Consider the following 57,509-nt stretch of genomic DNA (forward strand, 5'->3'; position numbering starts at 1 on the left):
TGTACACCTGGCCGCCGTTGTCATGAATGATCCCGCAGATTTCGCGGATGCCTTCTTCGAACACGCCGTGGGTCGACGGGTAAGTGATCATCAGCGCGGCGAGGTGTTCGCGGTGCTCGATGGCTTTGGCGCGCAGGTCTTCGATGTCGACGTTGCCGCGCGCATCGCACGCAGTCACGACAACGCGCATGCCTGCCATGTTGGCGGTGGCCGGGTTGGTGCCGTGGGCGGACGACGGGATCAGGCAGATGTCGCGGCGTTCATCGCCACGGCTCTGGTGATAAGCACGAATCGCCAGCAGGCCAGCGTATTCACCTTGTGAACCGGCGTTCGGTTGCAGCGAGATCGCGTCGTAACCGGTGGCGGCGCAGAGCATCGCTTCCAGTTCGTCGGTCAGTTGCTGGTAACCGGCACTTTGTGCGGCCGGGGCGAACGGGTGCAGAGCGCCGAATTCAGCCCAGGTCACCGGGATCATTTCGCTGGCGGCGTTGAGTTTCATGGTGCACGAACCCAGCGGGATCATGGTGCGATCCAGGGCCAGATCCTTGTCGGCCAGTTTGCGCAGATAGCGCATCAGCTCGGTTTCCGAGTGATAACGGTTGAACACCGGGTGGCTGAGGATTGGCGACTGGCGTACCAGCGAAGCAGGGATAGTGCTTTGAACCGAAGCGGCGAGGGCGGCGAAGTCCGGCAGGGTCTTGCCGTCGGCGAACAGGCCCCACAGGGTTTCGATGTCAGCCTGCGTGGTGGTTTCATCGACCGACAGGCCCAGGCGCTGAGCGTCGATCACGCGCAGGTTGATCTGCGCAGCGTGCGCCTTGTCGTGCAGCGCGGCAGTTTGCGCGCCGGTGGCCACGGTCAGGGTGTCGAAGAAGCTGGCTTGTTCGACGCTAGCGCCCAGCGCGGTCAGGCCCTTGGCCAGAATCGCGGTCAGGTGATGCACGCGGTTGGCGATCTGCGTCAGGCCTTTCGGGCCGTGGTAGACGGCGTACATGCTGGCGATGTTGGCCAGCAGCACCTGCGCGGTGCAGATGTTCGACGTGGCCTTCTCGCGGCGGATGTGTTGCTCGCGGGTCTGCATCGCCAGACGCAGCGCCGGCTTGCCGAAACGGTCAACCGACACGCCGACCAAACGGCCCGGCATGTCGCGCTTGAACGCATCTTTGGTGGAGAAGTAAGCGGCGTGCGGGCCACCGAAGCCCAGCGGCACGCCGAAGCGTTGTGCCGAACCGATGGCGACGTCCGCACCGAACTCGCCCGGCGCGGTCAGCAAGGTCAGGGCCAGCAGGTCAGCGGCGACGGCGACCAAGGCGTTGGCGGCGTGGAAGCGTTCGGTCAGTTCGCGGTAGTCGAACACGTCACCGTTGGCTGCCGGGTATTGCAGCAGCGCGCCGAAGAACGGCGTCACGTCGGTAAGTTCACGCTCGTCGCCGACGACCACGTCAATGCCCAGCGGCTCGGCACGGGTGCGCAGCACGTCGAGGGTTTGCGGGTGGCTGTGGATCGAGGCGAAGAATTGGTGGCTGCCCTTGTTCTTGCTCAGGCGTTTGCAGAAGGTCATGGCTTCGGCAGCGGCGGTGGCTTCGTCGAGCAAGGATGCGTTGGCGATCGGCAGGCCGGTGAGGTCGCTGATCAGGGTCTGGAAGTTCAGCAGCGCTTCGAGACGGCCCTGGGAAATTTCTGGCTGATACGGGGTGTAAGCGGTGTACCAGGCCGGGTTTTCCAGCAGGTTGCGCAGGATCGGCGACGGCGTGTGGCAGTTGTAGTAGCCCTGGCCGATGTAGGTCTTGAACAGCTGATTTTTGCCGGCGATCGATTTGATCATCGCCAGGGCATCGGCTTCGCTGAGGCCGTCGTCCATGCCGAGCACGCTGGTGCCCTTGATGCTTTCCGGGATGACGCTGGCGCTCAGGGCTTCGAGGGAATCGAAGCCGAGGCTGTTGAGCATGGCTTGCTCGTCACCGGCGCGCGGGCCGATGTGACGGGCGATGAATTCGTTGGCGGTGCCGAGGTTGATTTGGCTCATGTCGGTATTCCTCAGGCTTCGGCTTGGGCTTTGATCAGACGGTCGTACGCGTCCTGATCGAGCAATTTGCCGACAGCGGCGGCGTCGCTTGGCTGGAAGCGGAAGAACCAGCCTTCGCCCAGCGGATCTTCGTTGACCAGTTCCGGGGCATCTTCCAGCGCCGGGTTGACGGCCAGCACTTCGCCGTCGAGGGGCATGTACACGCCGCTGGCGGCTTTTACCGATTCCACGGTGGCGGCTTCTGCGCCTTTTTCGTAAGCCTGCAGCTCAGGCAGTTGCACGAACACCACGTCGCCCAGGGCGTTCTGCGCGAAAGCGGTGATGCCGACAGTAACGCTGCCGTCAGCTTCGGTGCGCAGCCATTCGTGATCTTCAGTAAAACGCAACTCGCTCATGGAAACTCCTCAGGGGGCCAGACTCGTCTGGTGGACGCGGTGGAAGGCTTGGGCAGGGAAGCCCTTCTTTTATGAGGGGTTGATTAGCAAGAACGCGGCCAAGGTTAATATATCTTTATAAATCAATAGCTTGGATATTTATGGAGTCGAGAGGGCAGGCATCTCTGTAGCGAAATCGCTACAGCATGGAGCGAGGATAAAAGCTGAACGGGATCAAAGCCTTGCAAAGCGGTGACCGGAGGAGGGTGTAGCGATATCGTTCCGCTGTAGCGCTTTCAGTACAGGTGGGGGTCGCTTTCGAGCAGATTTTGAATCCGCCACAAATAAATGTAGGAGTGAGCCTGCTCGCGATAGCGGTGTGTCAGACGTCGCAAATGTTGAATGTCAGACCGCTATCGCGAGCAGGCTCACTCCTACAGGGGATTTGCGGTGTGTTCAGGGTTTGTTGGGGATGCCGTATTTGCGCAGGCGATGGGCGATCGCGGTGTGCGAAGTTTGCAGGCGGCTGGCCAGTTGGCGGGTCGAGGGGTAGCTGACGTAGAGTTTTTCCAGCAGCGATCGCTCGAAGGCTTCGACCGCTTGTTCGAGGCTGTCGACGTCGCTGTCGGTCTGCCGTGCGACGGAGGTGCCGGCAATATCGAGATCGCCGATATCGACCAGACTGCTCTCGCAGATCGCCGCTGCGCGGAAGATCACGTTCTGCAATTGCCGTACGTTGCCCGGCCAGCGGTTGCCGAGCAGCGCCGGATAAGTCCCGGGGGCGAGGCGGCAGACCGGGCGCTGAATCTGCGCGCAGGCCTGCTGCATGAAATAGCGTGCCAACAGCAGAATGTCCTGCCCGCGCTCACGCAGCGGCGGCACTTCAACGTTGAGCACGTTGAGGCGATAGAACAAGTCTTCGCGGAACAGGCCTTCGCTGACCATCTTTTCCAGATCGCGATGGGTCGCGCTGAGGATGCGCACGTTGACCTTCACTTCGCGATCACCGCCGACGCGGCGGAAGCTGCCGTCGTTCAAGAAACGCAGCAACTTGGCCTGCAAATACGGCGACATCTCGCCGATCTCATCGAGAAACACCGTGCCCTGGTTGGCCAGTTCCATCAGCCCCGGCTTGCCGCCGCGCGCTGCTCCCGTGAAGGCGCCGGGGGCGTAGCCGAACAGTTCGCTTTCGGCGAGGTTCTCCGGCAGCGCGGCGCAGTTCAAGGCGAGAAACGGTGCACTGTGCCGAGTGCTGATCGCGTGGCAGGCACGGGCAACCAGTTCTTTACCGGTGCCGGTTTCGCCTTGAATCAGCAGCGGTGCATCGAGGGCTGCTACACGCTGCGCGCGGGCCTTGAGGGTGCGGATCGCCGGGGATTCGCCAAGCAGTGCATCGAAGCCTTCGGCATGGTCGTGGTGCAGTGCCGAGAGTTGTTCGCCGATGCGGTTCGGTTGATACAAGGTCAATAGCGCGCCAGCGTCGGTGATCGGCGTGGCGTCGAGCAACAAGGTCTGACCGTTGACGGTGATTTCGCGCAGCGGCAAACGGAAGCCGTGTTCGAGCAAGGTGTCGAGCAGGCCAGGATCGTTGAACAGTTCAGCGACGCTTTCGCCCGCAGGCTCGCGACCGTATAGCGCGATCAACGCCGGGTTGGCGAGCAGCACCTTGCCGGCGCTGTCGAGGGCCAGCACCGGATCGGTCATCGCCGCGAGCAAGGCATCGAGCTGCAAGTGCCGACGCTGGCCGGGGAGGATGTCGACCACGGTCACCGCTTCCACGCCGAGCACACGAAACAACGCGTCCTTCAGTTCTTCGAGCACTTGCGGGCTCAGGGTCGGCGCGTCGATGTAAACGTTCGGCGGGATCATCTCCACCGCATCCAGATTGAGGTTGCGCCCACCGAGGATAGCCAGGACTTCCTGGGTGATGCCGACGCGGTCGATGAAGCTGACGTGGATACGCATGGGGCGATTCAGTGATCTGCAGAGCGGAGGGTGGCAAGTATGCCTTGGGCTTGGAGAGAGGTGAAAGCAAAAGCACCCTCACCCCAGCCCTCTCCCGGAGGGAGAGGGGGCCGACCGAGGTGTCTGGCGCTACACGTCGACCTGAAAAATCGAGGCGATTATGGATTCAGTGATGCAGGATCAGGTCGGCGTAACTCTGAAGCATCCCCCAATCAGTCCCCTCTCCCTCCGGGAGAGGGCTAGGGTGAGGGGCTTTTCGGGTTATTCGAAATGCTCAGGATTGACCGGATCCCCGGACTGCATATTCAACTTCTGCCGAATGTCTTCAAACATCAAATCGTAATGCTTGTGCACCGAACCGATCTGGCTATGAGCCTTGGGAATCCCGTACTTTTCGGCGATGCGGGTCACGTCGCGGGCGAAGTTGTAAGCCTCTTCCTTGGGCAGGAAAAACGTTTCCTTCATGTCCTTGCCCTGCATGCTGCCGTGCAGAGTGAACTGTATCCCTTTGCCTTTCTGCGGATCGGTGAACACTTCATAGTCGAGATGCACGTTGTAATTGACGTCATCGTCGGTCAGCGCGTGCCGCTCAATGTGCAAATGACCGGGTTCAAACTGGGCCATGGTTTTCTCCTTTCAAGGCATGGGAGAAGGGCAGACCCTCGGCCTGCCCCCGGAGTTTCTAATTATCGGTAAGTGATGCCCGGCTTCGCGGTTGTCACGCGCGTACCGGCAGTGCCCTGGACGATGGCTTCAATGTCCGCCAGCGAACCGATCACCGCAACCTTGCCAGTATGGCGGGCGAATTCGCAGGCGGCCTGCACCTTCGGCCCCATGGAACCGGCGGCGAAGCCGAGGCGTTCGAGTTCATCCGGGTGCGCTTCGGCGATGGCTTTCTGCGTCGGTTTGCCGTAATCGATGAACGCCGCGTTGACGTCCGTGGCGATCACCAGCAGATCGGCTTCCAGTTGCTCGGCGAGCAGCGACGAGCACAGGTCCTTGTCGATCACCGCCTCGATACCCTTGAGATTACGGTTCTCGTCGTACATGGTCGGAATCCCGCCGCCACCGGCGCAAATCACGATGCTGCCCTTGTCCAGCAGCCACTTGATCGGGCGGATTTCGAAGATGCGTTTTGGTCGTGGGCTGGCGACCACGCGGCGGAACTTGTCGCCGTCCGGGGCAATCGCCCAGCCTTTTTCAGCGGCGAGTTTTTCTGCTTCGGCCTTGTCGTAGACCGGGCCGATGGGTTTGGTCGGGTTCTGGAAGGCCGGATCTTTGGCGTCTACTTCGACCTGAGTGAGCAGGGTGGCGAACGGCACTTCGAAGTCGAGCAGGTTGCCCAATTCCTGTTCGATGATGTAACCGATCATGCCTTCGGTTTCGGCACCGAGCACGTCCAGCGGGTAAGGGGTGACGGACGTGTAGGCCGCCGCTTGCAGCGACAGCAGGCCGACTTGCGGGCCATTGCCGTGGGCGATGACCAGTTGGTTGCCGGCATGGATTTTGGCGATTTGCTCGGTGGCGATGCGGATGTTGGCGCGCTGATTGTCAGCGGTCATCGGTTCACCACGGCGGAGCAGGGCGTTACCGCCCAGAGCTACGACGATACGCATGGTGCATGTCCTTTTCGTAGTGATCGTTCCCACGCTCTGCGTGGGAATGCCGCCACGGACGCTCCGCGTCCGCTGTGACGCAGAGCGTCACGGGATGCATTCCCACGCGGGAGCGTGGGAACGATCATGGATAAGCAGTGGTTACAGATCAGCCAGGGTCGAGACCAGAATCGCCTTGATCGTGTGCATGCGGTTTTCCGCTTGCTCGAAGGCGATGCAGGCGGGCGACTCGAACACGTCGTCGGTCACTTCGATGCCGTTTTTCAGGTGCGGATACTGTTCGGCGATTTGCTTGCCGACTTTGGTATCGCTGTTGTGGAACGCCGGCAGGCAGTGCATGAACTTGGTGCGCGGGTTGCCGGAGGCTTTCATCAGCTCGGCGTTGACCTGGTACGGCAGCAGTTGCTGGATACGCTCGGCCCACGCTTCAACCGGCTCGCCCATCGACACCCAAACGTCGGTGTGGATGAAGTCGACGCCTTTGACCGCAGCTTTCGGGTCTTCGGTCAGGGTGATGCGTGCGCCGCTTTCTTCGGCATATTTGTGGCAACGCTCGACCAGATCATCCAGTGGCCACAGCGCTTTCGGCGCGCAGATGCGCACGTCCATGCCGAGTTTGGCGCCGACCAGCAGCAACGAGTTGCCCATGTTGTTGCGCGCATCGCCGAGGTAGGCGTAGCTGATTTCATGGATCGGCTTGTCGGCGTGTTCACGCATGGTCAGCACGTCGGCGATCATTTGCGTCGGGTGATATTCATCGGTCAGACCGTTGAACACTGGTACGCCGGCGAACTTGGCCAGCTCTTCGACAATTTCCTGTTTGAAGCCACGGTACTCGATAGCGTCGTACATGCGACCGAGCACGCGGGCGGTGTCTTTCATGCTTTCTTTGTGGCCGATCTGCGACGAGTTCGGGTCGATGTAGGTGACGTTGGCGCCTTGGTCATAGGCCGCCACTTCGAAAGCGCAACGGGTGCGGGTCGAGGTCTTTTCGAAGATCAGGGCGATGTTGTTGCCCTTCAGGTGTTGCTGCTCGGTGCCGGTGTATTTGGCGCGTTTGAGGTCGCGGGACAGGTCGAGCAGGTAACGCAGCTCACGTGGGGTGTGGTGTTCCAGGCTGAGCAGGTTACGGTTGTGAATGTTAAAAGCCATGATGGATCTCCTTCGGTGTCGGTTATCCCCCTGGCCGCACGTTGTAAGTGTCGGCCAGGGCTCAGAGGTTTAGTAATCGATCGGGTCGCGGATGATCGGGCAGGTCATGCAGTGGCCACCGCCACGGCCTCGGCCCAGTTCACCGGCGCTAATGGTGATGACTTCCACTCCTGCTTTGCGCAGCAGGGTGTTGGTGTAGGTGTTGCGGTCGTAGCCGATGACCACGCCCGGCTCCACGGCCACCACGTTGTTGCCGTCGTCCCATTGCTCGCGTTCGGCGGCGAAGCTGTTGCCGCCGGTTTCCACCACGCGCAGTTTCGGCAGGTTGAGCGCCTTGGCCACGGTGTCGAGGAAGGTGCCTTCTTCGCGGCGGATGTCGATGCCACCCTGTTTGCTTTCGTCAGGGCGCAGGGTGAAGGCGACGATCTGATTCACCACCTCAGGGAAAATCGTCACCAGGTCGCGGTCGCAGAAGCTGAATACGGTGTCGAGGTGCATCGCCGCGCGGGATTTCGGCAGGCCGGCAACGATGACTTTTTCCACGGCTTTGTTCTTGAACAGGTTCAACGCCAGTTGGCCGATGGCCTGACGCGATGAGCGTTCGCCCATACCGATCAACACCACGCCGTTGCCGATTGGCATGACGTCGCCGCCCTCAAGGGTGGAGCTGCCGTGATCCTTGTCCGGGTCGCCGTACCAGATTTCAAATTCGGCGTTGGTGAACTGCGGGTGGAATTTGTAGATGGCGGTGGTCAGCAGAGTTTCCTGACGACGCGCTGGCCAGTACATCGGATTCAGCGTCACGCCACCGTAGATCCAGCAGGTGGTGTCACGGGTGAACTGAGTGTTCGGCAGCGGCGGCAGAATGAAGCTGGAGTGGCCGAGGAAGTCGCGGAACATCTGGATGGTCTTGCCACCGAAGCTGTCCGGCAGATCATCGGCGGAGACGCCGCCAATCAGGAATTCGGCGATGTGCCGTGGCTCAAGGCTTTTCAGCCAGGATTTGACTTCGTTGATCAGGCCCAGGCCCACCGAGTCGGCGGTGACCTTGCGCTCGAGAATCCAGTCCAGCGCTTCCGGGATGGCGACGATGTCGGTCAGCAGGTTGTGCATTTCCAGCACATCGATGCCGCGCTCACGCATCTTGGTGACGAAGTCGAAGTGGTCGCGCTTGGCCTGGGCCACCCAGAGCACGTCATCGAACAGCAGTTCGTCGCAGTTGTTCGGGGTCAGCCGCTGATGGGCCAGACCTGGGGAGCACACCATGACTTTGCGCAGTTTGCCGGCTTCGGAATGTACGCCGTACTTAACTTTTTCCGTGGTCATTTCAGATCCTCCAGATAACAAATCAATCAGGGATTACAGAGTCAGGAAGCCGTCGTAGAGACCGTAGGCAGCCACCAGGGCGCCCACGACCACTGCGGCGAAAATCAGCTTCTCGACGTTAGTGAAAATCGGTTGTTTGAGTTCCAGCTTGGCTTTGGCGAACAGGATCGCGCCAGGTGCGTAGAGCAGGGCCGAGAGCAGCAGATACTTGACCCCGCCGGCATACAGCAGCCACACCGCGTAGATCAGCGCGATGCCGCCGATAATCAGATCCTTGCGTCGTTCGGCCGCAAAGCCTTCGTAGCTTTCGCCGCGCACCGCCAGCAGCAGGGCATAGGCCGCCGACCACAGGTACGGCACCAGAATCATCGAGGTGGCGAGGTAGATCAGCGACAGGTAAGTACTGGCCGAGAACAGCGTGATGATCAGGAAAATCTGCACCATCGCATTGGTCAGCCACAGGGCGTTGACCGGTACGTGGTTGGCGTTTTCCTTGCGCAGGAACTCCGGCATGGTGTGGTCTTTGGCGGCGGCGAACATGATCTCCGCACACAACAGCACCCACGACAGCAGCGCACCCAACAACGAGATGATCAGACCGACGCTGATCAGCACCGCGCCCCAGTGACCGACTACATGCTCAAGCACGGCCGCCATCGACGGGTTCTGCAGTTTCGCCAGTTCCGGCTGAGTCATGATGCCCAGCGACAGCACGTTCACCAGCACCAGGAACAACAGCACGGTGATGAAACCGATCACGGTGGCTTTACCAACGTCCGAGCGTTTTTCCGCGCGGGCCGAGAAGATGCTCGCGCCCTCGATGCCGATGAACACCCAGACGGTGACCAGCATCATGTTGCGCACCTGGTTCATCACACTGCCCAGATCCGGATTTTTGATGCCCCAGATGTCGGCGGTGAAGATGTCCAGTTTGAAAGCGAACACCGCGATCAGCACAAACAGCAGCAGCGGCACGACCTTGGCGACCGTGGTCACCAGGTTGATGAACGCCGCTTCCTTGATCCCGCGCAGCACCAGAAAGTGCACGGCCCACAGCAGCACCGAGGCGCCAATCACGGCCGCGACAGTATTACCCTCACCGAAAATCGGGAAGAAGTAACCGAGGGTGCTGAACAGCAGAACGAAGTAACCAACGTTGCCTAGCCAGGCACTGATCCAGTAACCCCAGGCGGACGAGAAACCCATGTAGTCACCGAAACCGGCCTTGGCGTAGGCGTAGACACCGCCGTCCAGGTCAGGCTTGCGATTGGCCAGGGTTTGAAAGACAAAAGCGAGGGTGAGCATGCCGACAGCGGTAATGGCCCAACCGATCAGTACCGCGCCGACGTCGGCGCTCGCGGCCATGTTTTGTGGCAAAGAGAATATCCCGCCACCGATCATCGAGCCGACTACCAATGCAACCAGTGCACCTAGTCGTAGTTTTCCGGGAGCTTCAGACATTGCATGACTCCATTGCAGGAGAGAAGAGATCACAGCGTAGTTCTGTTGTCTGTTCAAACAGCTGACTTAGATCAGTGCATGGTCACATTCCATTGTTAATGAATGACTTAGGCTTCGGCTGAAGGCATAAATATCCTGCCCGCAAGGCCCGTCCTAGAGGCGTTGTGGCTACATCTTTGGGAATGGCTATTATTACTTTTGAATTATCACGCTAGTTCTTTTTCAGCGTTTGGCAAATTTTCAGCCTCTGTTTTCAGTACAGAATTGATTTATCAGGATCAGCGCACAAAACTGTCTGAGCGTGCTAGGCGTTAGCGTCATCCGCTATATATAAACAGGCGTTAATTGGCGTTACCTGATAAACGTCATCTACCTTTATCCGTTTAGTTAATAGTTGTTACAAATGCATGATCACCACACTTCAAAGGGAAACTGAAATGTCGCAACCGACGCAAAAGCTGCGATTAGGCGCGTTGATCGCCCTGGTGGTGGGTTCGATGATTGGCGGAGGGATTTTTTCGCTGCCGCAGAACATGGCGGCGCGCGCCGATGCCGGGGCGATTCTGATCGGATGGGGGATCACCGCGATTGGCATGCTGACCCTTGCGTTCGTGTTTCAGACGCTGGCCAACCGCAAGCCGGAGCTGGACTCGGGTGTCTACGCTTACGCCAAGGCCGGGTTTGGCGACTACATGGGTTTCTCGTCCGCCTGGGGTTACTGGATCAGTGCCTGGCTGGGCAATGTCGGCTATTTCGTGCTGCTGTTCAGCACCCTCGGTTACTTCTTTCCGGTGTTCGGGCAAGGCAATACGCCAATCGCCATCGGCTGCGCGTCGGTGCTGCTGTGGGCCGTGCATTTTCTGGTGATGCGCGGGATCAAGGAAGCGGCGCTGATCAATCAACTGACCACGGTGGCCAAAGTGGTGCCGCTGATCATGTTCATCGTCATCGCTGCCGTCGCCTTCAAGGCTGACATTTTTACCCGCGATATCTGGGGCACCAGCAACCCGAACTTCGGCGGGGTGATGGATCAGGTGCGCAACATGATGCTGGTCACGGTGTTCGTGTTCATCGGCATCGAAGGCGCCAGCGTGTACTCGGCGCGGGCGGAAAAGCGCAGCGACGTCGGTCGCGCCACGGTGATTGGTTTTATCGGCGTGCTGGCGCTGCTGGTGCTGGTCAATGTGTTGTCGTTGGGGATCATGAGCCAGCCGGAGCTGGCGAATTTGCAGAATCCGTCGCTGGCGGCGGTACTCGAACACATTGTCGGGCCGTGGGGCGCGCTTTTGATCAGCATCGGTCTGGCGATTTCACTGCTCGGTGCGTTGTTGTCGTGGGCATTGCTCTGCGCGGAAATTCTCTTCGCCACGGCGAAGGACAAAACCATGCCGGCGTTCCTGAAAAAGGAAAACAAGAACCATGTGCCGGTCAACGCCCTGTGGCTGACCAACGCGATGATCCAGATTTTCCTGTTGATCACGCTGTTTTCGGCGGGCACTTACACCAGCCTGATTTACCTGGCGTCGTCGATGATTCTGGTGCCGTACCTGTGGTCGGCGGCGTATGCGGTGCTGCTCAGCGGGCGCGGCGAAACCTATGAACACGCCTCGGCCGAACGCACCAAGGATCTGCTGATCGGCGGCATTGCCCTCGGTTACGCGGTGTGGTTGTTGTATGCCGGCGGGGTGAAGTATCTGCTGCTGTCGGCGTTGCTCTATGCGCCGGGGGTGATCCTGTTTGCCAAGGCTAAACATGAACAGGGTGAGCCGTTGTTTACCCATGTCGAGAAAGGCATTTTCACCTGCGTGGTCATCGGTGCGGGGCTGGCGGCGTATGGCTTGTACAGTGGTGTGCTGTCGTTGTGAGGTTGTCGCTTGCGTATGCGCCGCCGTATGACTGGGAGGCGATGTTGGGGTTTCTCGCGGCGCGGGCGGTGGTCGGGATGGAGACCGTGGTGGATGGCGTGTACTCGCGCAGCATCGGGTTGAAAGGGTTGCATGGATCGGTTTCGATCTGGAACGGCGCGGGAGATGCGCTAGAGGTGGAGCTGGATTTTCCTGATCCGGTGGCGCGGTTGTTGGCGTTGCACGGGGTTGGCGAGTGGACGGCGCAGTACATTGCGTTGCGGCAGTTGCGCGATCTGGATGGCTTTCCGAGCGGGGATGTCGGGTTGATGCGGGCGTTGGAGGTGCTGGAAGGTGAGCGGCCGACAGCGCCGGAATTGTCGTTGCGGGCCGAGGCCTGGCGACCTTATCGAGGGTATGCGGCGCAGCTTTTGTGGACATCTTTGAGCAGAGCAGATTGATCCGATGTTGCTTGGTCAATTGAGGCCTCATCGCGAGCAGGCTCACTCCTACAGTTGACCGCATTTCTACTGATGGAACACGGTTGAATGTAGGAGTGAGCCTGCTCGCGATAGCGATTCTGGATTCACCACCGGGGGTGATGTGAACCCAGTTCTGTAGCCGGCAACGCCCACTGGATCGGTGTGCCGCTGATCTTCACCGGCACCTGCAAGCGATGCGCCGGGCCCCATGGGGTCTGCTCCACCAGCAAACCTTGATCCTGTTCATCCTCGGCGCGCAGCGCTTCAGTTATCCCGGACCCATGCTCGATCAACAGTTTCGCCGTGCGTGCCAGTGACAACCGCGCCGATCCACCGCGACGCGTGTTCAAACGCTCGGTCAACAGTCGGAGCGCACTCGCCGCCAGCAAATACCCGGTCGCATGATCCAGCCCCTGCACCGGCAACGGCGTCGGCTTATCGGTCTGCTTCCAGCGCATCCCGGCCTCGGCGATGCCGCTGCTCATCTGCACCAGACTGTCGAAACCTCGGCGGTTCTGCCATGGACCGCTCCACCCGTAGGCGTTGAGGGCCGCATCAATCAGGCCGGGTGCGAGCTGACGACGGCGCTCAACGCCGAAACCGAGATTCTCCAGTGCATCGGCGCGGTAACCGTGCAGCAGAATGTCGGCGTCTTTCAGCAAACCTTCAAACACCGAGCGATCCGCCGGATCATGCAGGTTCAGCCGTGCGCAGCGTTTGCCGAGGGTCATTTCCGGGACGACACCGGGCTCGTTCCAGGTCGGTGAGTCGATGCGCAATACATCGGCGCCAAGGCCAGCGAGAAAACGGCTGGCGGTGGGGCCTGCGAGCACGCGCGTCAAATCCAATACCTTGATCCCGGCCAACGGTTGCGCCACCGAGCCTTGCCACGGTTGGTTGCCTTCATCTTGCGAATCGAGGAAATACACCAGCGGTTCGGCATTCACTGCCTGCCCCTGCGGATGTTTCTGCCACTGCGCCCAACTGCGCATCTCGGCGGCGCAACCCTTGGCCTCGACCACCGCTTGCTCCAGATCTGTACTCGCCCATCGCGCGACTTTCGCCGCCATCGCGGCACGGTCGGCGCAGGCACCGAGCACGCGTTCAGCGGCGGCGCGGTGATGCGGGGCGTTGGTGTGCAGGCGAATCCAGCCGTCGCGGGTCTGATAATCGCCAGCGACTGGATCCCACAGTGGCGGGACTTGCCAGCCAATCGGTCGGATCGACGTGGCGAACCAGGACGAGGCCAATCGACGATCGACTTCAACGGCAGGTCGCTGGCCGGTTTGCTGCCGGAGCAATTCGCTGACGGCCTGACCGGCGGCGGCGATGCTGGCGCAGGCAAGCTCGGTGACGGCGAACGCCGAGGGCAGGGCGCCACGATCAGTAAACGGAATCGGCGTATGCGGCAAGCCGAGTGCGGCTTGAATGGACGTGAGTAAATCAGTCATCGAAGGCCCTCCGGAGCGAGAGGGCGATGATAGTGCAAAAAATCACGAGTATGATCGTTCCCACGCTCCGCGTGGGAATGCATCAAGGGACGCTCCGCGTTCCAGCTTCCGATTGGGACGCGGAGCGTCCCGGGCTGCATTCCCACGCAGAGCGTGGGAACGATCTCTTCGCGTCAGACGCGGAACTGATCCATCAATTTCATCTGCTGACTGGCCAAAGCATTGAGCTGGCTGCTGATCGCCGCTGATTCGGTGGCTTGCCCGGTCAGCGTCTCGGTGACGGTACGGATCGCCGACACGTTGCGATTCACTTCTTCAGCCACCGCACTTTGCTGCTCCGCCGCGCTGGCAATCTGCAAGTTCATGTCGCTGATCACCGTCACCGCATCGCTGATCTTGCCCAGCGCATCGACGGCCTGACGAATCTGCCCGGCGTTGTTGTGCGCCTGGGTTTGGCTCGAATGCATGGTCGCGACCACGCCACGGGTGCCGGTCTGAATCCGCTCGATCACCACGCGAATTTCTTCCACCGAATCCTGCGTGCGCTTGGCGAGGTTGCGTACTTCGTCGGCGACCACGGCAAAACCACGGCCGCTCTCACCGGCGCGGGCCGCTTCGATGGCGGCGTTGAGGGCCAGCAGGTTGGTTTGTTCGGCGATGCTGCGGATCACTTCCAGCACCGAGCCGATCTGCTCGCTGTTGACTGCCAGCGCTTCAACCTCGGTCACCGCTTTGCTGACTTCCTCGGCCAGTTGATTGATATCGCGGGTGCTGCGTTCAATGATCGACATGCCGTCCTTGGCTGACTGGTCGGCACCTTTCGCGGCATTGGCAGCGTTCGATGCGCTGTTGGCGACGTCGTGGGCGGTGGCGCTCATTTCGTTGGAGGCGGTGGCGACCTGGTCGATTTCGCGGAACTGCACCTGCATGCCTTCACTGGTCTGGCGGGCGATTTCCGAAGACTGGTCAGCAGTGCCGCGTGCTTCGGTGATGCTCTGCTTGATCTGCGCGATAGTCGGTTGCAGCTTGTCGAGGAAGCGGTTGAACCAGTTCACCAGTTCGCCCAGTTCATCTTTTTTGCTGTAGTTCAGGCGCTGGGTCAGATCGCCTTCACCGCTGGCAATGTTCTTCAGCATTTCGGCAACGCTGTTGATCGGACGAGTCACCCCGGAGGCGGTCAGCCAGATCAGCAGCAGGCCAACCAGACCGGCAACCACGGCGACCAGCAGCGCGGTGATCACACCGGTTTCCTGCGCATCATCGAGTACCGCTTGCAGCTTGACCGAGTCGGCCAGCAGCACTTGTTTCGGCAGATCGATGACCACGCCCCAGGCACGCGAATTGCCAATCGGGTCAACCGGGTACACCGCACGAATCAGCTCGCCGTGTTCGAGAATCTTCGGGGTGCCGGAGGTCAGCAGTTGCAGCACATCCTGGCCATCGGCACCGAGGGTGTCGCTGATTTTTTTACCGACCTTGGTGGCGTCGGAACTGTCGGCAGCGAGCACACCGCTGCCGGAGACGATCAGCATGTGCCCGGCGTTGTTGAACAGGTTGCGCTGGGAGTCCACGGCGGCTGCTTGCAGGGCGTCGAGGGCGATGTCGACACCGACCACACCGATGGCTTTGCCGTCGACGATCAACGGCACGGAAATGGTCGTCATGAGCATTTCCTTGCCACCGACGGTGTCGGCATACGGGTCGAGCAGGCAGGTGCGCTTGGCATCGCGAGGGCAGGTGTACCAACTGTTGTAAGGCGTGCCGCTGACGCTGAGGGTGGTTTTGGTCAGGTCTTCTTCGACCATGATCGTGTTCAGTGAGGCGCCGGCGGCGCGGCTCCAGTACGTGGCGAAGCGCCCGGCTTCGTTGGACTGGCGCGCGGCGTCGTTGGCGAACTCGCTGTCCTTGCCGTCGAGAGCGTTCGGTTCGAAGGCGAGCCAGATGCCGAGCACTTTGTCGTTACGCTCGAATGCGGTTTTCAGGCTCAGGTTCAACTCTTCACGCAAGGCGCCAGCATCCAGCGAACGCTTGGCGGCCATGACGCGCAGGTCCTTGATCTGGTCAGCCACGGCCGTGATCACCGTCAGGCTTTCGCCGAAGGTTTTCTGCACCCGCACGGCTTGCTCGGCGGCTTTGGCTTGCAACAGGTTCTGCACGCTGGCGGTGAGCAGCTTGTTGCTGGAGTTGCTGACCAGTTCGTCGTTCTGGTTGGTCTGGTAGATGTTCATGCCGACGATCAGCGCAACCACACCGAGCAGGCACAGGCCGGAGAGCAGAACGATTTTCAGGCGAATGGACAGAGAGTCGAACATGGGGCGATCTCGCGAATGAATAAACGGGTGGCAGGCGGACATGAACTATCCGGTTCGCCAATTCCATTCAGCGCCATTCAATGCTCATCGGCGTGGAACGAGAGCGCATGAGGCGGCTGCCGACGAACGGTCAGCGCTAAACGTTTGCGCAGGGGAAAGTGCTGAAAAAGGGGAAAATTACAGGGATGTTTCAAGACTGTGAACGGTGCGTGACCGGTCATCGGCAAATTTTCGGCGGCTGATCAAACAGGTTTTGGCAGGGATTCCGGACGCGACCAGATCCACAGATTGCCCAGGCTCATCCCGGCAATCGCCAGATAGATCGGCCAGCCGTGATCGAGCATCACCAGCATCAACGTGGCGCAGAGCAACATGCTTACCGTGGCGCTGACCTTGGCCTTGCGCGCGATGATCTTGCCGTTGCGCCAGTTGCTGAGGATCGGCCCGAACAGGCGATGGTTTTCCAGCCAGGCACTCAGGCGCGGCGAGCTGCGGGTCGCGGCCCAGGCGGCGAGGAGGATGAACTCGGTGGTCGGCAGGCCGGGCACGACAATGGCGATCAGGCCAATGCCAAGACTGACGTAGGCCAGCAGGCCGAACAGCACGCGGGCGAGTTTCGAGGAGGCGGGTTGCGGCATGGGCTACGCGGTGGCTTCTGAAGCGGAATGGAGATCTTACAGGCTTACGCAGGACACCTGTAGGAGTGAGCCTGCTCGCGATAGCGGTGTATCAGTCGACATTCATGTTGAATGACAGGACGCCATCGCGAGCAGGCTCACTCCTACAGGGGTATGTGTGTTGTGTCAGGCCGGTTCGGCTTCTGTGGCGTAAGCCTGTTCCAGCAACACGGTGAAGCGGTTGAACGCATCGATCGCGCCTTGCTCCACCTCAGCCTCTTCTTCAGCGCTGAACTGCAGCGAATCGAGAGTGCGCACGAAGCTTTTCCAGCCTTCGGCACGGCCACCTTCAGGCTCGCCGAGATGACGGGCACCGAAGGTTTCGCTCAGCTCCAGCGCCACCGCGCGTTTGATCAGGAACGCCGCACCGAGCTTGGAACCTTCGGAAACAAAGATCCAGCCCAGGGCACGGGCCTTGCTCGGGTTTGTCACGGCGCCTGCGACCGGTGCCGGCACTTCGGTGTGCAGATCAGCCAGGTCAGCTTTGGCCGCTTCGGCGCGGCAACGCGCTGGCAGGTCAGGGACAATGGCGGTCAGTTCGGCGTCGTTGTACAGGTCGACCAGTTCCGACTGGAACAGGTACTGCGCGACGACGAAACGGGCGAAGTTGGCGCGGGTCTCGAACGGCGCGTGCGCCTTCACCAGTGCATCGAGTTTGCTGTGCGGCTCGTGGGTGATCTGGTTCAGACGTTGTGAACGCAGGGCTTTTTCCGAAGTGGTCATGACATGTCCTTGATAAAAGAGGCGCTTGATAACGAGACGAACAAAGCGACGTGCAAGCGTAAAAAAACCTCACGGCGCGGTGCCTGAACACGCGCGGTGAGGTTGGCCGGATCAGATGTCCCAGATCAGGTTGATCGCGAAGTTGCGGCCCGGTTGGGTCAGGCGATCGAGGTTGGCCGGTTGCGTCACCGAAGCCTCGCCGACGCTGTCGTAACCGCGCACGTCATCCCACAGCCAGTATTTCTTGTCGGTCAGGTTGTAGATGCCGCCGCTGACGGTGACGTCGTCGGTGACTTTGTAATAGCCGGCCAGATCAAGAATGCCGAAGCCCGGGGTTTTGAACTGGCTGCTGACGCCGTCCGGCGACTTGAAGTTGCTGTCGTCGACGCGATCCTTTTTCTTCACCACGGTCCAGCTCAGCAGGCCGCCGTAGTTGTCCTGGTCGTAACCCAGACCGAACACGCCGGTCAGCGGGTTGACGCTGTTGAGTGGCTCGCCGGTGTCATTGTTGCGACCGTAGGCGTAGGCAATCGAGCCTTGGGTGTAGAGGCCTTGCGGCGCGCCGAACGCATCCAGATTCAGACGACCTTTGACTTCCGCACCCTTGATGGTGGCGTGTTTGATGTTGCTCGACTGGAAGGTCAGCTCGTCGTAGCCAGGGGTAACGGCGTCTTCGTTGATGAAGTCGCGGTACTTGTTATAGAACACCGCCACGTCGAACGAACCTTGTTCGAAGTTGCCGCGCAGACCGGTCTCATAACTTTTGCTTTTTTCCGGTTCCAGGTCCGGATTGGGCGCGACGTTGTAGCCGGTGGTGGTGTTTTCGAAGCGGCCGTACAGGGCTTTCGCGGTCGGGGTGCGGAAGCCTTCGGCGTACTGACCGTACCAGGTGTAGTTCTCAGTCAGGGCGTAGGTCAGGCCGAATTTTGGCGAGACTTTATGCCAGGTCTTGTTCTCGTCGCTGACGGTGCCTTGGCCATCGGCGGCGACGGTGTTGAGAAATTCCTGAGTGATGTGCGGCTTGAGCTGGGTGTAGTCGTAGCGCAGGCCCGGCAGGAAGGTCCAGTTGTTCCAGCTGATCTGATCCTGAGCGAACAGGCTGTAGGTGTTGATGGTCGGGTCCGGAAAGTCCGTAGCCTTTTTCAGTACGTCAGCGGCACTGGTCGCACCAATGGCCGTGCAGCCGCGACCGACCGCCAGGCATTTGCCGTCGCCGCTGCGCGAGCCGGTGACTTTTTGTTGCTTGAGGGTGGTGCCGTAGGTCAGCACATGATCGGTGTCGCCGATGGCAAACGCCTTGTCCAGTTGTGCGTCGAACACCCACTGCTTTTCTTCGTAAATCGTGTCGCGAGTACGCAGCACTTTACGGGTGATCGGGTAGTAGAACTCTTCGGTACTCTGGTCAGTCTTGGCGATCTGGTGGTTGAGGCTCCACTTCACGTTGTCGACCAGCAGGCTGTCGAGGGCGAACGAGTGTTCGAGGCCGAAACGCTCACGGGTGATGGTGTCGTTGCCGGTGCGCCACTGGTACATGCCGCCGGGCAGTACGCTGTTGGGAATCGTTGGGGCGCCGGCAAAGTACGGGCCACCGTAAGCGCTTTTCTGATCGGTATCGCGATCATCCTTGTACTTTTCGTAGGTCAGGCCCAGACGCGAATCGTCGTTGTAGTTCCAGCCGACCTTGGCCAGCACGTTGTAGGCGTTGACGTCTTCCGGGTTGGCGGCAGTGCGCTCGAGACCCGTGCCGTTGTTGCTGCCGTAGGAATCGGTTTCGTGGCCGTCGCGCTGGCTGTAATGCAGCAACCCGTCGAACTGGTCGGCACGACCGGCGACGGTGGCGGACTTCAGCCAGCTCTCGTCGGCCGAGCTGTAACCGGTTTTCAGGCGTGCGCCGACGTCTTTGCCGGGTTTGATGATGTCGTCGGCATCGAGGGTGTAGTAGCTGACGGCGCCGCCGATGGCGTTGCTGCCGTACAGCACCGAGGCCGGGCCACGGAGGATTTCCACGCGTTTGACGATTTCCGGGTCGACGTAATTGCGCTGGGTCTTGGCGTACGGACCGTTGAAGAAACCGTCCGGCACTTCCACACCGTCGACTTGCGTGAGGATGCGGTCGCCGTCGATGCCACGAATGTTGTAACCGCTGATGCCGCCACGTGTACCGGCGCCGCCGACGGACACGCCCGGCTCGTAGCGCACCAGATCCTTGATGGTGTTGACGTTGTTGCGGTCCAGATCCTGACGGGTCTGCACGGTGACAGTGGCCGGAACGCTATTGACCGACTGCTCCTGACGGGTGGCGCTGATGGTCACCTGATCCAGATTGAGCGTGCCGCTGGCGTTGCGCTTTTCCAGCACGACGTTGTTGTTGCTGATTTTGCGGAAGCTCAGGTTGGTCCCCACCAACAGACGCTCGAGGGCTTTTTCCGGGGGCAACGAGCCGCGCACGCCCGGCGACGACACGCCCTGACCCAGTTCTGCCGGCAAACCGACTTGCCAGCCGGTTACGGCGGTGAAGGCATTGAGGGCTGACACCAGCGGTTGCTGACTGATGGCGAACGAGTAATCCCCCATGTTGCGCGCAGGCGTCTCGGTGGCAGCCATCAGCGGTGCGGTGCCGGCCATGAGGATGGCAGCGGTCAGCAGCGACAATACGCGGGAAGGGGAGGAAGTCTGGCGGGTAAGGCGAGAGGACATCGATAGCGCTCCGTGTCGCACGAATCTTTATAGGGGCTGATTGGCTTCGCGTGATGCGAATCAATTGCATTGGCTATAACGAGACGTACTGACGTTGGCTATCGAGTAAAAATAATTCTCATTTAGTTCAGGATGACCACGGCGGGGAATTCTTTCAGTTGCGCCGAGGTGATGTGAGCGAGGGAGCGAACCACGTCGAGCGGCTGATCCAGACGGTAATTGCCGGTCACGGCGACGTCGGCCAATTGCTCGTTGGTGTTGATGATCCAGCCTGGATAGTAGCGGCGCAATTCGGCCAGCACCTGATTCAACGGGCAGTTCTCGAACACCAGTCGGCCCTGGACCCATGCCAGGTCCGTGTTGGCGTCGAGTTTGGCTGGGCGGTCGAAGCCGTTGGGGCCGATGCGAATGCTTTCGCCGGCAGTCAGGCGCACACGAGCATCGTTATGCGTGGCGCGCAAATCGACGTCGCCACGCTGCACATTGACCTGCGCGACACCATCGAGATAGCGCACGGCGAACGCGGTATCGCGCACGCTGGCAGTGACCGGCCCGGCATCGATTTCCAGCGGTTGACTGCGGCCGCTGGCGATTTCGAAAAACGCCTCGCCTTGAAACAATCGGGCAACGCGCTGCTGATCATTGATGGTGCTGGAGAATGCCGAATTGGTATTGAGCAGAACTTTCGAGCCGTCCTCCAGTTGCAGACGCTGGCGCTCGCCGACGACGGTCAGATGATCGGCTTGAATCCGCATCGGCAAGTTACTGAAACTGAACAAACCGAGGATCAGCACCGCAGCAGTGGCCAGCGGTTTCCAGTGCGGACGCAGACGCTTGAGGACGGTGACTTTCGCAGGTTTCGCCGCCAGGCTTTGCGCGCACAAGGCGACTTGCGGGCCGTCCCAGATCGCCTGAGCCTTGGCAAACGCCTCGGCGTTCAACGGATCGGCCGCCAGCCAGGCATGGAACTGCCGGGTCTGCTCATCGTCCGGGCTGCCGAGCACGATGAGCCAGTCCAAAGCCTGGTCCATTGCGTTTGCAGCGTCCTGCACCGAATCCGGCGAAGGCGAGCGGTGGGTGTCCGTCACGGTGTTTCCTCGGGCTTCTGGCGAAGCAGTTTCTAGCGTCAAGCTGCAAGCTGCAAGCCAGATGCGTGTACTGCTTTTCGTTTTTACTTGGAGCTTGAAGCTTGAAGCTTGAAGCTTGAAGCTTGAAGCTTACAGCTTGCCGCTGCTGTCGTGTCGTTCAGCGACGCCGATGCAAATGCTCATGATCAGCTTAAGTTCTTTCTGCACGGTGCTGAGGGATACGTTCAGTTCATCAGCGATTTCCTGATAACTGTTCCCGTGCAAACGGCTGAGGATGAAAATCTGCTGCTGGCGGGGGCTGAGTTGACTGAGGCTCACGTTCAGGCGCTCCAGCATCTGTTCGGCGTGGGCGGCATCTTCGGCGCTGCTGGCAGGGGCGGCGATGCTGTGCACGACATCCTGCGGCACGTCATCAACCATGGTTCGCGAATGGATCTTGCGCGCGCGCAAATGATCCAGCGCCAGATTGCGCGCGGTCTGAAAGACAAAAGGTTCGAGGTGATCGATGGCCCGCTCGCTCAACGCCCGCGTCACGCGCAGGTAGGTCTCCTGCAGCAGGTCTTCAGCGGTGCTGTGATTGTTGACCATCCGTTCCAGCGTACGCAGCAGCGAGGTGCGCTGGGTGAGGAATACGTGGTTGAAGCGCGATTGACTCACGGGAGGACCTGATCGATTTCAAGCGAATGATAATGCTTATCATCTAGTCGAGTGGTCAAGTATTGTTTTGTGATCGACGCAGATAAATGTAGGAGCTGCCGAAGGCTGCGATCATTTGATGTTGATCTTAAAAACAAGATCAAAAGATCGCAGCCTTCGGCAGCTCCTACATGGATTTACGTTAGGCCATCAGGTGAGAGCACCCCGCCAATGTCGGATTACTCGGCGTTACACAACGCCAGGCAGTTATCCAGCATGCGATTCGAGAAACCCCACTCGTTGTCATACCAGGCCAGCACTTTCAGCAGTTTGCCGCTGGATTTGGTGTGGTTGGCGTCGAAGATCGACGACAGCGGGTTGTGGTTGAAGTCGCTGGAAACCAGCGGCAATGTGTTGTAACCCAAAATTTTCGAGTGCTGGCTCGCAGACTTCATCAGCGCGTTGACCTCTTCGGCGCTGGCTTCTTTTTTCAGCTGCACGGTCAAATCCACCAGCGACACATTGATCACCGGCACCCGCACGGCCATGCCGGTCAGTTTGCCCGCCAGTTCCGGCAGCACCAGGCCCACCGCTTCAGCGGCACCGGTCTTGCTCGGGATCATGTTCTGCGTGGCCGAACGCGCGCGGTACGGGTCGGTGTGATAGACGTCAGTCAGATTCTGGTCGTTGGTGTAGGCATGAATCGTGGTCATCAGACCGCTTTCAATGCCCAGCTCACGGTGCAGCACTTGCGCCACTGGCGCCAGGCAGTTGGTGGTGCACGAAGCGTTGGAGATGATCTGGTGCGACTGGCGCAGAATGTCGTGGTTAACACCATAGACAACAGTGGCGTCGGCACCTTTGGCCGGCGCTGAAATAATGACTTTGCGCGCGCCGGCAGTAATATGCGCGGCCGCTTTGGCGCGATCGGTAAAGAGACCGGTGCATTCGAACACCACATCAATCTTTTCCGCCGCCCATGGCAGTTCGGCCGGGTTGCGAATCGCGCTGACCGCAATGCGGTCGCCGTTGACGGTCAGACTTTCATTGTCATGTTCGACTTGCGCGTCAAACGTGCCGTGAACGGTGTCGTATTTGAGCAGATGAGCATTGATCGAGCTATCGCCCAGATCGTTGATGGCGACGATCTGCAAATCCTGTCGATAGCCTTGGGTATACAGTGCGCGCAGGACATTACGGCCGATGCGGCCAAAACCATTGATTGCGATTCGAAGAGTCATGGAACAGCGCCGCCGTCGTTTTGTTGTTGGAATTACAAGATTATTCGCATAAAAATAGAAAACAAGCCTTTTTAATGGCAATATTTTGTTTTATCTACAACGAGTGACCTGAATCAACTGGTCCGAATGGTCAAAAAAGCCGTCTGTCATTCCAACAACAACGGCGTTTGATCAGCATAGACAATCAGGTCGCCACATCCGTTAGCCTGGAGTTCTACACATGCATCCCCGCGTTCTTGAGGTCACCGAACGGCTTATCGCCCGCAGCCGCGCCACGCGTCAGGCTTACCTTGCACTGATTCGCGGCGCCGCCACTGACGGGCCGATGCGCGGCAAGCTGCAATGCGCCAACTTCGCCCATGGCGTGGCCGGTTGCGGCAGTGAAGACAAACACAGCCTGCGGATGATGAACTCGGCGAACATCGCCATTGTTTCTTCGTATAACGACATGCTCTCGGCGCACCAGCCGTACGAAGTGTTCCCGGAACAGATCAAGAACGCCCTGCGCGAAATCGGCTCGGTCGGCCAGTTCGCTGGCGGCACTCCGGCGATGTGCGACGGTGTGACCCAAGGCGAACCGGGCATGGAACTGAGCCTGCCGAGCCGCGAAGTGATCGCCATGTCCACCGCTGTGGCGCTGTCGCACAATATGTTCGACGGCGCGCTGATGCTCGGCATCTGCGACAAGATCGTCCCGGGCCTGATGATGGGTTCGCTGCGCTTCGGTCACCTGCCGACGATTTTCGTCCCGGGCGGGCCGATGGTCTCGGGGATTTCCAACAAGGAAAAAGCCGACGTGCGGCAGAAGTACGCCGAAGGCAAAGCCACCCGCGAAGAGCTGCTGGAATCGGAGATGAAGTCCTACCACAGCCCGGGCACCTGCACGTTCTACGGCACCGCCAACACCAACCAGTTGCTGATGGAAGTCATGGGCCTGCACTTGCCGGGCGCCTCTTTCGTCAATCCGAACACGCCGCTGCGTGACGCGCTGACCCGCGAAGCCGCGCATCAAGTCACGCGTCTGACCAAGCAGAACGGCAACTTCATGCCGATCGGCGAAATCGTCGACGAGAAGTCGCTGGTCAACTCGATCGTCGCGTTGCACGCCACCGGCGGTTCGACCAACCACACCCTGCACATGCCGGCCATCGCCATGGCCGCAGGTATTCAACTGACCTGGCAGGACATGGCCGACCTCTCCGAAGTCGTGCCAACCCTGAGCCACGTTTACCCGAACGGCAAAGCCGACATCAACCACTTCCAGGCAGCGGGCGGCATGTCGTTCCTGATCCGCGAACTGCTCGGCGCCGGCCTGCTGCACGAAGACGTCAACACCGTGCTCGGCCACGGCTTGAGCAAGTACACCAAAGAACCGTTCCTTGATAACGGCGAGCTGGTCTGGCGCGAAGGCCCGGTCGACAGCCTCGACGAAAACATCCTGCGCCCGGTCGCCCGTGCGTTCTCGACGGAGGGTGGTTTGCGGGTGATGGAAGGCAACCTCGGTCGCGGTGTGATGAAGGTGTCCGCTGTGGCGCTGGAAAACCAGATCGTCGAAGCACCGGCGATGGTGTTCCAGGATCAGCAGGACCTGGCCGATGCGTTCAAGGCCGGTCTGCTGGAAAAGGATTTCGTTGCGGTGATGCGCTTCCAGGGTCCGCGTTCCAACGGCATGCCGGAACTGCACAAGATGACGCCGTTCCTTGGCGTACTGCAGGATCGCGGCTTCAAAGTCGCGCTGGTGACAGACGGGCGCATGTCCGGCGCCTCGGGGAAAATCCCGGCGGCGATTCACGTCAGCCCGGAAGCTTATGTCGGTGGCGCTTTGGCACGCGTGCAAGAGGGCGATATCATCCGCGTCGATGGCGTCAAAGGCACTTTGGAACTTAAAGTCGACGCCGCAGAATTTGCAGCGCGCGAACCCGCCAAAGGCCTGTTGGGCAACAACATCGGCAGCGGTCGCGAACTGTTTGGCTTTATGCGTTTGGCCTTCAGCTCGGCGGAGCAGGGCGCCAGCGCCTTCACTTCTGCCCTGGAGACGCTTAATTGAAACTGGCTTTGGTCGGTGACATCGGAGGCACCAACGCACGGTTCGCGTTGTGGAAAAACCAGCAACTGGAAGCGGTTCAGGTGCTGGCTACGGCCGACCATGCCAGCCCGGAAGAGGCGATCAGCCTCTATCTGAGCGGGCTTGGCCTGGCGCTGGGTTCGATCGGTTCGGTGTGCCTGTCGGTGGCCGGCCCGGTCAGCGGCGATGAGTTCAAGTTCACCAATAACCACTGGCGGCTGAGCCGCACGGCGTTCTGCAAAACCTTGCAGGTCGAACAGTTGTTGCTGGTCAACGATTTCTCGGCGATGGCGCTGGGCATGACCCGTTTGCAGCCGGGCGAATTCCGCGTGGTCTGCGCGGGCACGCCGGAGCCGTTGCGCCCGGCGGTGGTGATCGGGCCGGGCACTGGTCTTGGCGTCGGCACCTTGCTCGATCTCGGTGAAGGTCGTTTCGCGGCGTTGCCGGGCGAGGGCGGTCACGTCGATCTGCCGTTAAGCAGCCCGCGTGAAACCCAGCTGTGGCAGCACATCCACAATGAGATCGGTCATGTCAGCGCCGAGACCGCGTTGAGCGGCGGCGGCTTGCCACGGGTTTACCGGGCGATTTGCGCAGTGGACGGCCATGAACCGACGCTGGATACGCCGGAAGCGATTACGGCAGCTGGTTTGGCCGGTGATCCGATTGCCCTGGAAGTGCTCGAGCAGTTCTGCTGCTGGCTCGGCCGCGTGGCCGGCAACAACGTGCTGACCACGGGCGGGCGTGGCGGGGTGTATATCGTTGGCGGGGTGATTCCACGCTTTGCCGATTTCTTCCTCGAAAGCGGTTTCGCCCGCAGCTTCGCCGACAAAGGTTGTATGAGCGATTATTTCAAAGGCATTCCGGTGTGGCTGGTGACAGCGCCGTATTCCGGGCTTGTCGGTGCCGGTGTGGCCCTGGACCAATCAATCCCGACCTGAAATGCAATCAAACTGTAGGAGTGAGCCTGCTCGCGATAGCGGTACGTCAGTCAACGAATGTGTTGAATGTAAGACCGCTATCGCGAGCAGGCTCACTCCTACAGTTGTTTTGTGGTGTTTGTAAAATCGATGCTTAAGGCATAATCCGCCCCAATTCCAACAACAAGGATGCCTTCGAAGTGAGCTCAGTCAACAAGTCGATATTGTTGGTCGATGACGACCAGGAAATACGCGAGTTGCTGGAAACCTACCTGACCCGCGCCGGGTTTCAGGTGCGGGCCACCGCCGACGGTGCCAGTTTTCGTCAGGCACTCAACGAGGCGCCGAGCGATCTGGTGATCCTCGATGTCATGCTGCCCGACGAAGACGGCTTCAGCTTGTGCCGTTGGGTGCGTCAGCATCCGCGTCAGGCGCAGGTGCCGATCATCATGCTCACCGCCAGTTCCGACGAAGCCGACCGCGTGATCGGCCTGGAGCTGGGCGCCGACGACTATCTCGGCAAACCCTTCAGCCCGCGCGAACTGCAAGCCCGGATCAAAGCCCTGCTGCGCCGCGCGCAATTCGGCCAGGAGCGCAGCGGCAGTGAAGTGCTGGCGTTCGATGAATGGCGGCTGGACATGGTCAGCCATCGGCTGTTCCACACCGACGGCGAGGAAGTGATTCTCTCCGGCGCCGACTTCGCCCTGCTGAAGCTGTTTCTTGATCACCCGCAGGAAATCCTCGACCGCGACACCATCGGCAACGCTACCCGGGGCCGTGACCTGATGCCGCTCGATCGCATCGTCGACATGGCCGTCAGCCGTTTGCGTCAGCGTCTGCGCGACACCGAGAAACCGCCACGACTGATCCGCACCGTGCGCGGCAGCGGCTACCAACTGGCAGCCAACGTGGTTGCCGGCAATGCTCACTGAGTCGCTGCGCAAGCTCGCCGCCAAGGTGCCGGTGCCGCGCTCGCTGCTCGGGCGGATGTTGCTGCTGACCTTGCTCGCCGTGCTGTTTGCGCAGACATTGTCCAGCGTGATCTGGGTCTCGCAACTGCGCGCCACCCAGCTCGAAGGTCTGGTCACCAGCGCCCGCAGTCTCGCCCATTCGATGACCGCCAGCGTCAGTTACTTCCGCTCTCTGCCGGTGGCTTATCGGCCGTTGGTGCTCGATCAATTGCGCAGCATGGGTGGTACCCGCTTCGTGGTGACCCTGAACGACAAACCATTGGGTATGGACGTGCTGCCGGTCACGCCGCGTAAAGCGGCGGTGATGAAAGCGGTCGACGAAGTGCTGCGGCAGACGTTGGGCCATGACACCGATATCTCGGTGACCTTTGTCAGCCCCGAAGACCTGCGGATCTTCAACGCCGGGCTGAAACTCGATGAATTGCCACGTTCCTGGGCGCATTACGCGCTGACTCTGGAACCGGTAAACCCACCCGTGCTGGTCACGCAGATTCAAATGGCCCCGGGTGAATGGTTGTACATCGCTTCGTTGTTGCCCGAGCCGTACACCAGCCTTGAAGAGCAAGGCCTACCCTCGCAACAGGTGTGGTTCATCGTTCTCACCAGCGGATTCCTGCTGCTGTTCATCGGTCTGCTGGTGCACTGGCAGAGCCGGCCGCTCAAGCGTCTGGCACGGGCTGCGCGGGATTTGTCGCTGGGCGCCGACGTCGAGCCGGTGGCCGAGGGCGGCGGCAGTGAGGTGGTCGAAGTGGGGCGTGCGTTCAACACCATGCGCGAACGCATCAGCCGTTACCTGACTGAACGCAGCCAGTTGTTCAGCGCGATCTCCCATGACCTGCGCACGCCTATTACCCGTTTGCGTTTGCGTGTCGAATTGCTCGAAGACGAAAAGCTGCAAGCCAAGTTCGGCCGTGATCTGGATGAGCTGGAACTGCTGGTCAAAGGTGCGCTGCAGTGTGTGAAAGACACCGACATCCACGAGAACATCGAACCGGTGGATCTCAACCATGTGCTGGATTGTCTGGTCGAACCGTACCTGGCGCCGAACGGCAACGGTCGCGTGACTCAGCATGGCCGCGCGTTGGCGGCGTATCCGGGCAAGCCTCTGGCGTTGAAGCGTTGTATCGGCAACCTGATCGACAACGCGTTGAAGTACGGGCAGAACGCACATTTGCACATCGATGATGATGACAGCGCGTTTGTCTTGCACGTTGATGATGAAGGGCCGGGCGTGCCGGAGCAACGGCTGGAGCAGGTGTTTGAGCCGCACTTCAGGTTGGCGGGGCAGCAGCAGGGTTATGGGCTGGGGTTGGGCATCGCGCGCAACATTGCCCACAGTCATGGTGGGGAAGTGACGTTGCAGAATTTGCGTGAGGGTGGGTTGCGGGTGACCCTGCAATTGCCGCGTTCGGCGGATTGAGTCAAAAGCTTTCCCTCACCCTAGCCCTCTCCCGGGGGGAGAGGGGACTGATCGGGGGATGCTGCAGAGATACGCCGACCTGGTAGTCCGGTAGCGAATCCATAATCGACTCGATGTGTCAGGTCGGCGGATAACTCAGCACCACTCGGTCGGCCCCCTCTACCTCCGGGAGAGGGCTGGGGTGAGGGTGGCTCTTTGTCACGGATCAGTGACAAACCCCGCCCCCTTCGTTACAAGCCCGCCCCGGTCCGTTGTTTAGACTCCCCGCAGTCATAACAACAAAAAAGGCCACCCATGGATCGCTTCCAACCCGGCTTCAGCAGTTGGCTGAACGCCCCTGCCCACCAGCAATGGCTCGCCGCCGAAGGCCTGCGCCTGCTGGATTTCGCCAAGGCAGCAAAACTCCCGCAAGGCTTCGGTAATCTCGACGAACGCGGCCGTCTGCCAGCGAACGCGCAAGCCGAAACCATGAACACCGCACGCATGACCCACAGCTTCGCCATGGCCCACATTCAGGGCCTGCCGGGTTTTGCCGAACTGGTCGATCACGGCATCGCCGCTCTGCGTGGGCCGTTGCGTGATGTTCTGCACGGCGGCTGGTTTGCGGTCGCCGAACACCGTGATGGCAATACCGGCAAGAATGCCTATTTGCATGCCTTTGTCGCTCTTGCGGCGAGCTCTGCCGTGGTCGCACAGCGTCCCGGCGCTCAAGCGCTGCTGGATGATGCGATCGACATCATCGACACGTATTTCTGGAGTGAAGAAGAGGGCGCCATGCGCGAATTCTTCAACCGTGACTGGAGCGAAGAAGAAGCCTATCGCGGCGCCAACAGCAACATGCACGCCACCGAAGCGTTCCTCGCACTGGCGGATGTCACCGAAGACCCACGCTGGCTGGTGCGCGCGCAGCGCATCGTCGAGCGGGTGATCCACGGTCATGCTGCCGCCAACGGTTACATGGTCATCGAACATTTCGACCGCGACTGGCAACCGCTGCGCGAATACAACCACGACAATCCCGCCGATGGTTTCCGCCCTTACGGCACCACACCGGGCCATGGTTTCGAGTGGGCGCGGCTGTTGCTGCACCTCGAAGCGGCGCGAGTCCAGGCTGGCATGCTCACCCCGGGTTGGCTGGCCAGCGACGCGCAGAAACTCTTCGAGCACAACTGTCGCAACGGCTGGAGCGTCGATGGCGCGCCGGGCATCGTCTACACCCTCGACTGGGACAACAAAGCCGTCGTCCGCCATCGTCTGCACTGGACGCACGCCGAGGCCAGCGCGGCTGCCAGTACCTTGCTCAAACGCACCGGTGATGCGCAATACGAAACCTGGTACCGACTGTTCTGGGAATTCTGTGAAGTGAATTTCATCGACCGTTGCGATGGCAGCTGGCACCACGAACTCAACCCGCAAAACATCCCGAGCGCCGATATCTGGCCGGGCAAACCCGATCTGTATCATGTCTGGCAAGCCGTGCTGATCCCTCGTCTACCCTTGTCACCCAGTATGGCGACTGCTTTAGCGCAGTTGTCTCAGGGTTCTCCTGTGTAACCATGTGGTGACATTCGCGCGTCCCTTCGTTACCTGCGAGGGGAAACGTCCTGTTTAAACTCCTGTGCAGCGCAAGCACCAGACTTGCATGCATAACAACAAGAAAGGTACATCTCAGATGAATGCGATTTCTCGCCTCGCTACTGTCATTTCTGTCGCCTCCCTGTTCCCGCTCGCAATTCTGCCTCTCAGTGTTTCCGCTGCCGAATCCAAAGGTTCGGTCGAAGTCGTGCACTGGTGGACGTCCGGTGGCGAAAAAGCCGCCGTTGATGTGCTCAAGGCGCAAGTCGAAAAAGACGGTTTCACCTGGAAAGACGGCGCTGTCGCCGGTGGTGGCGGTGCCACTGCCATGACCGTGCTGAAAAGCCGTGCAGTCGCCGGCAACCCGCCTGGCGTTGCTCAGATCAAAGGCCCGGACATCCAGGAATGGGCGTCGACCGGCCTGCTCGACACCGACGTGCTGAAAGACGTCGCCAAGTCGGAAAAGTGGGACAGCCTGCTCGACAAGAAAGTCTCCGATACCGTGAAGTACGACGGTGATTACGTGGCCGTACCGGTGAACATTCACCGTGTGAACTGGCTGTGGATCAACCCGGAAGTGTTCAAGAAAGCCGGCATCGAAAAAGCCCCGACCACCCTCGAAGAATTCTACGCCGCTGGCGACAAGCTCAAGGCTGCGGGTTTCATTCCGCTGGCCCACGGTGGTCAGCCTTGGCAGGACAGCACCGTGTTCGAAGCCGTGGTGCTCTCGGTCATGGGCGTTGATGGCTACAAGAAAGCCCTGGTCGATCTGGACAACGATGCGCTGACCGGTCCGCAGATGGTCAAGGCGCTGACCGAACTGAAAAAAGTCGCGACCTACATGGACGCCGACGGCAAAGGTCAGGACTGGAACCTGGAAGCGGCCAAAGTCATCAACGGCAAGGCCGGCATGCAGATCATGGGCGACTGGGCCAAGTCCGAATGGACTGCCGCGAAGAAAATCGCCGGCAAGGATTACCAGTGTGTCGCTTTCCCAGGCACCGACAAGGCGTTCACTTACAACATCGACTCCTTGGCTGTGTTCAAGCAGAAGGACGCAGGCACTGCGGCCGGTCAGCAGGACATCGCCAAGGTCGTGCTGGGTGAAAACTTCCAGAAAGTCTTCAGCATCAACAAAGGCTCGATCCCGGTTCGCAACGACATGTTGAACAACATGGACAAGCTCGGTTTCGACTCCTGCGCACAGACCGCTGCCAAGGACTTCCTGGCAGACGCCAAGTCCGGCGGCCTGCAACCAAGCATGGCGCACAACATGGCGACCACGCTGGCGGTGCAAGGCGCGTTCTTTGATGTCGTGACCAACTACATCAACGACCCGAAAGCCGACCCGGCCGACACCGCCAAGAAACTGGGCGCAGCGATCAAGTCCGCCAAGTAATGCTTGGCCCCTGTAGGAGTGAGCCTGCTCGCGATAGCAGTTTGTCAGGTAACAGATTCATCAGCTGACACACCGCAATCGCGAGCAGGCTCACTCCTACAAGGGGACAAGTTGCCCAAGTAGTCCTTTTCTTTCGTACTGGATTTCCCCATGAGTTCTGTTGCTGTGTTCAGCAAGGCCTCGCCGTTCGATGCATTGCAACGCTGGCTGCCAAAACTGGTGCTGGCGCCGAGCATGTTCATCGTGCTGGTGGGCTTCTATGGCTACATCCTGTGGACGTTCGTACTGTCGTTCACTACCTCGACGTTCCTGCCCAACTACAAGTGGGCCGGTCTGGCGCAATACGCACGGTTGTTCGACAACGATCGCTGGTGGGTCGCGAGCAAAAACCTCGCGGTGTTCGGCGGTATGTTCATCGGCATCACTCTGGTGATCGGCGTGTTGCTGGCGGTGTTCCTCGACCAGCGCATTCGTCGCGAAGGCTTTATCCGCACCATTTACCTGTACCCGATGGCGCTCTCGATGATCGTCACCGGTACCGCGTGGAAATGGCTGCTCAACCCGGGCATGGGCCTGGACAAATTGTTGCGTGACTGGGGCTGGGAAGGCTTCCGTCTCGACTGGCTGATCGACCCGGATCGCGTGGTTTACTGCCTGGTGATCGCCGCTGTGTGGCAAGCCTCGGGCTTCATCATGGCGATGTTCCTCGCCGGCCTGCGTGGCGTTGATCAATCGATCATCCGCGCCGCGCAGATCGATGGCGCGAGCATGCCGACGATCTACTGGAAAGTGGTGCTGCCAAGCCTGCGTCCGGTGTTCTTCAGTGCGGTGATGATCCTCGCGCACATCGCGATCAAGAGCTTCGACCTGGTCGCGGCGATGACCGCCGGTGGTCCGGGTTATTCCTCCGACCTGCCCGCGATGTTCATGTACTCCTTCACCTTCAGTCGCGGCCAGATGGGCATGGGCTCGGCCAGTGCGATTCTGATGCTCGGTGCGATCCTCGCGATCATCGTGCCTTACCTGTATTCCGAGCTGAGGACCAAGCGCAATGACTAGTCTCGCTGCCAAACCTGCTATCAGCCTGAGTCGCATCGCGATCTACGCAGTGCTGATCCTCGCTGTACTGCTTTATCTGGTACCGCTGGTGGTGATGTTGCTGACCAGCTTCAAGACCCCGGAAGACATCAGCAGCGGCAACCTGCTGAGCTGGCCGACCGTGGTCAGCGGCATCGGCTGGGTCAAGGCCTGGGCCACGGTTGACGGTTACTTCTGGAACTCGATCAAGATCACCGTTCCGGCCGTGATCATCTCCACCGCCATCGGCGCGTTGAACGGTTATGTGCTGTCGTTCTGGCGCTTCCGTGGTTCGCAGTTGTTCTTCGGTCTGCTGTTGTTCGGCTGCTTCCTGCCGTTCCAGACCGTGCTGCTGCCGGCCTCGTTCACCCTCGGCAAGATGGGCCTGGCGAGCACCACCACCGGCCTGGTGTTTATCCATGTGGTTTACGGTCTGGCGTTCACCACGCTGTTCTTCCGTAACTACTACGTGAGCATTCCGGATGCGCTGGTGAAAGCCGCACGTCTGGATGGCGCGGGGTTCTTCACGATTTTCCGGCGCATCATTCTGCCGATGTCGACGCCGATCATCATGGTCTGCCTGATCTGGCAGTTCACCCAGATCTGGAACGACTTCCTGTTCGGTGTGGTGTTCTCCAGCGGTGATTCGCAACCGATCACGGTGGCGCTGAACAACCTGGTCAACACCAGCACAGGCGCCAAGGAATACAACGTTGATATGGCAGCGGCGATGATCGCCGGCCTGCCGACCCTGCTGGTCTATGTGGTCGCAGGCAAGTATTTCGTGCGCGGGCTGACGGCCGGCGCAGTCAAGGGGTAATCATGGCAACGCTCGAACTTCGCAACGTAAACAAGACCTACGGTGCCGGCCTGCCGGACACCCTGAAGAACATCGAACTGTCGATCAAGGACGGTGAGTTCCTGATCCTCGTCGGCCCGTCGGGCTGCGGCAAATCGACGTTGATGAACTGCATCGCCGGCCTTGAAACCATCACCGGCGGCGCGATCATGATCGGCGATCAAGACGTCAGCGGCATGAGCCCGAAGGATCGCGACATCGCCATGGTGTTCCAGTCCTACGCGCTGTACCCGACCATGAGCGTGCGCGAGAACATTGAGTTCGGTCTGAAGATTCGCAAGATGCCTCAGGCGGCGATCGACGAAGAAGTCGCGCGCGTGGCCAAGCTGCTGCAGATCGAACACCTGCTCAATCGCAAACCGGGCCAGCTTTCCGGCGGTCAGCAACAGCGTGTGGCGATGGGGCGCGCACTGGCGCGTCGGCCGAAGATCTATCTGTTCGACGAACCGCTGTCCAACCTCGACGCCAAGCTGCGCGTCGAGATGCGTACCGAAATGAAGTTGATGCACCAGCGCCTGAAAACCACCACGGTCTACGTGACCCACGACCAGATCGAAGCGATGACTCTGGGCGACAAGGTTGCGGTGATGAAGGACGGCATCATTCAGCAGTTCGGCACGCCGAAAGACATCTACAACAACCCGGCCAACCTGTTCGTGGCGAGCTTCATCGGTTCGCCGCCGATGAACTTCATCCCGCTGCGTCTGCAACGCAAGGACGGTCGTTTGTTGGCGCTGCTCGACAGCGGCCAGGCCCGTTGTGAATTGCCGATGAGCATGCAGGACGCCGGTCTCGAAGATCGCGAAGTGATCCTCGGCCTGCGCCCGGAACAAATCGTGTTGGCGAACGGCGAGGGCAATGTTCTGCCGAGCATTCGTGCTGAAGTGCAGGTCACCGAGCCGACCGGTCCGGACACGCTGGTGTTCGTCAACCTCAATGAAACCAAGGTCTGCTGCCGTCTGGCGCCGGACGTGGCACCGCAGGTGGGCGAGAGCCTGACGCTGCAGTTCGATCCGTCGAAAGTGTTGTTGTTCGATGCCAACACCGGTGAGCGCCTCGGCACTGCCGGTCAACCGCAGACCGATGCGCGGTCTGCGAACGTGGCGCAATTCAAAGGCCGCTGAAGATCGATGTAGGAGTGAGCCTGCTCGCGATGACGGTGTATCAGTCGACAGAGATGTTGAATGTAAAACCGCTATCGCGAGCAGGCTCACTCCTACAAAAGGAGCACGCGGTGGATTGCCTGTAATCCATCGCAATTTATGTAAACCGCGTTAGATAAAAACAGTTAATAACAATAAAGACGAGGATGTAGGGATGAAAAAGAAACACGTCAATGCCCGGTTGATCTGCCAAATGTCAGCTGCGGCGGCCTTGGTGCTGGCCGGTAACGCCATGGCGGCGGACGCCTTCAGCTCCGACTCGAAATGGATGACCGGCGACTGGGGTGGCGAGCGTACCAAGCTGATCGAGCAGGGTATCGACATCAAGGCTGACTACGTTGGGGAAGTCGGTGGCAACCTGAACGGTGGCTACAACGACGACAAGACCGCGCGTTACGCTGACCAGTTCGGTCTGGGCGTGGCTCTCGATCTGCAAAAGCTGTGGGGCTGGGATAACACTCAGGCAAAAATCCAGCTGACCAACCGTAACGGCTACAACATCTCCAACGACCGCGTTGGCGATCCGCGTGCCGGCACCTTGAGTTCTTCGCAAGAAGTCTACGGTCGTGGCCACATGGTGCGTCTGACCCAGTTGTGGATTCAGCACCAGTTCTTCGACAACAAACTCGACGTCAAGGCCGGTTACTTCGGTGAAGGCGAAGACTTCAACACCTTCCCGTGCGACTTCCAGAACCTCGCGTTCTGCGGCTCCCAAGTGGGTAACTGGGCGACCAACATCTGGTACAACTGGCCAGTCAGCCAGGCCGCGATCCGTGTGAAGTACAACATCAACGACGAGCTCTACGCGCAAATCGGCGCGTACAACCAGAACCCGTCGCAGCTGGAACACGGCAACGGCTTCAAACTCAGCGGCAGCGGCACCAAAGGTACTGTGTTGCCGGTGGAGTTGGTCTGGTCGCCGAAGGTCAACAGCCTGCCGGGCGAATACCGCGTCGGTTACTACAAGAGCACGGCGGATGCCGACGACGTTCGCGAAGACGTCAATGGTTTCGACGCAGCCACCACTGGCGACGCTTACAAGTCCCACAGCAGCAAAAGCGGCTACTGGTTCGTGGCGCAACAGCAACTCACCAGCCACAACGGTGATGCCTCGCGCGGTCTGAACATCGCCGCCAACGCGACCTTCCACGACAAAGACACCAACTTCATCGATAACTACCAGTCGGTGATGTTCGTCTACAAGGGCCCGTTCGACGCGCGTCCGAAAGATGACGTCGGTATCGGTGCGGCGCGTATCCACGTCAACGACGACGTGAAGAAAAACGCCGAGTTGCTGAACGTTTCCAACGGTGTTTCGGATTACGACAACCCGGTGTTCTCGCCGATTCGTGAAACCGAATACAACTACGAGATCAACTACGGCTTCCACGTCACCAACTGGCTGACCGTACGTCCTAACCTGCAATACATCACTCACCCGGGTGGTGTGGATGAAGTGGACAACGCTTTGGTCGCTGGCCTGAAAATTCAGTCTACGTTCTAACGCGTCTGCGATAAGCTCCTCTCTATGTGCGCATATTTGCGGACAGCCAAGGCTGTCCGCTTTTTTTTGGGGCTGGCGCCGCCCGGTGAAAGTCGATTTCAGGATCGTGGCAAATGCATGAGCATCCGCTACAACGCTTCTTCAAATCCCTGCGTGAGCAACCGGTGTTCGCCTGGGAGCGCTATCAGATGCGCGACGTGTTGGTGATCGATCATCCGCTGTGTCAGGCGGTGTTCAGTCGTCAGGGTGCGCAGTTGCTGCACTTTCAGCCGCGCGGGCAAAAACCGTGGTTGTGGTGTGCTGCGAAGTGGCCGCATGTCGGCGCGATCCGTGGTGGTGTGCCGGTGTGCTGGCCGTGGTATGGCCGTCATCCGAGCGAAAACGCATGGCCGTCCCATGGCTGGGCAAGGTTGCTCGACTGGAAGTTGCTCGACAGCAGCAGCGCCGAAGACGGCGTGCGCCTGCACTGGCAATTGCAGTTGTGCGACTGGCAGGTTGACCTGCACGCACACCTTGGCGAACGCATGGAGTTACGCCTGAGCACTGAGCATCAGGACGACATGCCGTGCCAGTTGAGCCAGGCTTTGCACGCTTACTGGCGTATTGGCGATGTCGGTGAGATAGCGCTGTCTGGGCTCGAAGGGGCGCAGGGTTATGACCAGTTGAACCGCCAGGTTTGCCAGCAGGAAGGCGAGTTGCGGGTGGATGGCGGTTGCCAGCGGGTGTTCCAGCATGACGGCGAATTGCAGCTGAAAGATCACGCCTGGCAGCGTGAGTTGTGCATCGATACCGGGGACAGCGCCGACACGGTGGTGTGGCATCCGGGCGCGCGGCCGCTGTTGGGCGTGTCGTGGGATGAGATTTCCGAGTTTGTCTGCGTGGAAGCGGCGGCGGGTGGGACCGACAGTCTGCATCTGGCGCCGGGGGAGAAGGCGCATTTGAGTTTGCAGGCGTGGTCGGCGGCTTGATCGTTCCCACGCTCTGCGTGGGAATGCAGCCCGGGACGCTCTGCGTCCCTTTCGGAGCTGGAACGCGGAGCGTCCCTTGAGGCATTCCCACGCAGAGCGTGGGAACGATCAGCCGTCAGAGATCAGTTGAACTCGTCACCCACCGGATACCGGCTGGCATTCAAGCTCTCTTTGATCTTGCGCAAATGCGGCTGGAAATCCACCCCGCGACGCAAGGTCATCCCCGTCGCCAACACATCCAGCACCGTCAACTGAATGATCCGCGACGTCATCGGCATATAAATGTCGGTGTCTTCCGGCAACGGAATATTCAGGCTCAAGGTACTCGCCTTGGCCAGCGGCGAATTCTCCGCCGTCAGTCCCAGCACCGAAGCCCCGTTCTCGCGAGCGATACGCGCAACCTCGACCAGCTCACGGGTGCGGCCGGTGTAGGAAATGATCACGAACAGCTCACCGGTGTGCGCCACCGACGCAATCATCCGTTGCATCAGCACATCGGCATGCGCGGTGACCGCGAGGTTGAAGCGGAAGAACTTGTGCTGCGCATCCAGCGCCACCGGTGCCGAAGCGCCGAGGCCGAAGAAGTGGATCTGCCGCGCCTGAATCAACAGGTCGACGGCGCGGCTGATCAGGTTCGGATCGAGCGCCTGGCAAGCGCTGTCCAGCGACGCAATGGCGCTGCCGAAAATCTTCTGCGTGTACGCCTCGGGATTGTCATCAGCCTCGACCGCGCGGCTGACATACGCCGCGCCACTGGCCAGGCTCTGCGCCAGTTGCAGCTTGAGTTCCGGGTAGCCGCTGACACCGAACGAACGGCAGAAACGGTTGACCGTCGGTTCGCTCACCGAGGCTGCCTGGGCGAGGGCGGCGATGCTGAAGCGGGTGGCCTGCTGCGGGTTGAGCAGGATCACCTCGGCGACTTTGCGTTCGGCCTTGTTCAGGTCTTCAAGGCGACTCTGGATCTGTTCCAGTAAATTTCGCACGCGGTCCATATGGAATTCCTAATTCACCTGCGCAAAGGTGCGCCGGGCTATGCAAATTGGGCCTTTGATATGGCCCGTAACGGTGGCCTATCCTACTGATGCGTCCGAGCGACCACCACTCGGAATCTGTATTTTGCGAAAATGTTGTGGTTATTACTACATTTTCCCTTGAGTGATGCCTTGAAAAAAGGTATTTGTAGCTTAACTTGATAAAAGAACAAACATCATGCCTTCGATTACGGTTGAACCGTGCACCTTTGCCTTGTTCGGCGCGCTTGGCGATCTGGCCCTGCGCAAGCTGTTTCCTGCCCTTTATCACCTCGATGGCGCCGACTTGTTGCACGAGGACACGCGCATCATCGCGCTGGCCCGTGAAGAAGGTTCCGAGCAGCAGCACCTGGCATTCATCGCCGCCGAACTGCGCCGTTATGTAGGCAAAGAGCTGGACGAGGCCGTCGCCGAGCGCTTTCTCGCACGGCTGACCTACCTGCACGTCGACTTCCTCAGATCTGAAGATTATGTGGCGCTGGCCGAACTGGCCGGCAGCACGCAACGCATGATTGCCTACTTCGCCACTCCGGCGGCGGTGTACGGGGCGATCTGCGAGAACCTGGCGAAAGTCGGTCTGGCTGAAAACACTCGCGTGGTGCTGGAAAAACCGATTGGTTCCGACCTCGAATCGTCGCGCAAAGTGAACGACGCCGTGGCGCAGTTCTTCCCGGAGAACCGCACCTACCGCATCGACCATTACCTGGGCAAAGAAACCGTTCAGAACCTGATCGCCCTGCGTTTCGCCAACAGCCTGTTCGAAACCCAGTGGAACCAGAATTACATCTCCCACGTGGAAATCACCGTCGCCGAGAAGGTCGGCATCGAAGGCCGTTGGGGCTACTTCGACAAGGCCGGCCAACTGCGCGACATGATCCAGAATCACCTGCTGCAGCTGCTCTGCCTGATTGCCATGGATCCGCCGGCCGACCTGTCCGCCGACAGCATCCGTGACGAGAAAGTAAAAGTGCTCAAGGCGCTGGCGCCAATCAGTCCGGAAGGCCTGACCACGCAAGTGGTGCGCGGCCAGTACATCGCCGGCCACAGCGAAGGCAAATCGGTACCGGGTTACCTCGAAGAACCGAATTCCAACACCCAGAGCGACACCGAAACCTTCGTCGCCCTGCGTGCCGACATCCGCAACTGGCGCTGGGCCGGCGTGCCGTTCTACCTGCGTACCGGCAAGCGCATGCCGCAGAAACTGTCGCAGATCGTCATCCACTTCAAGGAACCGTCGCACTACATCTTCGCCCCCGAGCAGCGCTTGCAGATCAGCAACAAACTGATCATCCGCCTGCAGCCGGACGAAGGCATTTCCTTGCGTGTGATGACCAAAGAGCAGGGCCTGGACAAAGGCATGCAACTGCGCAGCGGGCCGCTGCAACTGAATTTCTCCGACACCTGGCGTAGCGCGCGGATTCCCGATGCCTACGAGCGGTTGTTGCTGGAAGTGATGAACGGCAATCAGAACCTGTTTGTCCGTAAAGATGAAATCGAAGCCGCGTGGAACTGGTGTGACCAGCTGATCGCCGGATGGAAAAAATCCGGTGACGCGCCCAAGCCGTATGCGGCCGGGTCGTGGGGGCCGATGAGCTCCATTGCATTGATCACGCGGGACGGGAGGTCGTGGTATGGCGATATCTGATGTGCAACTGCCTGCGGGCGTGAACGCTCACGAATTCAAGAGTCCGGTGCTGTTGGCCGAAGGTCTGGCGCTGAACGTTGCCAAGCAATTGAGCGAGGCCATTGCTGCACGCGGCAACGCGGTGCTGGTGGTGTCGGGCGGTCGTAGCCCGGTGGCGTTTTTCCAGCATTTGGCCAAGCAGGACCTGGACTGGTCGAAGGTCGTCGTGACCCTTGCCGATGAGCGCTGGGTACCGGTTGAACACGCCGACAGCAATGCCGGCCTGCTCAAGCAATACCTGCTCAAAGGCCCGGCGGCGAAAGCGCAATTCCTCAGCCTTTACAGCGCTGCGGCCAGCGTCGAGCAGGCCGCCGAACAGGCTGACCGCTTGCTCGCCGAACTGCCGCCGATTGACGTGCTGGTGCTGGGCATGGGCGATGACGGCCACACCGCGTCGCTGTTCCCCGACAGCCCGAACCTCGCCGAAGCCTTGCAAGTCGATGGCGCACGCCGTTGCTGGCCGATGCTGGCGCCGAGCGTGCCGCGTCAGCGCCTGACCATGAGCCGTGCGCTGCTGGCCTCGGCCAAGCACAAGATTCTGTCGATTTCCGGTCAGTCGAAACTGACCACCCTGAATGCCGCGCTGGCATCCGATGACGTCGCCGCCATGCCGGTGCGCGCGTTTCTGCAACCTACGTTAGAGATTTACTGGTGCCCATGAGCCAAGGAACAGCCGCTATGACAACCCCATCCCCGACCGTGTCCATGGCGGACAAAGTTGCCCTGATCGACAGCCTCTGCGCCAAGGCGCGGATCCTGCCGGTGATCACCATCGCTCGCGAACAGGACGTGCTGCCATTGGCCGACGCCCTGGCTGCCGGTGGTCTGACCGCGCTGGAAGTGACCCTGCGTTCGCAGTTCGGCCTCAAGGCCATTCAGATCCTGCGCGACCAGCGTCCGGAACTGATGACCGGTGCCGGCACCGTGCTCGATCGCAACATGCTCGCGGCTGCCGAAGCTGCCGGCTCGCAATTCATCGTCACCCCGGGCATCACCCGTGATTTGCTCGAAGCCAGTGTCGACAGCCCGATTCCGCTGTTGCCGGGCATCAGCAACGCCTCCGGCATCATGGAAGGCTATGGCCTGGGTTATCGCCGCTTCAAGTTGTTCCCGGCGGAAGTCAGCGGTGGCGTGGCGGCAATCAAAGCCCTCGGCGGCCCGTTCGGTGAAGTGAAATTCTGCCCGACTGGCGGCGTCGGCCCGGCCAATATCAAGAGCTACATGGCGCTGAAAAACGTCATGTGCGTGGGCGGTAGCTGGATGCTTGATCCAGAGTGGATCAAGAACGGCGACTGGGCCCGTATTCAGGAATGCACCGCCGAGGCACTGGCGCTGCTGGACTGATTGTTACCAGACACTTCGTTGTGTGTTCTACGGCTTTACGGTGCGCTTGGTCGGTGCACCGTTTTTTTTTGCCCGCGCAAAAGCCAACGGCAAAAGATCGCTGCCTTCGGCAACTCCTGCAAAAGTTACGACGCGATACATAGTTACCGCACACAGGCTTTTGCCTGGCGCTAATCTGCGTTCATCTTATGGAAGAGAGAACGCGTCATGGCCCAAGACTCTGCAGCATCCTCAACGAACCAAGTGTATCAACTGGCCCCCGAGCAAATCGCCGGACCGTACTTTCGCAACCCGAAATTGCTGCGCCGCAACATCAGCGAGGGTGCAGAAGGCTTGCCGCTGCTGCTGCGCCTGACCATCGTTGATGCAATGACCGGTGAGCCGGTCAGTGGCGCGCTGGTGGATATCTGGCATTGCAATGCGCGCGGCGCGTATTCGGGCTGGAGCCGGATCAATCCGGATCTTGAAGTCGATGCCGAGGCCATCGGTTCAATCCCGCGTACCATGATGACACCTACCTGCGCGGCAGCCAGTTTTGTGATCCCAAGGGCCGCGTGCGCTTCACGACGATTTATCCGGGGTTTTACGCCGGTCGCGCACTGCATATTCATATGGCGGTGCGCATCGTTGCCGGCAGCGAATTTCTCGAAGCACGCAATGTGGCCTGGGTTGGCCAGTTGTATTTCCCCGAGGTCGTTTCGCGCTCGGTACTCAATGCCAAAGCCTATCGCGGACGCTCGGCGAAGGTACTGAACAATGCCGAGGACAGCTATTACGCCGACATGCAGGGCGAAGCCTCGACGCTGACAGTGTGGCCGATCGGTCGCGATACTCATGAGGATGGTTTTTTCGGCCAACTGACGATCGGTATCGATACCTTCGCTGTGTCGTCGCAGATCAAACCCGAGGACTTCGACAAATTCACCGTTTAAGCCATCAACGTAACTCGTTCAGCGCGCGGGTCAGCAGTTGCATGTCGCCAGCGGTGGTGGTCAGCCCCGGTGTAATGCGGATGCAAGGCCCGCACGCCGCGCCATTGCGAACCACCGTGAACAGATTGAAGTCATTGAGCAAATGCTCCGCCATGGCCTGTTGGTCGTCGTGACGAGTGAAGCGCAACGCCGTGATCCCGCAATACAATCGCGGATCGTCGGGCGTCATCACTTCAATACCCGGTAAATGCCGCACGGCGCTGACCCACAGGTTGCGCAGGTAGTTCAGGCGGGCACCTTTTGCCGCTGCGCCGCCGAGTGAACGATGCTCCTCGAATACCAGCGGCAGTGTCATCAATGCCGGAATGTTGGGAGTGCTGTAGGACGTGCGCGCTCGGATGTCATTGACCGGATAGTGCATCTCGCCCATGTCCGGATCGATGTCAGCCAGACGCTGTGGGGCAATATAGATGAAGCCAAGCGTCAGCGGCGCACCGATCCATTTGTGCAGGTTGTAACCGGCGAACGCGATGCCGAGGGCATCGAAGTCGAACTCGATCTGACCGAGGGCGTGGGCACCATCAAGAATGATGTCGACCCCATGCTCCCTGGCCAGCGCGGCAATGGTTTGTACCGGCATCACCAGGCCGGTGCGATGGGTAACGTGTGTCAGGGCCATCAGTTTCAGTTTCGGATGGCGAATAAAGGTTTCGCGGTAAGTTTCCAGCAGGCTGTCGAAGCTCGCCGGGTGTGCATGCGAAATCTCGATGATCTCGACGCCGCGATGTCTGGCCAGCCAGCGCATGGCGCCCTTGACCGTGTCGTACTCAAGGTCGCAGATCAGCAACTGGTCGCCCGGTTGCAGGCGGTTGTAATTGCGGATCAGCGATTGCAGGCCTTCGGTGGCATTGCGGGTGAAGGCCACGCTCTGTGCGCGTACGCCCATCTGTTCTGCCAACTGCGCGCGGATGTCTAGATTGTCGTGCTGCTCAAAGCGCTGGCGCACATACACCGAGTTGCTGGTATTGATCAGCTCGATATTGCGCTGATACTCCTCGATCACCGTACGCGACATACGCCCGAAGTAACCGTTTTCCAGGTTCACAGGTCCGGGTTGAACATCGTAACGGTCGGCGAACGTCTGCCAGAAGGCTTCGTCACGGGCGCGGCGGGTGTTATCGGGCATGGCGGCTGGCTCTATAGAGGAGGGCGCTTCAGTGGCGCGGGGCAGGTTTGCCATGTTTGGCGCGTAGCGGTTCGAGCAAGTCAGACAAGCCGTTGTGGTCGATCTCCTGCATCAGCGCCAGCAGGCCGCCGAGTTCACCATGGGGAAAACCTTCGCGGGCAAACCAGTTGAGGTAAGGCCCCGGCAGGTCGGCAATGATCCGGCCCTTGTATTTGCCGAAGGGCATTTCGCGGGTGATCAGCAGTTCGAGTTTTTCGGGATTCATTGCGGTTTTCGTCTGGCTTCAAATCAAACTGGAAAATACAGGCATTCTGCATGCAGGCCAAATGACAGATCATGCAAATAACCGCGATATAGATAGTTCATTTATATTTAACTTGTTGATTTATAACGATATTTATCTTACAAAAAAACTGGCACGCACACTGCAATATCCCTTGCATCTTCCACCGATCGCAAGGAATTGAAAAATGACCGACATGAATAAAGAAGCCATCTCTGTACTCAATGACCTGATTGAAACCTGCAAGGACGGTCAGGAAGGGTTCAAGACTTGCGCCGAAGACATCAAGCACCCAGAACTGAAAACCCTGTTTGTCACTCGCTCTGCCGACTGCGCCACTGCTGCAGCTGAGCTGCAAGCCGAAGTTCGCAAACTGGGCGGCGATCCGGAGACCTCTACCAGCGTCAGCGGTGATCTGCACCGTCGTTGGGTCGACGTCAAAGCCATGTTCACCGGCAAGGATGAGGAGGCTGTGCTGAACGAAGCCGAGCGCGGTGAAGACCATGCGCTGAAGGCTTATCGTGAAGCCATCGAAAAAATCAACAAGCACAACCTGGTGGGCATTCGTGACCTGGTTGAGCGCCAATACCATGGCGTGCAACGCAACCATGACCAAGTGAAAGCCCTGCGTAACCAGGCTCGCGCACGCTCGTAAGCGTACGCCGGTTACAAAAAACGCCAGCTAGTCTGGCGTTTTTTTATGAGTGTTTTGAAGCAAAAGATCGCAGCCTGCGGCAGCTCCTACAGTGAAGGCATTCCCCTGTAGGAGCTGCCGAAGGCTGCGATCTTTTCAATCAGCCAATGCTGATGGCCGGCAACGTCGGCAGCGTTACAGTCTGTTGCTTACGCGGCGCCAGAATCTCAGCCTCGCCGTCCACTACCAACTCATCACGTTGGTTGAACACGCGAGTGGCAATGCGCACGCGAAACTTCGGCAGTTTCTCGAGAATTTCCAGGCGCACTGTCAGCGTGTCACCGATCTTCACCGGTTTCTGAAAGCTCATCTGCTGGCCGATGTAAATTGTGCCCGGCCCAGGCAGTTCACAGGCCACCGCGGCGCTGATCAAGGCGCCACTGAACATGCCGTGAGCGATACGCTCCTTGAACATGCTGGCTGCCGCGAACTCTGCGTCCAGGTGCACCGGGTTGTGGTCGCCGGACATCGCGGCGAACAGCTGAATGTCGCGCTCTTCGACAGTCTTGCTGTAGCTCGCAGTCTGGCCGACTTCGAGGGCTTCGTAAGGGATGTTGGTAACCTGGGTCATCGATTTCGGTTCCTGTGACGGATTAAATAAATCCACAAAAAATCATTCACTGCGCTGAGGTCGCGGATGGCTCAGCGCTTGGTCGATCCAGGCCAGCACATCGGCGATCACTTCATCGCGATTGGTTTCGTTGAACAATTCGTGCCGGGCCTGCGGGTAGATTTTCAATTGCAGGTTCTGGCTGCCGGCTGTGCATAAGGCATTGGCCAGATCTGTCAGACGCTTGCCGTCACTCACCGGATCACATTCACCGCCGATCACCAGCAATGGCAGGCCCGGGTCGATCTGCGCGAGATTGGACGCTTTGCTGATTTGCTGCAAGCCACCGAGCAGGTCGATCCATAGCTGATTGGTACAGCGAAAGCCGCAGAGCGGGTCAGCGGCGTATTTGTCGACTTCGGTCGGATCGCGGCTCAGCCAGTCGAACGGTGTGCGCACCGGTTTGAATTGTTTGTTGAACGAGCCGAACGACAGCCACTCGATCAGTGCACTGCGGCCCTTGCCGCCTTGACGCAGTTTTTCCAGGCGGGCGATCTGCCGCGCGGCACCATACAAGGCCACCGGCTGGAAATTCGAGCCACTGAGAATCGCCCCGGTCAGGCTGGCGCTGTGGTGCAGTAAATAGCCTTGGGCAAGATAGCTGCCCATGCTGTGGCCGAGCAGGATGATCGGCACGCCGGGGTGTTGCTGGCCAATGTATTGATTGAGGCTGGCCAGATCGCCAAGGACTTTGCACCAACCGTCATCATCGGCGAAATGGCCGACGGTGCCCTGATCGGCAGTTCTGCCATGTCCCCGCAGATCCGGGGCATATACGCCATATCCTTTGTCGCAAAACGTGTCGGCCAGACGGGCATAACGACCGCTGTGTTCGGCCATGCCATGGGCCAGCAGGATCACCGCTTTCAACGGCGCGGCGGGCAGCCATTGGTTGACGAACAGGCGGCTGCGGTCACTCGCGTCCAGCCACAGGGTGTCGTGGGTCATGGCGATTCCTTTGCTCAAGAGTCGGATCATTGTATAGCGCGTCTGATCAGCCCACGCCACGGCAGGAAGATTCACACGATTAATGACGGCTTTGCTCATATTTGCCTGAATGGCCATAACTGCTAGTGTCCGTGAAGCTCCGCTTTTTCAGAAATGACAGAAAGCGGCCCCGGATCGGCTCAGGTAAAGAGGACAAGAACAATGCAACCTGATTTCTGGAACGACAAGCGCCCGGCCGGCGTGCCGCTGGACATCGACATGGGTGAGTTCAAGTCGGTGATCGAGGTGTTCGAGCGTTCCTGCAAGAAGTTCGCGGATCGCCCGGCGTTCAGCAACATGGGCGTGACCCTGACCTACGCTGAACTTGAGCGCCAGAGCGCAGCCTTTGCCGGTTACCTGCAAGCGCATACCGATCTGGTGCCGGGCGATCGCATTGCCGTGCAGATGCCCAACGTCCTGCATTACCCGATCGCTGTGTTCGGCGCGTTGCGCGCCGGGCTGATCGTGGTCAACACCAACCCGCTGTATACCGCGCGGGAGATGCGCCATCAGTTCAAGGATTCCGGCGCACGGGCGTTGGTGTACCTGAACATGTTTGGCCAGAAAGTCCAGGAAGTACTGGCCGACACCGACATCCAGTACCTGATCGAAGCGAAGATGGGCGACCTGATGCCCACCGCCAAGGGCTGGCTGGTCAACACCGTGGTCAGCAAAGTGAAGAAAATGGTCCCGGACTATTCGCTGCCGCAGGCCATCTCCTTCAAGAGTGCGCTGCGCATGGGGCGGGGTCTGGGCATCAAGCCGTTGAAGGTCAGCCTCGACGACATCGCCGTGCTGCAATACACCGGCGGCACTACCGGCCTGGCCAAGGGCGCGATGCTGACCCACGGCAATCTGGTAGCGAACATGCAGCAAGTGCGTGCCTGTCTGGCACAGCTCGGCCCGGACGGTCAGCCTTTGTTGCGCGAAGGCCAGGAAGTGATGGTCGCGCCGCTGCCGCTGTACCACATCTATGCCTTCACCGCGAATTGCATGTGCATGATGGTCTCCGGCAACCACAACGTGCTGATCACCAACCCGCGCGACATTGCCGGTTTCATCAAGGAACTGAAGAACTGGCGCTTCTCGGCTCTGTTGGGTTTGAACACCTTGTTCGTCGCATTGATGGAACACCCGGATTTCAAGACCCTGGATTTCTCCAGCCTGAAACTCACCAACTCCGGCGGCACCGCGCTGGTCAAAGCCACCGCCGAGCGTTGGGAGCAGATGACCGGTTGCCGCATTACCGAAGGTTACGGCCTGACCGAAACCTCGCCAGTGGCCTGCACCAACCCGTATGGCGATCAATCGCGCCTCGGTACCGTCGGCCTGCCAGTGCCGGGCACGTTGCTCAAAGTCATCAACGATGACGGCGTCGAGCAGCCGATGGGCGAGCGGGGCGAGTTGTGCATCAAAGGCCCGCAGATCATGAAGGGCTACTGGAACAAACCTGAAGCCACCGCTGAAGTGCTGGATGGCGAAGGCTGGTTCAAATCGGGCGACATCGCGGTGATCGATCCGGACGGGTTTGTACGCATCGTCGATCGCAAGAAGGACATGATCATCGTCTCCGGTTTCAATGTGTACCCGAACGAGATTGAAGACGTGGTCATGGCTCACCCGAAGGTCGCCAACTGCGCGGTGATCGGCGTGCCGGACGAGCGCTCGGGCGAGGCAGTGAAGCTGTTTGTGGTAGCGCGGGAAACCGGTGTCAGCCTTGAAGAGCTCAAGGCCTACTGCAAAGAAAATTTCACCGCGTACAAAGTGCCGAAACACATTGTGTTGCGTGAGTCGTTGCCGATGACGCCGGTCGGCAAGATTCTGCGGAGGGAGTTACGCGATATCGCTTAACCGACAGCAGCGAAAAGATCGCAGCCTGCGGCAGCTCCTACCTTGGAATGCATTTCCTGTAGGCGCTGCCGAAGGCTGCGATCTTTTGCTTTAAGTCCACGAAAACCGGGGCTTTCAAGGTGATATAGGATTTTTGCTCTAAAATGACTGTTGGCAAGTCTTGAGTCATAAATATGACTGTATGGGCCGCTTTTGGCTCTGGTCGACCCTCGGCAAAGCTGCTACTCTCGGCGCGCTTTGTGACTTCTCGGCCTATCTGAAAGCCAGATTCACCAATACAAAACACACACCAATAATAATCGCATCAAATGCGGTGAAGAATTCGCGTTGCTGAGGAGTGGGCTTCCATGATCGAAGACTTTTGGAAGGATAAATACCCGGCTGGAATTGCTGCCGACATCAATCCAGACGAGTATCCGAACATTCAGGCAGTGTTGAAGCAATCCTGCCAACGCTTCGCCAACAAACCGGCTTTCAGCAACCTGGGCAAGACAATCACCTACGGTGAACTGTACGAATTGTCCGGTGCGTTTGCCGCGTATCTGCAACAGCATACCGACTTGCAGCCCGGTGATCGAATCGCCGTGCAATTGCCCAACGTTCTGCAGTACCCGGTGGCCGTCTTCGGCGCGATCCGCGCGGGGCTGATCGTGGTCAATACCAACCCGCTCTATACCGCGCGGGAAATGGAGCACCAATTCAACGATTCCGGTGCCAAGGCCCTGGTTTGCCTGGCAAACATGGCGCATCTGGCTGAGGCCGTGGTGCCGAAAACCGGCGTCAAACACGTCATCGTCACCGAAGTCGCCGACCTGCTGCCGCCGATCAAGCGCCTGCTGATCAACAGCGTCATCAAATACGTGAAGAAAATGGTCCCGGCCTATCACCTGCCGAACGCCATCAAGTTCAACGACGTATTGAGCAAAGGCCAGGGCCAGCCTGTGGCTGAAGCCAACCCGGACAGCGGCGATGTCGCGGTGCTGCAATACACCGGCGGCACTACTGGCGTGGCCAAGGGCGCGATGCTGACCCACCGCAACCTCGTCGCCAACATGCTGCAATGCAAGGCGCTGATGGGCTCCAACCTCAACGAAGGCTGCGAGATCCTGATCACGCCGCTGCCGCTGTACCACATCTATGCGTTCACTTTTCATTGCATGGCGATGATGCTGATCGGCAACCACAACATCCTGATCAGCAACCCGCGTGACCTGCCGGCGATGGTCAAGGAACTGTCGAAGTGGAAGTTCAGCGGTTTTGTAGGGCTGAACACGCTGTTCGTGGCGCTGTGCAACAACGAAGCTTTCCGCAAGCTGGATTTCTCCGCGCTGAAAGTCACCTTGTCCGGCGGCATGGCCCTGCAACTGGCCGCTGCCGAGCGCTGGAAAGCCGTGACCGGTTGTGCGATCTGCGAAGGTTACGGCATGACCGAAACCAGTCCGGTGGCCACGGTCAACCCGATCCAGCATATCCAGATCGGCACCATCGGCATTCCAGTGCCGTCGACCCTGTGCAAAGTCATCGACGATGCCGGTGTCGAGCAGCCGCTGGGCGAAATCGGCGAACTGTGCGTCAAGGGCCCGCAAGTGATGAAGGGTTACTGGCAGCGTCAGGAAGCCACCGATGAAATGCTCGACAGCGATGGCTGGCTGAAGACCGGCGACATCGCGTTGATCCAGCCGGACGGCTACATGCGCATTGTTGATCGCAAGAAAGACATGATTCTGGTCTCCGGTTTCAACGTCTATCCGAACGAACTGGAAGACGTGCTGGCAACCCTGCCAGGCGTGTTGCAGTGCGCGGCCATTGGCGTGCCGGACGAGAAGTCGGGCGAGGCGATCAAGATTTTCATCGTTGCCAAACCAGGCGTGACCCTGACCAAAGAGCAGGTAATGGATCACATGCGTGCCAACGTCACTGGTTACAAGGTGCCGCGCTCGGTGGAGTTCCGTGATGCGCTGCCGACCACCAACGTCGGCAAGATTCTGCGTCGTGAGCTGCGCGACGAAGAACTGAAGAAGATCAAGGCCAAGTCCGCCGCCTGAACCAAAAAGCCCCGCATCAGCGGGGCTTTTTGTTGGTGCGAGGCAGGGCTTGGGTTATGCGCTGAGCCTGCCCCTCACCCCAGCCCTCTCCCGAGGGAGAGGGAGCCTATCGCGTGCAGTTCAAAACCTGAGTTCGACTCGATATTTCAAGTCGGTGTAGCTCGCCCAAACACCTCAGTCAGTCCCCTCTCCCTCTGGAGAGGGTTAGGGTGAGGGCTATTGACGGAACGGCGCGAAATTCACGTTGGTGCCCGACGGACGCATGTCCTGCAGATACGAATCCTTGTCCGCACTCAATTCCAGGCTCAACGCCGCTTTGCGTTTGCCTTCATTGCGAATCACCAGCCCTTCGAGCTTTTCACGCAAAAACACCGTCGGCACTTTCAGGTGCAGCAGTTCGTCGGTCGCCGGCGTGTGCATCAGCAGGTGAATCCACTCGTACTGACCAATCGCCAGACGCGACACCGGCAGATCGAACCACCAGATGTTGCGGTTACGGTTCAGTTCGGCGAAGTGGCAGTTGTTGGTGCCGAGCACAGCGCCGCCCAGTTCCTGGTTGCGACGGGCGATGGCCTGCTTTTTATCGAGTTTCATAACATTCCTGCGGGATCGGTCTCAGGCGCATGGCGCCCCTATGCTGCGCATTCTCGGGGCATTGTCTGCAAACATAAAGCCCAACCTGCTCGCCGCGACGAAATGAGCCGATGAAAATAAATGAAACTTGGCGCAAATCCGGCCAGTCAATCATTACGTACTGACTTTTCCCCCTTCATGCATCGCGGAGAAATACCATGAGTAGCACAGGCGATAAAGTAAAAGGCATGGCCAACGAAGCAGTCGGCAACGTCAAGCAAGGCGTCGGTAAAGCTACCGACAACAGCAAGCTGCAAGCCGAGGGCAAGATTCAAGAGAAAAAAGGTGAAGCCCAGCAGGCTGTAGGCAAAGCCAAAGACGCTGTCAAAAAAGGCGTCGACAAGGCGTAATTCAGCCTTGAACGAAATACATGAGCGGCCATCCAAGGATGGCCGTTTTTGTGTCGAAATCCTGCTGACACCCATCAAGGTTCGCCAAACAAGCTACCGTGATGTAAAAAACGGCCCCTGAGTCGCCACGACTTCAACCTGTTCTGCGGCGAAAGGAGACGCGAATGATATTTCCAGACATGAAAGGTCTGCCCCTGCACCGGGTGATGGTGCGTACGGTCACTGAGTTCGTCGACGACGAGATGTCGACCTACGCCTCGGCACTGGCCTACCAGATGCTGTTCTCGCTGTTCCCGTTCATTCTGTTCCTGATCGCGCTGATCGGTTTCCTGCACCTGCCGGACTTCTTCTCCTGGCTGCGCCTGCAGTCGGAACTGGTCTTGCCGCCGCAGGCGCTGGAGCAGGTCAACCCGGTAATCGACCAGTTGCAGCAGTCCAAGGGCGGCCTGCTCTCGGTCGGTATCGTGATTGCCCTCTATACCGCGTCCGCGGGTGTGCGGTTGATGATGAGCGCGATGAACGCCGCGTACGATGTGGTCGAAGGGCGGCCGATCTGGAAACGTTTCCCGCTGTCGATTTTCTACACCGTTGGCATCGCCGGCATGCTGCTGGTGGCTGCCGCACTGATGGTGCTCGGGCCGCAGGTGATGGGCTGGATCGCCGCGCAGGTTGGGCTGGAAGACTTCATCGTCACCGTGTGGACCATCGCGCGCTGGCCAGTAATCGTGATTCTGATGATGGTTGCGGTGGCATTGATCTACTACGTCATGCCCGACGTCAAACAGGAGTTCCGCTTCATCACCCCGGGCTCGGTACTGGCCGTGGTGGTGTGGATCATCGCTTCGTTGGGTTTCGCGTTTTATGTGAAAACCTTCGCCAACTACAACGCGATGTATGGCAGCATCGGCGCCATCATCGTGCTGTTGCTGTATTTCTACATTTCCGCTGCGGTGTTGCTGCTCGGCGCGGAGATGAATGCGGTGATCGAGCACATGTCCAGCGAGGGCAAGGACGCGGGTGAAAAAGTCCCCGGCGAACTCGATGAGCATCCCAAACAACACGTCTCGGGCCTGGGGCGCGATCACTCGCTCAAGCCGGACACTGACGAAGTCTGATCATGATCCGTGAAATTCTGAAAATGGGCGACGAGCGCCTGCTGCGCATAGCGCCGCCGGTGCCGGCCGAGATGTTCGACAGCCCCGAGCTGTGGCAACTGATCGACGATATGTTCCAGACCATGGAAAGCGTCGGTGGCGTTGGCCTGGCTGCGCCGCAGATCGGTGTCGATCTGCAACTGGTGATCTTTGGTTTCGAACACAGCGAACGTTACCCGGACGCTGAAGCGGTGCCGCAGACAATCCTGATCAATCCGCTGATCACGCCGTTGAGTCCGTTGACGGAAGAAGGCTTTGAGGGCTGTTTGTCGGTGCCGGGTTTGCGTGGCGCGGTGGATCGTTATCAGCAGATTCGCTATGAAGGATTTGATCCGAAGGGCGAGCCGATTGTGCGTGTGGCTTCGGGTTTTCACGCGCGGGTGGTGCAGCATGAATGCGATCACTTGATCGGCCGGTTGTATCCGTCGCGCATCACCGATTTCAGCAAGTTCGGTTTTACCGAAGTGATGTTCCCGGATCTCGATCCCACCGCTGACGATTGATCCCCGAGAACACCACAACCCCCCTGTAGGAGTGAGCCTGCTCGCGATAGCGGTGTGTCAGTGACATTTTCGGTGACTGACACACCGCTATCGCGAGCAGGCTCACTCCTACAAGGATTCGCGTCAGATTGAAGGCTTGCGTTCCATCGCAATCATCGGCTTGCTCCGCGCATACCGGCTCAAACGCTCCGCCATCGCCTGAGGCAGCGCCGGGTCGAACGTGAACCCGCGTCGTTCATAAAACTCCCGCAGATCCGGATGACAGAACAGCCACACCGGCTCGCTGACACCCTTCACCGCAGCCGCCATCAAATGCGCCGCAATCCCCTGATCCCGGCACCCCGGATCAACGAATAACCCGGTCAACCAATGCCCGCCCGCAACCGGCCGCAAGCACAGCGCGGCGACAATCTCTCCCCGCCGAGCGACCCACAATTGTGCCTCGCGAACAGCTTTCATCGACGATTGATGGCTGCGGTAAAACTTGTTCATCAACGGCCATAACGACTCGTCGAGCAGGCTGTATTGGGTGTCGGGCATGGGATCGGACTGTCGGTGGGCAAAGCGCCGATTATAAAAGAACGCACGGCTCTGGATAGGTGTATACCTGACCTCACATCCCCTGTGAGTGGAGTACGCATCATGTCCAAAGGTATGGATTCAAAGAAAGCCGCGAAGAAGAAACCGGCCAAGACCGCGATTGAAAAGCGCGCGGAGAAGAAAGCCAAGAAAGTCGACATCTTCGGCCATTGATCAAGCCTTTCCGGAGCCCGGCTCTCGGGCTCCTGCCTGCACCCGAAAATAATCTGCAAGATTGCATAGCGTCGTTGCACAGAAGGGGACGATCCCCGTTCCGAGCAACGCCATGCCCCATTACTTCGACGCCGCCCATCGTCAACAGATCGAAACCCTGCGCCAACGCTTTACCGCCCGCACTGAATGGCCAACCTGGCTGTTGCTGATCGGCGTCTATGGCGGCTGGTTCGCCATTGTTCTCAATAGTCAGTGGCTCGGTCGTGGCTTGAGCACATTGCTGCTGATCCCGCTGCTGGTGCTGTGGTTGTCGGTACAGCACGAACTGCTTCACGGACATCCGACGCGCTGGACCCTCGTCAACAAAATCCTTGGCTATGCGCCGTTCGCGGTCTGGTATCCGTACACGTTGTATCGCGACAGTCATTTGCTGCATCACCGCGATGAGGGTCTGACCGTGCCCGGCGTCGATCCGGAAAGCCGTTACCTGACGGCAGCACGCTGGCAGGGCAGTTCGCTGTTCGAACGCAGTTTGCATTGGCTGAACAAAACCGTCCTTGGCCGCTTCGTGATCGGAGCGCCGTTGGCATTGATGGCGCTGGTCAAAGAAGAATTGATGCGACTGAAGAATGGCGAGCGCCAGGCTTGGTTGATGTGGCTGACGCATGCTGCGTTCACATTATTGATGCTGTGGTTCATTGCCCGTTTCAGTGTGCTGCCGGTCTGGCATTACCTGCTGCTGATCAGCGTGCCGGCGCTGTCGATTGCGATGATCCGTTCCTATCATGAACATCGCCCGCATGCGCAACCGGAACAGCGCACGGTGTTGAACGAAGCGGCTTGGCCGTGGCGCTGGTTGTTTCTGAATCTGAATTTTCATCTGGTGCATCACGATTTGCCCAAGCTTGCGTGGTACGACTTGCCCAAGGTCTACCGGACGCATCGCGAGCAGTGGATCGCGCGCAGTGGCGGGTTTCTGGTGCAAGGGTATGGCGAGTTCTGGCGACGCAATGGCTTCAAGCCGATCGACAGTCCGCAACATCCCTTCCACTGACCCAAGAACACCACAACCCCCTGTAGGAGTGAGCCTGCTCGCGATAGCGGTGTCTCAGGCACTGAAGATGTCACTGATGCACCGCTATCGCGAGCAGGCTCACTCCTACATTGGATTTGTGTTTACCGGGAAAAAATGTATGACCCAACACCACACCGAACTCCTGATGTACATCGCCCCCGAGCCAATCCGCGCGGCCAATGAACGCTGGATTGCGCGCATTCTCAAGCAACTTGGCCACACTCGTCTGAGCGCTGAGGGCCTGTCACTGCCAGAACTCTGGTTATCCCCCGATCTACTGCTCACACAAACCTGCGGCTATCCGCTGATGACTGCATTGCGCGGACAAGTGCGCATCGTCGGCCGCCCACGCTACGAACTCCCCGACGCCAGCGCCGGCAATCATTGCAGCCTGATCCTCGGTCGCGCTGACGACCCACGCAAAACCCTGGCGGAGTTGCGCGACAGTCGCGGGGTAATCAACAGTGAGGACTCCAACAGTGGCATGAACCTGCTGCGTCAGCGTCTGGCGCCGTTGCAGCAAAGTGGCCGGTTCTTCGCCACAGTCGAGGTCAGCGGCGGTCATCGGGAAAGTCTGCGCTTGCTGCGGGAAAACCGCGCCGATCTGGCGGCTATCGACAGCGTAACCTATGCCTATCTCGCGCAATATGCGCCGGAAGAGGTCAACGCCTTGCGAGTGATCGCGCGCAGTGCGTTGAGCCCGACCTTACCGTTCATTACGGTCGGTAGCGCTACGGATGAGCAGATCGAGCAGCTCCGACAGGTAATGAATGAAGCCTTGCGCGAACTCCCTGATGTCGTGCAGACATTGGGATTGCCTGAGGTGCTTGCGGCTAGCGAGAGCGATTATCAGATCCTGCTCGATTATCAGCGCGAGGCTGAAGAACTCGGTTATAGCCGCTTGCGCTAAAAGATCGCAGCCTTCGGCAGCTCCTACGGGGATCGGTGTAGGAGCTGCCGAAGGCTGCGATCTTTTGGTTTTTTATTCTTTAATAGAATATAAAAATGAAATTTAAGTATTATTAAAGAATAAGGCGCCTTGCTACGATCGCGCCACCGGAACACCGGACATTCAGCGACCCCTAACCCAGGAGCCCCTATGTCCGGCGCCGACCTTTCCCATCATCACACCGTGGACGGCCTGTTTCGCGCCCACTATCGCTGGCTCTGTAGTTATCTGCGTCGTCATCTGCATGACGCCGCCAGTATTGAAGACATCGCCGCAGAAACCTTCGTGCAGTTACTCGAAGCACCGTCGCTAAGGGCCATTCGCGAACCTCGCGCCCTGCTGACGACCATCGCCCAACGCTTGCTTTATCAGTGCTGGCGGCGCGGTGATCTGGAGCGTCGCCATCGCCAGCAAATCGACGTTGATTACGCCGCCTCGCCTGAAGACCGCGTTCACCTTTCGCAGACCCTCAACCGCCTCGATCACAGCTTGCAGCGCTTGCCCGGCAAGGTTCGCACAGCGTTTCTGCTCGCGCGCATCGACGGCCTGACCTACCCGCAAATCGCCGCCGAACTGGGCATCTCCCAGCGTTCGGTCAGCGTCTACATGAACCGTTCCCAAGCACTGTGCGAGCGCCACAGCGCCAATCCATTCCTGACAGACAAGAGGTACGCATGAGAGCGATCAAAACCCTGCTCGGCACATCGCTGCTGGCACTGAGCCTGAGTGTTGGCGCTGTCTCGGCGACGGAGAAAACCGCGCCGATCCACTTCGGCGACATCACTTGGGAGAGCGGCAGTTTCATCACCGAAGTGCTGCGCCTGATCGTTGAAAAAGGCTACGGCTACCCGACCGACACGTTGCCCGGCAGCACGGTCAGCCTTGAGGCCGCGCTGGCGAAAAACGATATCCAGGTGATCGGCGAAGAATGGGCCGGGCGCAGTCCGGCGTGGGTCAAGGCGGCCGCCGAGGGCAAGGTATTTGGCTTGGGCGATACGGTAAAAGGCGCCACCGAAGGCTGGTGGGTGCCGGAGTATGTGATCAAGGGCGACCCCGGGCGGGGCATCAAAGCGTTGGCGCCGGAGTTGAAGTCGGTGGCCGATCTGCCGCGCTACAAAGACGTGTTCCGCGACCCGGAAGATCCGACTCGCGGGCGTTTCCTCAACAGCCCGACCGGTTGGACTTCGGAGATCGTCAACAGTCAGAAGCTCAAGGCCTATGCGCTGAACGAAAGTTTCGTCAACTTCCGCACCGGTTCCGGCGCGGCGCTGGATGCCGAGGTGGCCTCGTCGATCAAACGCGGTAAACCGGTGCTGTTCTACTACTGGTCACCGACGCCGCTGCTCGGCCGGTTCAAACTGGTCAAACTGGAGGAGCCGCCGTTCGATGCCGAGGCCTGGAAGACCCTGGCCGATGCTAACAACCCGAACCCCAAGGGCACCCGTTCGATGCCGGCGAGCCTGGCGATTGGTGTCTCGGCACCGTTCAAGGCGCAGTATCCTGAGTTGGTGGCGTTCTTCGAGAAAGTCGATTTGCCGATTGATCTGTTGAACCAGACTTTGGCGGGGATGAGTGAAAAACGTTTGCAGCCGAGGGTGGTGGCGCAGGCGTTCTTGCGTGATCAGCCGCAGATCTGGAAGCCTTGGGTGCCTGCTGAGGTGGCGACCAAGGTGAGTGCAGGTTTGTAGATTTTTCCTGATGTTTTGTTAGTGCGACGACTATTGCTATCGCGAGCAGGCTTACTCCTACATTTGATCGTGTGAACATCGCAGATCAAATGTAGGAGTGAGCCTGCTCGCGATGGCCATCCCCCGATACAACGCCCCGCGCTGAACCGATTCTTGTGCAAAAAGTGCCAGATACTGGCCGACTAGTGGCCTTGCGCAGGGCTTTGCACTGGCTATGCTTCTCATAACTAACTATGTCGACCGTCATGTCAAAACATGGCTCAAACACATCGTTGGTCCGTGAATTCATGCTGCCAGAGTGCGCAACCCGAGGCACCGACACTGAACCAACAAGGAGCGTCGCTTACATGGAAGTTCTTCAACGCGTTAGGGCTGGCCCGCGTGCGGGCTATCAAGAGAAGGATGTCTTGATTAGAGCGTCGCTGCATGGACTCTCCGATTGATCATCATTTATCACCTGACAACTTCCTCCCCTGGAGGAATGCGTGTGCCTGTTCTGTGGAACGTAGTGGTGGATCGTGAAAGAACTGAACTTTCATCAAATCAAAAGTCCGCGCGGAAGGTGATACAACCATGTTCAACCTACATCACAAGGCTGACCTGCAGCAGATCGAGCGATTCAGCTGCGCCTTGACCGAGGCCAACGCCAAGCTGGAAGCGATCAGCCGTTCGATGGCAATGATCGAGTTCACCCCTGAGGGCATCGTTCTGGATGCCAACGAAAATTTCTGCAAGACCATGGGCTACAGCGCCGAAGAAGTACGTGGC

49 protein-coding genes and 3 pseudogenes (1 of these 52 only partly in view) are annotated in these 57,509 nt (G+C 59.4%); 28 read left to right on the plus strand and 24 right to left on the minus strand.

What is annotated here, in order from left to right:
* The 8 genes from gcvP to arcD (ACIPIZ_RS15780) all read right to left on the minus strand — a co-directional run.
* A partial coding sequence (gcvP, locus tag ACIPIZ_RS15745) for an aminomethyl-transferring glycine dehydrogenase (RefSeq protein ID WP_401166001.1) occupies positions 1-2,026 on the minus strand: 2,026 nt, incomplete at its 3' end.
* Positions 2,027-2,037: 11 nt separating this feature from the next.
* Complete coding sequence (gene gcvH / locus ACIPIZ_RS15750) at positions 2,038-2,421, minus strand: glycine cleavage system protein GcvH (RefSeq protein WP_064391754.1); 384 nt, start codon at positions 2,419-2,421, stop codon at positions 2,038-2,040.
* A 435-nt stretch (positions 2,422-2,856) separates the two neighbouring features.
* Positions 2,857-4,365 (minus strand): sigma-54-dependent transcriptional regulator, encoded by a 1,509-nt coding sequence (locus ACIPIZ_RS15755; RefSeq protein ID WP_401166003.1) that lies wholly within the window; start codon positions 4,363-4,365, stop codon positions 2,857-2,859.
* A 261-nt stretch (positions 4,366-4,626) separates the two neighbouring features.
* Positions 4,627-4,989, minus strand: coding sequence for a DUF5064 family protein (locus ACIPIZ_RS15760; RefSeq protein ID WP_122853998.1), 363 nt, complete (start codon positions 4,987-4,989; stop codon positions 4,627-4,629).
* A 62-nt stretch (positions 4,990-5,051) separates the two neighbouring features.
* Positions 5,052-5,981, minus strand: coding sequence for a carbamate kinase (gene arcC, locus ACIPIZ_RS15765; protein ID WP_401166005.1), 930 nt, complete (start codon positions 5,979-5,981; stop codon positions 5,052-5,054).
* Between the two features lie 141 nt (positions 5,982-6,122).
* The gene (locus ACIPIZ_RS15770; protein ID WP_008086805.1) at positions 6,123-7,133 is read right to left on the minus strand and encodes an ornithine carbamoyltransferase; all 1,011 of its coding nucleotides are present in this window, start codon (positions 7,131-7,133) and stop codon (positions 6,123-6,125) included.
* Positions 7,134-7,202: 69 nt separating this feature from the next.
* Positions 7,203-8,459 (minus strand): arginine deiminase, encoded by a 1,257-nt coding sequence (gene arcA, locus ACIPIZ_RS15775; protein WP_038366599.1) that lies wholly within the window; start codon positions 8,457-8,459, stop codon positions 7,203-7,205.
* 33 nt (positions 8,460-8,492) lie between these two features.
* Positions 8,493-9,920, minus strand: a complete 1,428-nt coding sequence (arcD, locus tag ACIPIZ_RS15780) for an arginine-ornithine antiporter (protein ID WP_007908042.1) — start codon at positions 9,918-9,920, stop codon at positions 8,493-8,495.
* Positions 9,921-10,357: 437 nt separating this feature from the next.
* Between arcD (ACIPIZ_RS15780) and arcD (ACIPIZ_RS15785) the strand changes: the two genes are divergently transcribed.
* Together arcD (ACIPIZ_RS15785) and ACIPIZ_RS15790 are read left to right on the plus strand one after the other, a co-directional pair.
* Positions 10,358-11,785: an arginine-ornithine antiporter gene (gene arcD / locus ACIPIZ_RS15785; RefSeq protein WP_064391748.1), complete on the plus strand. Its 1,428-nt coding sequence runs from the start codon at positions 10,358-10,360 to the stop codon at positions 11,783-11,785.
* Positions 11,782-12,225, plus strand: a complete 444-nt coding sequence (locus ACIPIZ_RS15790; protein WP_401166007.1) for a DNA-3-methyladenine glycosylase 2 — start codon at positions 11,782-11,784, stop codon at positions 12,223-12,225. The genes arcD (ACIPIZ_RS15785) and ACIPIZ_RS15790 overlap by 4 nt, the downstream gene beginning before the upstream one ends.
* Positions 12,226-12,350: 125 nt before the next feature.
* On the opposite strand, the gene ACIPIZ_RS15795 is transcribed toward ACIPIZ_RS15790, so the two are convergent.
* The 9 genes and pseudogenes from ACIPIZ_RS15795 to gap form a co-directional block, all read right to left on the minus strand.
* Positions 12,351-13,697: a CoA transferase gene (locus tag ACIPIZ_RS15795; protein WP_401166009.1), complete on the minus strand. Its 1,347-nt coding sequence runs from the start codon at positions 13,695-13,697 to the stop codon at positions 12,351-12,353.
* A gap of 173 nt (positions 13,698-13,870) precedes the next feature.
* Complete coding sequence (locus ACIPIZ_RS15800; RefSeq protein WP_371920155.1) at positions 13,871-14,626, minus strand: methyl-accepting chemotaxis protein; 756 nt, start codon at positions 14,624-14,626, stop codon at positions 13,871-13,873.
* A 150-nt stretch (positions 14,627-14,776) separates the two neighbouring features.
* Positions 14,777-16,051: pseudogene (locus ACIPIZ_RS15805) on the minus strand (chemotaxis protein); the annotation flags it as partial.
* A gap of 200 nt (positions 16,052-16,251) precedes the next feature.
* Complete coding sequence (locus ACIPIZ_RS15810; RefSeq protein WP_105706995.1) at positions 16,252-16,647, minus strand: YbaN family protein; 396 nt, start codon at positions 16,645-16,647, stop codon at positions 16,252-16,254.
* A gap of 165 nt (positions 16,648-16,812) precedes the next feature.
* Positions 16,813-17,409 carry a biliverdin-producing heme oxygenase gene (locus ACIPIZ_RS15815; RefSeq protein WP_064391739.1) on the minus strand — a complete coding sequence of 199 codons (597 nt, stop codon included), beginning with the start codon at positions 17,407-17,409 and terminating at the stop codon, positions 16,813-16,815.
* Between the two features lie 111 nt (positions 17,410-17,520).
* The gene (locus ACIPIZ_RS15820; protein ID WP_064391737.1) at positions 17,521-20,106 is read right to left on the minus strand and encodes a TonB-dependent receptor; all 2,586 of its coding nucleotides are present in this window, start codon (positions 20,104-20,106) and stop codon (positions 17,521-17,523) included.
* Positions 20,107-20,228: 122 nt separating this feature from the next.
* Positions 20,229-21,194, minus strand: coding sequence for a FecR domain-containing protein (locus tag ACIPIZ_RS15825; protein WP_253482137.1), 966 nt, complete (start codon positions 21,192-21,194; stop codon positions 20,229-20,231).
* Positions 21,195-21,323: 129 nt separating this feature from the next.
* The gene (locus tag ACIPIZ_RS15830; RefSeq protein ID WP_064391734.1) at positions 21,324-21,851 is read right to left on the minus strand and encodes an RNA polymerase sigma factor; all 528 of its coding nucleotides are present in this window, start codon (positions 21,849-21,851) and stop codon (positions 21,324-21,326) included.
* Positions 21,852-22,069: 218 nt separating this feature from the next.
* On the minus strand, positions 22,070-23,071 hold the full coding sequence (gene gap, locus ACIPIZ_RS15835) for a type I glyceraldehyde-3-phosphate dehydrogenase (RefSeq protein WP_064391732.1): 1,002 nt from the start codon (positions 23,069-23,071) through the stop codon (positions 22,070-22,072).
* A 220-nt stretch (positions 23,072-23,291) separates the two neighbouring features.
* Between gap and edd the strand changes: the two genes are divergently transcribed.
* The 11 genes from edd (at position 23,292) to ACIPIZ_RS15890 (ending at position 36,989) form a co-directional block, all read left to right on the plus strand.
* Positions 23,292-25,118, plus strand: coding sequence for a phosphogluconate dehydratase (gene edd / locus ACIPIZ_RS15840; RefSeq protein WP_401166012.1), 1,827 nt, complete (start codon positions 23,292-23,294; stop codon positions 25,116-25,118).
* Positions 25,115-26,074, plus strand: a complete 960-nt coding sequence (locus ACIPIZ_RS15845; protein WP_401166014.1) for a glucokinase — start codon at positions 25,115-25,117, stop codon at positions 26,072-26,074. The genes edd and ACIPIZ_RS15845 overlap by 4 nt, the downstream gene beginning before the upstream one ends.
* Positions 26,075-26,253: 179 nt before the next feature.
* A complete protein-coding gene (locus ACIPIZ_RS15850) occupies positions 26,254-26,985 on the plus strand; it encodes a response regulator (protein WP_064391728.1) in 732 nt (243 codons plus the stop codon).
* Positions 26,975-28,444, plus strand: a complete 1,470-nt coding sequence (locus ACIPIZ_RS15855) for an ATP-binding protein (RefSeq protein ID WP_007917878.1) — start codon at positions 26,975-26,977, stop codon at positions 28,442-28,444. Before ACIPIZ_RS15850 ends, ACIPIZ_RS15855 begins: the two co-directional genes overlap by 11 nt.
* Before the next feature lie 294 nt (positions 28,445-28,738).
* Positions 28,739-29,998 (plus strand): AGE family epimerase/isomerase, encoded by a 1,260-nt coding sequence (locus ACIPIZ_RS15860; RefSeq protein WP_401166016.1) that lies wholly within the window; start codon positions 28,739-28,741, stop codon positions 29,996-29,998.
* Positions 29,999-30,116: 118 nt separating this feature from the next.
* Positions 30,117-31,418, plus strand: coding sequence for an ABC transporter substrate-binding protein (locus tag ACIPIZ_RS15865; protein ID WP_064391723.1), 1,302 nt, complete (start codon positions 30,117-30,119; stop codon positions 31,416-31,418).
* 150 nt (positions 31,419-31,568) lie between these two features.
* On the plus strand, positions 31,569-32,477 hold the full coding sequence (locus ACIPIZ_RS15870) for a carbohydrate ABC transporter permease (protein WP_007917874.1): 909 nt from the start codon (positions 31,569-31,571) through the stop codon (positions 32,475-32,477).
* Positions 32,470-33,315, plus strand: a complete 846-nt coding sequence (locus ACIPIZ_RS15875; RefSeq protein WP_064391721.1) for a carbohydrate ABC transporter permease — start codon at positions 32,470-32,472, stop codon at positions 33,313-33,315. The genes ACIPIZ_RS15870 and ACIPIZ_RS15875 overlap by 8 nt, the downstream gene beginning before the upstream one ends.
* Before the next feature lie 2 nt (positions 33,316-33,317).
* The gene (locus ACIPIZ_RS15880; RefSeq protein ID WP_401166018.1) at positions 33,318-34,478 is read left to right on the plus strand and encodes an ABC transporter ATP-binding protein; all 1,161 of its coding nucleotides are present in this window, start codon (positions 33,318-33,320) and stop codon (positions 34,476-34,478) included.
* 193 nt (positions 34,479-34,671) lie between these two features.
* Positions 34,672-36,021: a carbohydrate porin gene (locus tag ACIPIZ_RS15885; protein WP_064391717.1), complete on the plus strand. Its 1,350-nt coding sequence runs from the start codon at positions 34,672-34,674 to the stop codon at positions 36,019-36,021.
* Between the two features lie 113 nt (positions 36,022-36,134).
* Positions 36,135-36,989: a D-hexose-6-phosphate mutarotase gene (locus tag ACIPIZ_RS15890; RefSeq protein WP_401166020.1), complete on the plus strand. Its 855-nt coding sequence runs from the start codon at positions 36,135-36,137 to the stop codon at positions 36,987-36,989.
* Positions 36,990-37,111: 122 nt separating this feature from the next.
* Here the strand turns inward: ACIPIZ_RS15890 and ACIPIZ_RS15895 are convergent, their stop codons facing one another.
* Positions 37,112-37,972: a MurR/RpiR family transcriptional regulator gene (locus ACIPIZ_RS15895; RefSeq protein ID WP_171057240.1), complete on the minus strand. Its 861-nt coding sequence runs from the start codon at positions 37,970-37,972 to the stop codon at positions 37,112-37,114.
* A gap of 226 nt (positions 37,973-38,198) precedes the next feature.
* Between ACIPIZ_RS15895 and zwf the strand changes: the two genes are divergently transcribed.
* The 4 genes and pseudogenes from zwf to ACIPIZ_RS15915 all read left to right on the plus strand — a co-directional run bounded on the left by zwf (position 38,199) and on the right by ACIPIZ_RS15915 (position 41,980).
* Entirely contained in the window at positions 38,199-39,665 is a 1,467-nt protein-coding gene (gene zwf / locus ACIPIZ_RS15900) for a glucose-6-phosphate dehydrogenase (protein WP_105706978.1), read from the plus strand.
* On the plus strand, positions 39,652-40,365 hold the full coding sequence (pgl, locus tag ACIPIZ_RS15905; RefSeq protein WP_064391711.1) for a 6-phosphogluconolactonase: 714 nt from the start codon (positions 39,652-39,654) through the stop codon (positions 40,363-40,365). Before zwf ends, pgl begins: the two co-directional genes overlap by 14 nt.
* Before the next feature lie 17 nt (positions 40,366-40,382).
* A complete protein-coding gene (locus ACIPIZ_RS15910) occupies positions 40,383-41,048 on the plus strand; it encodes a bifunctional 4-hydroxy-2-oxoglutarate aldolase/2-dehydro-3-deoxy-phosphogluconate aldolase (protein ID WP_008082815.1) in 666 nt (221 codons plus the stop codon).
* Between the two features lie 207 nt (positions 41,049-41,255).
* Positions 41,256-41,980 (plus strand): annotated as a pseudogene (locus tag ACIPIZ_RS15915) (intradiol ring-cleavage dioxygenase).
* 4 nt (positions 41,981-41,984) lie between these two features.
* Here ACIPIZ_RS15915 and ACIPIZ_RS15920 read toward each other — a convergent pair.
* On the minus strand, positions 41,985-43,166 hold the full coding sequence (locus ACIPIZ_RS15920) for an aminotransferase class V-fold PLP-dependent enzyme (RefSeq protein WP_122662839.1): 1,182 nt from the start codon (positions 43,164-43,166) through the stop codon (positions 41,985-41,987).
* 28 nt (positions 43,167-43,194) lie between these two features.
* Positions 43,195-43,431 carry a DUF3820 family protein gene (locus ACIPIZ_RS15925; protein ID WP_003227425.1) on the minus strand — a complete coding sequence of 79 codons (237 nt, stop codon included), beginning with the start codon at positions 43,429-43,431 and terminating at the stop codon, positions 43,195-43,197.
* Between the two features lie 205 nt (positions 43,432-43,636).
* Here ACIPIZ_RS15925 and ACIPIZ_RS15930 point away from each other — a divergent pair, with 205 nt between their 5' ends.
* The gene (locus ACIPIZ_RS15930; RefSeq protein WP_064391705.1) at positions 43,637-44,104 is read left to right on the plus strand and encodes a PA2169 family four-helix-bundle protein; all 468 of its coding nucleotides are present in this window, start codon (positions 43,637-43,639) and stop codon (positions 44,102-44,104) included.
* Between the two features lie 139 nt (positions 44,105-44,243).
* Here ACIPIZ_RS15930 and ACIPIZ_RS15935 read toward each other — a convergent pair whose 3' ends face one another.
* On the minus strand, positions 44,244-44,714 hold the full coding sequence (locus tag ACIPIZ_RS15935) for a MaoC family dehydratase (protein ID WP_003227420.1): 471 nt from the start codon (positions 44,712-44,714) through the stop codon (positions 44,244-44,246).
* 42 nt (positions 44,715-44,756) lie between these two features.
* Entirely contained in the window at positions 44,757-45,701 is a 945-nt protein-coding gene (locus ACIPIZ_RS15940; protein ID WP_401166023.1) for a lysophospholipase, read from the minus strand.
* A gap of 201 nt (positions 45,702-45,902) precedes the next feature.
* Here ACIPIZ_RS15940 and fadD2 point away from each other — a divergent pair, with 201 nt between their 5' ends.
* On the plus strand, positions 45,903-47,591 hold the full coding sequence (gene fadD2 / locus ACIPIZ_RS15945) for a long-chain-fatty-acid--CoA ligase FadD2 (RefSeq protein WP_105706969.1): 1,689 nt from the start codon (positions 45,903-45,905) through the stop codon (positions 47,589-47,591).
* Between the two features lie 347 nt (positions 47,592-47,938).
* Positions 47,939-49,636 (plus strand): long-chain-fatty-acid--CoA ligase FadD1, encoded by a 1,698-nt coding sequence (fadD1, locus tag ACIPIZ_RS15950; protein WP_064391702.1) that lies wholly within the window; start codon positions 47,939-47,941, stop codon positions 49,634-49,636.
* 216 nt (positions 49,637-49,852) lie between these two features.
* Here the strand turns inward: fadD1 and ACIPIZ_RS15955 are convergent, their stop codons facing one another.
* Positions 49,853-50,230 (minus strand): hypothetical protein, encoded by a 378-nt coding sequence (locus ACIPIZ_RS15955; RefSeq protein WP_401166025.1) that lies wholly within the window; start codon positions 50,228-50,230, stop codon positions 49,853-49,855.
* Positions 50,231-50,427: 197 nt separating this feature from the next.
* Between ACIPIZ_RS15955 and ACIPIZ_RS15960 the strand changes: the two genes are divergently transcribed.
* The 3 genes from ACIPIZ_RS15960 to def all read left to right on the plus strand — a co-directional run bounded on the left by ACIPIZ_RS15960 (position 50,428) and on the right by def (position 52,276).
* Positions 50,428-50,619: a CsbD family protein gene (locus ACIPIZ_RS15960; RefSeq protein ID WP_007917841.1), complete on the plus strand. Its 192-nt coding sequence runs from the start codon at positions 50,428-50,430 to the stop codon at positions 50,617-50,619.
* Between the two features lie 164 nt (positions 50,620-50,783).
* Positions 50,784-51,734, plus strand: a complete 951-nt coding sequence (locus ACIPIZ_RS15965; protein ID WP_064391698.1) for a YihY/virulence factor BrkB family protein — start codon at positions 50,784-50,786, stop codon at positions 51,732-51,734.
* A gap of 2 nt (positions 51,735-51,736) precedes the next feature.
* On the plus strand, positions 51,737-52,276 hold the full coding sequence (gene def, locus ACIPIZ_RS15970; protein ID WP_016983685.1) for a peptide deformylase: 540 nt from the start codon (positions 51,737-51,739) through the stop codon (positions 52,274-52,276).
* Between the two features lie 123 nt (positions 52,277-52,399).
* Here the strand turns inward: def and ACIPIZ_RS15975 are convergent, their stop codons facing one another.
* Entirely contained in the window at positions 52,400-52,816 is a 417-nt protein-coding gene (locus ACIPIZ_RS15975; RefSeq protein ID WP_401166028.1) for a GNAT family N-acetyltransferase, read from the minus strand.
* 325 nt (positions 52,817-53,141) lie between these two features.
* On the opposite strand from ACIPIZ_RS15975, the gene ACIPIZ_RS15980 reads away from it, so the two are divergent.
* The 5 genes and pseudogenes from ACIPIZ_RS15980 to ACIPIZ_RS16000 form a co-directional block, all read left to right on the plus strand.
* Positions 53,142-54,083 carry a fatty acid desaturase gene (locus ACIPIZ_RS15980; RefSeq protein ID WP_401166030.1) on the plus strand — a complete coding sequence of 314 codons (942 nt, stop codon included), beginning with the start codon at positions 53,142-53,144 and terminating at the stop codon, positions 54,081-54,083.
* Positions 54,084-54,222: 139 nt separating this feature from the next.
* Entirely contained in the window at positions 54,223-55,014 is a 792-nt protein-coding gene (locus tag ACIPIZ_RS15985; RefSeq protein WP_401166031.1) for a phosphate/phosphite/phosphonate ABC transporter substrate-binding protein, read from the plus strand.
* A 189-nt stretch (positions 55,015-55,203) separates the two neighbouring features.
* Complete coding sequence (locus tag ACIPIZ_RS15990; protein ID WP_064389175.1) at positions 55,204-55,731, plus strand: sigma-70 family RNA polymerase sigma factor; 528 nt, start codon at positions 55,204-55,206, stop codon at positions 55,729-55,731.
* Positions 55,728-56,741, plus strand: coding sequence for an ABC transporter substrate-binding protein (locus tag ACIPIZ_RS15995; protein ID WP_150647888.1), 1,014 nt, complete (start codon positions 55,728-55,730; stop codon positions 56,739-56,741). Before ACIPIZ_RS15990 ends, ACIPIZ_RS15995 begins: the two co-directional genes overlap by 4 nt.
* Positions 56,742-57,314: 573 nt before the next feature.
* A pseudogene (locus ACIPIZ_RS16000) lies at positions 57,315-57,509 on the plus strand (PAS domain-containing protein); its annotated part runs 582 nt beyond the window's last position; the annotation flags it as partial.

It is taken from the genome of Pseudomonas sp. NPDC087690, assembly GCF_044743175.1.
Lineage (GTDB): Bacteria > Pseudomonadota > Gammaproteobacteria > Pseudomonadales > Pseudomonadaceae > Aquipseudomonas.

Excerpts from the sequence above, each read along its gene's own strand:
- pgl (WP_064391711.1), top strand. The coding sequence starts at position 39,652 with ATGGCGATATCTGATGTGCAACTGCCTGCGGGCGTGAACGCTCACGAA.
- ACIPIZ_RS15910 (WP_008082815.1), top strand. The coding sequence starts at position 40,383 with ATGACAACCCCATCCCCGACCGTGTCCATGGCGGACAAAGTTGCCCTG.
- ACIPIZ_RS15925 (WP_003227425.1), bottom strand. The coding sequence starts at position 43,431 with ATGAATCCCGAAAAACTCGAACTGCTGATCACCCGCGAAATGCCCTTC.
- fadD1 (WP_064391702.1), top strand. The coding sequence starts at position 47,939 with ATGATCGAAGACTTTTGGAAGGATAAATACCCGGCTGGAATTGCTGCC.
- ACIPIZ_RS15855 (WP_007917878.1), top strand. The coding sequence starts at position 26,975 with ATGCTCACTGAGTCGCTGCGCAAGCTCGCCGCCAAGGTGCCGGTGCCG.
- ACIPIZ_RS15920 (WP_122662839.1), bottom strand. The coding sequence starts at position 43,166 with ATGCCCGATAACACCCGCCGCGCCCGTGACGAAGCCTTCTGGCAGACG.
- ACIPIZ_RS15995 (WP_150647888.1), top strand. The coding sequence starts at position 55,728 with ATGAGAGCGATCAAAACCCTGCTCGGCACATCGCTGCTGGCACTGAGC.
- ACIPIZ_RS15810 (WP_105706995.1), bottom strand. The coding sequence starts at position 16,647 with ATGCCGCAACCCGCCTCCTCGAAACTCGCCCGCGTGCTGTTCGGCCTG.
- ACIPIZ_RS15940 (WP_401166023.1), bottom strand. The coding sequence starts at position 45,701 with ATGACCCACGACACCCTGTGGCTGGACGCGAGTGACCGCAGCCGCCTG.
- ACIPIZ_RS15800 (WP_371920155.1), bottom strand. The coding sequence starts at position 14,626 with ATGCAGGTGCAGTTCCGCGAAATCGACCAGGTCGCCACCGCCTCCAAC.
- arcC (WP_401166005.1), bottom strand. The coding sequence starts at position 5,981 with ATGCGTATCGTCGTAGCTCTGGGCGGTAACGCCCTGCTCCGCCGTGGT.
- ACIPIZ_RS15865 (WP_064391723.1), top strand. The coding sequence starts at position 30,117 with ATGAATGCGATTTCTCGCCTCGCTACTGTCATTTCTGTCGCCTCCCTG.
- arcA (WP_038366599.1), bottom strand. The coding sequence starts at position 8,459 with ATGACCACGGAAAAAGTTAAGTACGGCGTACATTCCGAAGCCGGCAAA.
- ACIPIZ_RS15760 (WP_122853998.1), bottom strand. The coding sequence starts at position 4,989 with ATGGCCCAGTTTGAACCCGGTCATTTGCACATTGAGCGGCACGCGCTG.
- edd (WP_401166012.1), top strand. The coding sequence starts at position 23,292 with ATGCATCCCCGCGTTCTTGAGGTCACCGAACGGCTTATCGCCCGCAGC.
- ACIPIZ_RS15935 (WP_003227420.1), bottom strand. The coding sequence starts at position 44,714 with ATGACCCAGGTTACCAACATCCCTTACGAAGCCCTCGAAGTCGGCCAG.
- ACIPIZ_RS15875 (WP_064391721.1), top strand. The coding sequence starts at position 32,470 with ATGACTAGTCTCGCTGCCAAACCTGCTATCAGCCTGAGTCGCATCGCG.
- ACIPIZ_RS15770 (WP_008086805.1), bottom strand. The coding sequence starts at position 7,133 with ATGGCTTTTAACATTCACAACCGTAACCTGCTCAGCCTGGAACACCAC.
- ACIPIZ_RS15955 (WP_401166025.1), bottom strand. The coding sequence starts at position 50,230 with ATGAAACTCGATAAAAAGCAGGCCATCGCCCGTCGCAACCAGGAACTG.
- ACIPIZ_RS15815 (WP_064391739.1), bottom strand. The coding sequence starts at position 17,409 with ATGACCACTTCGGAAAAAGCCCTGCGTTCACAACGTCTGAACCAGATC.
- ACIPIZ_RS15755 (WP_401166003.1), bottom strand. The coding sequence starts at position 4,365 with ATGCGTATCCACGTCAGCTTCATCGACCGCGTCGGCATCACCCAGGAA.
- fadD2 (WP_105706969.1), top strand. The coding sequence starts at position 45,903 with ATGCAACCTGATTTCTGGAACGACAAGCGCCCGGCCGGCGTGCCGCTG.
- ACIPIZ_RS15990 (WP_064389175.1), top strand. The coding sequence starts at position 55,204 with ATGTCCGGCGCCGACCTTTCCCATCATCACACCGTGGACGGCCTGTTT.
- arcD (WP_064391748.1), top strand. The coding sequence starts at position 10,358 with ATGTCGCAACCGACGCAAAAGCTGCGATTAGGCGCGTTGATCGCCCTG.
- ACIPIZ_RS15885 (WP_064391717.1), top strand. The coding sequence starts at position 34,672 with ATGAAAAAGAAACACGTCAATGCCCGGTTGATCTGCCAAATGTCAGCT.
- ACIPIZ_RS15965 (WP_064391698.1), top strand. The coding sequence starts at position 50,784 with ATGATATTTCCAGACATGAAAGGTCTGCCCCTGCACCGGGTGATGGTG.
- arcD (WP_007908042.1), bottom strand. The coding sequence starts at position 9,920 with ATGTCTGAAGCTCCCGGAAAACTACGACTAGGTGCACTGGTTGCATTG.
- ACIPIZ_RS15795 (WP_401166009.1), bottom strand. The coding sequence starts at position 13,697 with ATGACTGATTTACTCACGTCCATTCAAGCCGCACTCGGCTTGCCGCAT.
- ACIPIZ_RS15975 (WP_401166028.1), bottom strand. The coding sequence starts at position 52,816 with ATGCCCGACACCCAATACAGCCTGCTCGACGAGTCGTTATGGCCGTTG.
- gcvH (WP_064391754.1), bottom strand. The coding sequence starts at position 2,421 with ATGAGCGAGTTGCGTTTTACTGAAGATCACGAATGGCTGCGCACCGAA.
- ACIPIZ_RS15860 (WP_401166016.1), top strand. The coding sequence starts at position 28,739 with ATGGATCGCTTCCAACCCGGCTTCAGCAGTTGGCTGAACGCCCCTGCC.
- gap (WP_064391732.1), bottom strand. The coding sequence starts at position 23,071 with ATGACTCTTCGAATCGCAATCAATGGTTTTGGCCGCATCGGCCGTAAT.
- def (WP_016983685.1), top strand. The coding sequence starts at position 51,737 with ATGATCCGTGAAATTCTGAAAATGGGCGACGAGCGCCTGCTGCGCATA.
- ACIPIZ_RS15980 (WP_401166030.1), top strand. The coding sequence starts at position 53,142 with ATGCCCCATTACTTCGACGCCGCCCATCGTCAACAGATCGAAACCCTG.
- ACIPIZ_RS15930 (WP_064391705.1), top strand. The coding sequence starts at position 43,637 with ATGACCGACATGAATAAAGAAGCCATCTCTGTACTCAATGACCTGATT.
- ACIPIZ_RS15985 (WP_401166031.1), top strand. The coding sequence starts at position 54,223 with ATGACCCAACACCACACCGAACTCCTGATGTACATCGCCCCCGAGCCA.
- ACIPIZ_RS15820 (WP_064391737.1), bottom strand. The coding sequence starts at position 20,106 with ATGTCCTCTCGCCTTACCCGCCAGACTTCCTCCCCTTCCCGCGTATTG.
- ACIPIZ_RS15880 (WP_401166018.1), top strand. The coding sequence starts at position 33,318 with ATGGCAACGCTCGAACTTCGCAACGTAAACAAGACCTACGGTGCCGGC.
- ACIPIZ_RS15960 (WP_007917841.1), top strand. The coding sequence starts at position 50,428 with ATGAGTAGCACAGGCGATAAAGTAAAAGGCATGGCCAACGAAGCAGTC.
- ACIPIZ_RS15870 (WP_007917874.1), top strand. The coding sequence starts at position 31,569 with ATGAGTTCTGTTGCTGTGTTCAGCAAGGCCTCGCCGTTCGATGCATTG.
- ACIPIZ_RS15890 (WP_401166020.1), top strand. The coding sequence starts at position 36,135 with ATGCATGAGCATCCGCTACAACGCTTCTTCAAATCCCTGCGTGAGCAA.
- zwf (WP_105706978.1), top strand. The coding sequence starts at position 38,199 with ATGCCTTCGATTACGGTTGAACCGTGCACCTTTGCCTTGTTCGGCGCG.